Origin of the sequence: Pseudarthrobacter sulfonivorans, from assembly GCF_024391045.1 — a bacterium.
Classification (GTDB): domain Bacteria; phylum Actinomycetota; class Actinomycetes; order Actinomycetales; family Micrococcaceae; genus Arthrobacter; species Arthrobacter sulfonivorans_B.
The window spans coordinates 1-56159 of record NZ_JANFCZ010000006.1; the positions used below are offsets into that span (position 1 = coordinate 1).

General features: G+C 65.9%; 56 protein-coding genes and 1 riboswitch (1 of these 57 running past the window's edge). Of the genes, 25 read left to right on the top strand and 31 right to left on the bottom strand.

The features are described 5' to 3' along the window. Positions 1-107: 107 nt before the first annotated feature. The 5 genes from NQJ30_RS05595 to NQJ30_RS05615 all read right to left on the bottom strand — a co-directional run bounded on the left by NQJ30_RS05595 (position 108) and on the right by NQJ30_RS05615 (position 3457). A complete protein-coding gene (locus NQJ30_RS05595; protein WP_255768780.1) occupies positions 108-947 on the bottom strand; it encodes a universal stress protein in 840 nt (279 codons plus the stop codon). Next, a complete protein-coding gene (locus NQJ30_RS05600; RefSeq protein ID WP_255768782.1) occupies positions 934-1449 on the bottom strand; it encodes a universal stress protein in 516 nt (171 codons plus the stop codon). The genes NQJ30_RS05595 and NQJ30_RS05600 overlap by 14 nt, the downstream gene beginning before the upstream one ends. Continuing rightward, a complete protein-coding gene (locus NQJ30_RS05605; RefSeq protein ID WP_255768783.1) occupies positions 1433-1903 on the bottom strand; it encodes a universal stress protein in 471 nt (156 codons plus the stop codon). The genes NQJ30_RS05600 and NQJ30_RS05605 overlap by 17 nt, the downstream gene beginning before the upstream one ends. Before the next feature lie 75 nt (positions 1904-1978). Next, positions 1979-2983, bottom strand: coding sequence for a zinc-dependent alcohol dehydrogenase family protein (locus NQJ30_RS05610; RefSeq protein ID WP_255768785.1), 1005 nt, complete (start codon positions 2981-2983; stop codon positions 1979-1981). 6 nt (positions 2984-2989) lie between these two features. Next, complete coding sequence (locus NQJ30_RS05615) at positions 2990-3457, bottom strand: pyridoxamine 5'-phosphate oxidase family protein (protein ID WP_255768787.1); 468 nt, start codon at positions 3455-3457, stop codon at positions 2990-2992. A gap of 181 nt (positions 3458-3638) precedes the next feature. Here NQJ30_RS05615 and NQJ30_RS05620 point away from each other — a divergent pair, with 181 nt between their 5' ends. Beyond that, positions 3639-5354 carry a sensor histidine kinase gene (locus NQJ30_RS05620; RefSeq protein ID WP_308215150.1) on the top strand — a complete coding sequence of 572 codons (1716 nt, stop codon included), beginning with the start codon at positions 3639-3641 and terminating at the stop codon, positions 5352-5354. 52 nt (positions 5355-5406) lie between these two features. Here NQJ30_RS05620 and NQJ30_RS05625 read toward each other — a convergent pair whose 3' ends face one another. Further along, positions 5407-6087 (bottom strand): response regulator, encoded by a 681-nt coding sequence (locus NQJ30_RS05625; protein WP_374113220.1) that lies wholly within the window; start codon positions 6085-6087, stop codon positions 5407-5409. A 288-nt stretch (positions 6088-6375) separates the two neighbouring features. On the opposite strand from NQJ30_RS05625, the gene NQJ30_RS05630 reads away from it, so the two are divergent. Next, positions 6376-7980 (top strand): DUF4389 domain-containing protein, encoded by a 1605-nt coding sequence (locus NQJ30_RS05630; protein WP_255769000.1) that lies wholly within the window; start codon positions 6376-6378, stop codon positions 7978-7980. Between the two features lie 107 nt (positions 7981-8087). Here the strand turns inward: NQJ30_RS05630 and NQJ30_RS05635 are convergent, their stop codons facing one another. From NQJ30_RS05635 to NQJ30_RS05665, 7 genes are all read right to left on the bottom strand, one after another. Next, entirely contained in the window at positions 8088-8546 is a 459-nt protein-coding gene (locus NQJ30_RS05635) for a pyridoxamine 5'-phosphate oxidase family protein (RefSeq protein ID WP_255768788.1), read from the bottom strand. Between the two features lie 24 nt (positions 8547-8570). Continuing rightward, positions 8571-9425, bottom strand: a complete 855-nt coding sequence (locus NQJ30_RS05640) for a universal stress protein (RefSeq protein WP_255768790.1) — start codon at positions 9423-9425, stop codon at positions 8571-8573. Further along, positions 9422-9886, bottom strand: coding sequence for a universal stress protein (locus NQJ30_RS05645; protein WP_255768792.1), 465 nt, complete (start codon positions 9884-9886; stop codon positions 9422-9424). Before NQJ30_RS05645 ends, NQJ30_RS05640 begins: the two co-directional genes overlap by 4 nt. 77 nt (positions 9887-9963) lie before the next feature. Beyond that, positions 9964-11409 carry a DUF5129 domain-containing protein gene (locus tag NQJ30_RS05650; protein WP_374113224.1) on the bottom strand — a complete coding sequence of 482 codons (1446 nt, stop codon included), beginning with the start codon at positions 11407-11409 and terminating at the stop codon, positions 9964-9966. Then, positions 11409-11888 (bottom strand): GyrI-like domain-containing protein, encoded by a 480-nt coding sequence (locus tag NQJ30_RS05655; RefSeq protein WP_255768796.1) that lies wholly within the window; start codon positions 11886-11888, stop codon positions 11409-11411. Before NQJ30_RS05655 ends, NQJ30_RS05650 begins: the two co-directional genes overlap by 1 nt. A gap of 37 nt (positions 11889-11925) precedes the next feature. Continuing rightward, positions 11926-13611, bottom strand: coding sequence for a DUF5671 domain-containing protein (locus tag NQJ30_RS05660; RefSeq protein WP_255768798.1), 1686 nt, complete (start codon positions 13609-13611; stop codon positions 11926-11928). After that, the gene (locus tag NQJ30_RS05665) at positions 13608-14078 is read right to left on the bottom strand and encodes a hypothetical protein (RefSeq protein WP_255768800.1); all 471 of its coding nucleotides are present in this window, start codon (positions 14076-14078) and stop codon (positions 13608-13610) included. The genes NQJ30_RS05660 and NQJ30_RS05665 overlap by 4 nt, the downstream gene beginning before the upstream one ends. Positions 14079-14239: 161 nt before the next feature. Between NQJ30_RS05665 and NQJ30_RS05670 the strand changes: the two genes are divergently transcribed. After that, positions 14240-16588 carry a heavy metal translocating P-type ATPase gene (locus tag NQJ30_RS05670; protein WP_255768802.1) on the top strand — a complete coding sequence of 783 codons (2349 nt, stop codon included), beginning with the start codon at positions 14240-14242 and terminating at the stop codon, positions 16586-16588. Here the strand turns inward: NQJ30_RS05670 and NQJ30_RS05675 are convergent. Continuing rightward, positions 16585-19284, bottom strand: coding sequence for a PEP/pyruvate-binding domain-containing protein (locus NQJ30_RS05675; RefSeq protein ID WP_255768804.1), 2700 nt, complete (start codon positions 19282-19284; stop codon positions 16585-16587). The two genes, NQJ30_RS05670 and NQJ30_RS05675, sit on opposite strands and share 4 nt — an antisense overlap. Before the next feature lie 187 nt (positions 19285-19471). On the opposite strand from NQJ30_RS05675, the gene NQJ30_RS05680 reads away from it, so the two are divergent. Next, the gene (locus NQJ30_RS05680) at positions 19472-19876 is read left to right on the top strand and encodes a hypothetical protein (RefSeq protein ID WP_255768806.1); all 405 of its coding nucleotides are present in this window, start codon (positions 19472-19474) and stop codon (positions 19874-19876) included. Here the strand turns inward: NQJ30_RS05680 and NQJ30_RS05685 are convergent. Genes NQJ30_RS05685 through NQJ30_RS05700 form a run of 4 tightly spaced genes read right to left on the bottom strand, consistent with a single transcriptional unit; the run spans position 19827 to position 23277 of the window. Beyond that, positions 19827-20696, bottom strand: a complete 870-nt coding sequence (locus NQJ30_RS05685) for a class II glutamine amidotransferase (RefSeq protein WP_255768808.1) — start codon at positions 20694-20696, stop codon at positions 19827-19829. The two genes, NQJ30_RS05680 and NQJ30_RS05685, sit on opposite strands and share 50 nt — an antisense overlap. 27 nt (positions 20697-20723) lie before the next feature. Then, a complete protein-coding gene (locus tag NQJ30_RS05690) occupies positions 20724-22124 on the bottom strand; it encodes a glutamate decarboxylase (protein ID WP_255768810.1) in 1401 nt (466 codons plus the stop codon). Continuing rightward, positions 22121-22708, bottom strand: coding sequence for a hypothetical protein (locus NQJ30_RS05695; protein ID WP_255768812.1), 588 nt, complete (start codon positions 22706-22708; stop codon positions 22121-22123). The genes NQJ30_RS05690 and NQJ30_RS05695 overlap by 4 nt, the downstream gene beginning before the upstream one ends. Before the next feature lie 41 nt (positions 22709-22749). After that, the gene (locus NQJ30_RS05700; RefSeq protein WP_255768814.1) at positions 22750-23277 is read right to left on the bottom strand and encodes a MarR family winged helix-turn-helix transcriptional regulator; all 528 of its coding nucleotides are present in this window, start codon (positions 23275-23277) and stop codon (positions 22750-22752) included. A 132-nt stretch (positions 23278-23409) separates the two neighbouring features. Between NQJ30_RS05700 and ribA the strand changes: the two genes are divergently transcribed. Next, on the top strand, positions 23410-25269 hold the full coding sequence (ribA, locus tag NQJ30_RS18965; protein WP_304663860.1) for a GTP cyclohydrolase II RibA: 1860 nt from the start codon (positions 23410-23412) through the stop codon (positions 25267-25269). A gap of 16 nt (positions 25270-25285) precedes the next feature. Here the strand turns inward: ribA and NQJ30_RS05715 are convergent, their stop codons facing one another. Further along, positions 25286-26494, bottom strand: a complete 1209-nt coding sequence (locus tag NQJ30_RS05715; protein ID WP_255768816.1) for a globin domain-containing protein — start codon at positions 26492-26494, stop codon at positions 25286-25288. A gap of 129 nt (positions 26495-26623) precedes the next feature. On the opposite strand from NQJ30_RS05715, the gene NQJ30_RS05720 reads away from it, so the two are divergent. Both NQJ30_RS05720 and NQJ30_RS05725 read left to right on the top strand, forming a co-directional pair. After that, positions 26624-27541, top strand: a complete 918-nt coding sequence (locus tag NQJ30_RS05720; protein ID WP_255768818.1) for a ribonuclease Z — start codon at positions 26624-26626, stop codon at positions 27539-27541. After that, entirely contained in the window at positions 27538-27669 is a 132-nt protein-coding gene (locus NQJ30_RS05725; RefSeq protein ID WP_255768820.1) for a dienelactone hydrolase family protein, read from the top strand. Before NQJ30_RS05720 ends, NQJ30_RS05725 begins: the two co-directional genes overlap by 4 nt. 66 nt (positions 27670-27735) lie before the next feature. Here NQJ30_RS05725 and NQJ30_RS05730 read toward each other — a convergent pair whose 3' ends face one another. Further along, a complete protein-coding gene (locus tag NQJ30_RS05730) occupies positions 27736-28587 on the bottom strand; it encodes a C40 family peptidase (RefSeq protein ID WP_255768822.1) in 852 nt (283 codons plus the stop codon). Positions 28588-28590: 3 nt separating this feature from the next. Beyond that, positions 28591-28761, bottom strand: a riboswitch (cyclic di-AMP (ydaO/yuaA leader). A gap of 339 nt (positions 28762-29100) precedes the next feature. On the opposite strand from NQJ30_RS05730, the gene NQJ30_RS05735 reads away from it, so the two are divergent. The 6 genes from NQJ30_RS05735 to NQJ30_RS05760 all read left to right on the top strand — a co-directional run bounded on the left by NQJ30_RS05735 (position 29101) and on the right by NQJ30_RS05760 (position 32684). Continuing rightward, entirely contained in the window at positions 29101-30390 is a 1290-nt protein-coding gene (locus NQJ30_RS05735; protein WP_255768824.1) for a coiled-coil domain-containing protein, read from the top strand. Between the two features lie 25 nt (positions 30391-30415). Continuing rightward, positions 30416-30781, top strand: a complete 366-nt coding sequence (locus tag NQJ30_RS05740; RefSeq protein WP_255768827.1) for a TraR/DksA family transcriptional regulator — start codon at positions 30416-30418, stop codon at positions 30779-30781. 18 nt (positions 30782-30799) lie between these two features. Beyond that, complete coding sequence (locus NQJ30_RS05745; protein ID WP_374113221.1) at positions 30800-31315, top strand: DNA alkylation repair protein; 516 nt, start codon at positions 30800-30802, stop codon at positions 31313-31315. A 48-nt stretch (positions 31316-31363) separates the two neighbouring features. Further along, entirely contained in the window at positions 31364-31804 is a 441-nt protein-coding gene (locus NQJ30_RS05750) for a DUF1810 domain-containing protein (RefSeq protein ID WP_255768830.1), read from the top strand. A gap of 93 nt (positions 31805-31897) precedes the next feature. Beyond that, positions 31898-32092: a DUF1918 domain-containing protein gene (locus NQJ30_RS05755; RefSeq protein WP_255768832.1), complete on the top strand. Its 195-nt coding sequence runs from the start codon at positions 31898-31900 to the stop codon at positions 32090-32092. 58 nt (positions 32093-32150) lie between these two features. Then, on the top strand, positions 32151-32684 hold the full coding sequence (locus NQJ30_RS05760; RefSeq protein WP_255768834.1) for an NUDIX domain-containing protein: 534 nt from the start codon (positions 32151-32153) through the stop codon (positions 32682-32684). Between the two features lie 6 nt (positions 32685-32690). Here NQJ30_RS05760 and NQJ30_RS05765 read toward each other — a convergent pair whose 3' ends face one another. Further along, positions 32691-33368 carry an endonuclease/exonuclease/phosphatase family protein gene (locus NQJ30_RS05765; RefSeq protein WP_255768836.1) on the bottom strand — a complete coding sequence of 226 codons (678 nt, stop codon included), beginning with the start codon at positions 33366-33368 and terminating at the stop codon, positions 32691-32693. 160 nt (positions 33369-33528) lie between these two features. Between NQJ30_RS05765 and NQJ30_RS05770 the strand changes: the two genes are divergently transcribed. After that, a complete protein-coding gene (locus tag NQJ30_RS05770) occupies positions 33529-34332 on the top strand; it encodes a thioesterase family protein (protein WP_255768838.1) in 804 nt (267 codons plus the stop codon). A 43-nt stretch (positions 34333-34375) separates the two neighbouring features. Here the strand turns inward: NQJ30_RS05770 and NQJ30_RS05775 are convergent, their stop codons facing one another. The 3 genes from NQJ30_RS05775 to NQJ30_RS05785 all read right to left on the bottom strand — a co-directional run bounded on the left by NQJ30_RS05775 (position 34376) and on the right by NQJ30_RS05785 (position 37305). After that, a complete protein-coding gene (locus NQJ30_RS05775; protein WP_255768840.1) occupies positions 34376-36070 on the bottom strand; it encodes a SulP family inorganic anion transporter in 1695 nt (564 codons plus the stop codon). Positions 36071-36092: 22 nt separating this feature from the next. Beyond that, positions 36093-36797, bottom strand: coding sequence for an endonuclease/exonuclease/phosphatase family protein (locus NQJ30_RS05780; protein WP_255769002.1), 705 nt, complete (start codon positions 36795-36797; stop codon positions 36093-36095). 118 nt (positions 36798-36915) lie between these two features. Next, positions 36916-37305 carry a DUF2177 family protein gene (locus NQJ30_RS05785; RefSeq protein ID WP_255768841.1) on the bottom strand — a complete coding sequence of 130 codons (390 nt, stop codon included), beginning with the start codon at positions 37303-37305 and terminating at the stop codon, positions 36916-36918. On the opposite strand from NQJ30_RS05785, the gene NQJ30_RS05790 reads away from it, so the two are divergent. Further along, positions 37298-38077 (top strand): lipoate--protein ligase family protein, encoded by a 780-nt coding sequence (locus NQJ30_RS05790; RefSeq protein WP_255768843.1) that lies wholly within the window; start codon positions 37298-37300, stop codon positions 38075-38077. The two genes, NQJ30_RS05785 and NQJ30_RS05790, sit on opposite strands and share 8 nt — an antisense overlap. Positions 38078-38135: 58 nt before the next feature. On the opposite strand, the gene NQJ30_RS05795 is transcribed toward NQJ30_RS05790, so the two are convergent. Continuing rightward, positions 38136-39221 (bottom strand): S-(hydroxymethyl)mycothiol dehydrogenase, encoded by a 1086-nt coding sequence (locus tag NQJ30_RS05795; RefSeq protein WP_255768845.1) that lies wholly within the window; start codon positions 39219-39221, stop codon positions 38136-38138. Positions 39222-39304: 83 nt separating this feature from the next. Continuing rightward, positions 39305-39562: a mycoredoxin gene (locus tag NQJ30_RS05800; protein WP_255768847.1), complete on the bottom strand. Its 258-nt coding sequence runs from the start codon at positions 39560-39562 to the stop codon at positions 39305-39307. Between the two features lie 145 nt (positions 39563-39707). Here NQJ30_RS05800 and NQJ30_RS05805 point away from each other — a divergent pair, with 145 nt between their 5' ends. Next, on the top strand, positions 39708-40457 hold the full coding sequence (locus NQJ30_RS05805; RefSeq protein WP_255768848.1) for an SOS response-associated peptidase: 750 nt from the start codon (positions 39708-39710) through the stop codon (positions 40455-40457). Between the two features lie 29 nt (positions 40458-40486). Here the strand turns inward: NQJ30_RS05805 and NQJ30_RS05810 are convergent, their stop codons facing one another. Beyond that, on the bottom strand, positions 40487-40909 hold the full coding sequence (locus NQJ30_RS05810; protein WP_255768850.1) for a VOC family protein: 423 nt from the start codon (positions 40907-40909) through the stop codon (positions 40487-40489). Between the two features lie 19 nt (positions 40910-40928). Here NQJ30_RS05810 and NQJ30_RS05815 point away from each other — a divergent pair, with 19 nt between their 5' ends. Next, positions 40929-41249: a chorismate mutase gene (locus NQJ30_RS05815; protein WP_255768852.1), complete on the top strand. Its 321-nt coding sequence runs from the start codon at positions 40929-40931 to the stop codon at positions 41247-41249. Positions 41250-41251: 2 nt separating this feature from the next. Here the strand turns inward: NQJ30_RS05815 and NQJ30_RS05820 are convergent, their stop codons facing one another. After that, positions 41252-41641 carry a hypothetical protein gene (locus NQJ30_RS05820; protein WP_255768853.1) on the bottom strand — a complete coding sequence of 130 codons (390 nt, stop codon included), beginning with the start codon at positions 41639-41641 and terminating at the stop codon, positions 41252-41254. A 168-nt stretch (positions 41642-41809) separates the two neighbouring features. Here NQJ30_RS05820 and NQJ30_RS05825 point away from each other — a divergent pair, with 168 nt between their 5' ends. From NQJ30_RS05825 to pdxS, 6 genes are all read left to right on the top strand, one after another. Continuing rightward, positions 41810-42130, top strand: a complete 321-nt coding sequence (locus tag NQJ30_RS05825; protein WP_255768855.1) for a DUF6504 family protein — start codon at positions 41810-41812, stop codon at positions 42128-42130. After that, positions 42127-45615: a DNA polymerase III subunit alpha gene (locus NQJ30_RS05830; protein WP_255768857.1), complete on the top strand. Its 3489-nt coding sequence runs from the start codon at positions 42127-42129 to the stop codon at positions 45613-45615. Before NQJ30_RS05825 ends, NQJ30_RS05830 begins: the two co-directional genes overlap by 4 nt. Before the next feature lie 147 nt (positions 45616-45762). After that, positions 45763-47772: a threonine--tRNA ligase gene (gene thrS / locus NQJ30_RS05835; protein WP_255768859.1), complete on the top strand. Its 2010-nt coding sequence runs from the start codon at positions 45763-45765 to the stop codon at positions 47770-47772. 20 nt (positions 47773-47792) lie between these two features. Then, on the top strand, positions 47793-48380 hold the full coding sequence (locus NQJ30_RS05840) for an HIT family protein (RefSeq protein ID WP_255768861.1): 588 nt from the start codon (positions 47793-47795) through the stop codon (positions 48378-48380). Then, positions 48370-48993, top strand: a complete 624-nt coding sequence (pgsA, locus tag NQJ30_RS05845) for a phosphatidylinositol phosphate synthase (protein ID WP_255768863.1) — start codon at positions 48370-48372, stop codon at positions 48991-48993. Before NQJ30_RS05840 ends, pgsA begins: the two co-directional genes overlap by 11 nt. 141 nt (positions 48994-49134) lie before the next feature. Next, a complete protein-coding gene (gene pdxS / locus NQJ30_RS05850) occupies positions 49135-50061 on the top strand; it encodes a pyridoxal 5'-phosphate synthase lyase subunit PdxS (protein ID WP_255768864.1) in 927 nt (308 codons plus the stop codon). 317 nt (positions 50062-50378) lie between these two features. On the opposite strand, the gene NQJ30_RS05855 is transcribed toward pdxS, so the two are convergent. Further along, positions 50379-52391: a M3 family metallopeptidase gene (locus tag NQJ30_RS05855; RefSeq protein ID WP_255768865.1), complete on the bottom strand. Its 2013-nt coding sequence runs from the start codon at positions 52389-52391 to the stop codon at positions 50379-50381. An 83-nt stretch (positions 52392-52474) separates the two neighbouring features. Between NQJ30_RS05855 and NQJ30_RS05860 the strand changes: the two genes are divergently transcribed. Next, positions 52475-53722, top strand: coding sequence for a CapA family protein (locus NQJ30_RS05860; protein WP_255768867.1), 1248 nt, complete (start codon positions 52475-52477; stop codon positions 53720-53722). A 2-nt stretch (positions 53723-53724) separates the two neighbouring features. Further along, positions 53725-55095, top strand: a complete 1371-nt coding sequence (locus NQJ30_RS05865) for a ferredoxin reductase family protein (protein ID WP_255768869.1) — start codon at positions 53725-53727, stop codon at positions 55093-55095. A gap of 103 nt (positions 55096-55198) precedes the next feature. On the opposite strand, the gene NQJ30_RS05870 is transcribed toward NQJ30_RS05865, so the two are convergent. After that, positions 55199-55951: a type 1 glutamine amidotransferase gene (locus NQJ30_RS05870; protein WP_255768871.1), complete on the bottom strand. Its 753-nt coding sequence runs from the start codon at positions 55949-55951 to the stop codon at positions 55199-55201. Continuing rightward, positions 55948-56159 carry the final stretch of a Mur ligase family protein gene (locus NQJ30_RS05875; RefSeq protein ID WP_255768872.1) on the bottom strand. 1081 nt of this gene lie beyond the right edge of the window, so the window shows 212 of its 1293 coding nt (coding positions 1082-1293); its start codon lies off the right edge, out of view; it ends in the stop codon at positions 55948-55950. Before NQJ30_RS05875 ends, NQJ30_RS05870 begins: the two co-directional genes overlap by 4 nt.

Genomic DNA, 56159 nt, shown 5'->3' on the forward strand with positions numbered 1-56159 from the left:
AGCGGTAAGGGACAAAAGTCCCGGAAAGTCCGACGGCGGTGCCCGGGTACGGCGCCGGGCCAAGTTACGGGCGTGTTCAGGTGCGGCCGGGTTCAAGTGCGGGCGGTTCAGGTGCGGGAGATCAGCACCGGGCCTGTCGCGTGGTGCAGGATGGCATGGGCGGCTGACCCGACGGTCCCTTTCAGGAGGCCGTGGCCTTTGCTTCCGACCACCAGGAGGGCGGCACCCCGGGAGGCATTGAGGAGTGCCCGGGGAACCGAGGTATCCCGGACCAGGTCCTGTCCGATTGCCACGTCCGGCGCAAGGGCCTTGGCGTCGTCGGCCACCCTCAGGAGGAAACGCCGGGCCGCCGCAATGCCTCCGGCGGTGGCGTAGGCCATACCGTCGTGGGGCCGGATGACGTGGATGATCGTCAGTCCCGCTCCCGTGGCGCTGGCCAGGCCGCAGGCGAGCCGGAGGGCCCCGCCGTACCCGGACGGGTCAATTCCCACCACGATGCGTCCGCCGGGGTGGTTATCCAGCCGGATCACCGCAACGGGACAGGACGCCGTGGCGGCGAGCTCCAGGCTCACGGATCCCACAAGAAGCCCCAGGAAACCCCCGATCCCGCGGCTGCCAAGCACCAGCATGCGGGCGTCGCCGGCCATCCGGCGGAGATGGCCCGCCGGCAGCCCGTACAGGAGGGTGCCCTGGACGGCGACCCGCGGTGCCGCGGACAGCGCTTCAGCTTTTCCTGCCTCAAGGGTGGCCTGGGCCTGGTGCCGCAGGCCGCTGCCGGCAATGCCTTTGACGGGTCCGAGGTCATTTGTCAGCAGTGGCCACAGTGAGCAATGAATTACCTGAAGTTCACAGTCCAGTTGAGCCGCGTGCCGGGCAGCCCAGCGCACCGCTGCTGCCGCCTCAGCCGAGCCGTCGTAGCCCACCACCATGCGCTCAGGAGGTGACATGGCTGGACCCGGTCTGGCCACCCCGTTCTGTGGAAAGCTGCCCGGGAGCAACCGAGAATGCTGCCGGCAGGTCCGTGCCGTGCACTACCAGGACGGGACATGTGGCGTGCTCGGCAACTGCCGCGCTCACCGAACCCAACAGCAGGCCTTCAAATCCGCCTCGGCCGCGGCTGCCCACAATGACCATCTGCGCGGTTCTGCTTTCGTCCACCAGGACCTTGGCCGGCGGCCCCTGGGAGGTGACCATTTCGAGTCCGGCCGGAGCGGCGCCGTCGAACGCCTCGGCAACAGCGGCAGCACAGACGTCCTGCGCTTCCTCCTCGGGGTTCCACAGGACAGGCGTGAACGTGCCGACGGTGATTTGGAACTGCCAGCAGGTTACCGCCCGGATGCGGGCCCTGAGCAGCGGAGCCAGCGCCCCGGCCCAGCGCAGTGCCGTGATGGACTGGGTGCTCCCGTCCACCCCCACCACGATTGCTTCCGGGTCATGGGTTGGTGCCATGGTCTTCCCCCGCTTCCTCGCCGACCACCACCACAGGACAATGCGCATGTGCCGTACAGGCAGCGCTCACCGAACCCATGAGCTGTCCCAGCAGGCCGCCACGGCCGCGCCGGCCCACGACGAGAAGCTGGGCGTTCCGGCTTTCTTCCACCAGGACCTTCGCCGGCGAACCCACTTTGACCACCGCGGAGAGGTGTCCGGGGCGCTCCTGGCCGAAGGCCCGCTCGATGGCCTGTTCCATCAGGCGCCTGGCGATGGCCTCAAGTTCTGCCGGTGTATGAAGGTCCCCGCCAGGGGGAATACGTTCCGGAAGATAGAAGTCGGAGTAACCCAGGCACGTGACCACATGCAGCGGGACGTCCAGGGCGGACGCCAGCCGGCCGGCGAGGCGCAGCGCCGCGGGGGAATATTCCGAACCGTCAATTCCAACGAGGATGCCTTTGCTTTCACTCATGGCATTACCATTCCCCAGGTTCAGGCTGTGCGCCTAGGGCCGAAGGGCACGAAAGGCAGTCCGATTCCCCGCAGGTTAGGCTGACCGGAGCAGCACGGCAGCCCCCGTGAACCGGTCCCGGGACAAATCAAGCAATGCCCGGGGCGCCTCTGTCCAGGGGTAGGCCACGGTGGTGGGGTTGAGGGGGATTTTCCCGGCCAGTGCCAGGAATTCCAGGCCGTCGGCTCTGGTGTTGGCCGTCACGCTGCGGAGGTGGCGCTCTTGGAAGAGGTCCTTTTGGTAGTCAAGAACCGGGATGTCACTCAAATGGATCCCGGCAACGGCGAGGGTACCGCCACGGTCCAGTGCCCTGAGCGCAACAGGGACCAGCGCACCCACGGGTGCGAAGAGGATGGCAGAGTCCAGCAGCTCGGGCGGCGCGGCGTCAGCAGGTCCGGCGAACTGCGCCCCAAGTTCCAGGGCAAGCCGCTGCGCCGCCGCCGAGCGTGTCATGACGTAGACGCTCGCGCCTTCGTAGATGGCCATTTGGGCTGTCAGGTGCGCGGAACCGCCGAACCCGTAGATGCCCAGCCTGCCGCCGCGGGGGAGTCCGGAGCACCGAAGCGCCCGGTAGCCGATGATCCCCGCACAGAGCAAGGGCGCGGCTTTTTCATCGGAAAACACCTCGGGCAGGGCGTACACATAGTCCTGGTGCGCGACCATCAGCTCCGCGTAGCCGCCGTCGGTGTCCCACCCGTTGAATGTGGGGTTGAGGCACAGATTCTCCGCCCCGCGCCGGCAGAACCGGCACGAACCGCAGGTCCGGGCGAGCCACGCTGCTCCCACCCGGTCGCCCAAGCGGAACCGGGAGCTGCCCGCGCCCAGCCCCACCACCTCGGCCACCACTTCATGCCCGGGGATCATGCGGGGGCCCCGGGGTGGGAGGTCTCCTTCAGAGAGGTGAAGGTCTGTGCGGCATACGCCACATGCACGGACGGAAAGCAGGACCTCATTCGGCCCGGGGGCCGGATCGGGCCGCTCGCCCAGTCGTAGGGGACCGGATGCGATGGGACCGGGCTCCTCCACCCACCACGCCCTCATCCGGGGTTATTCCAGCCCGGCGCGGGTTGCCTCATCCAGGGAACCGCCCCACGTGAGCGGCGCAGCAATCCTGAACCGCCGTCCGCTGACTTCCTCCGGCACAATGCGCAGGAAGTGGTCCTTCCGGCCGGTCTCCCAAGGAAAAAGCAACTGCCCCATCGCGGCCACAAGTTCGGGGGTGCGGGGCAACGCCGTGGCTGACCCCTTCACCACCACGCTCCAGGCGACGCCCGACTCCGTGTTCGCACCATCCGCCTCAAGCGCCACCATTTTGCCCAAAGCAGACGCAAGCTTGGTCCCGGCGCCCGTCCGGAAGACCAGCTCCTCACGGTGCACCTTGTAGTTGATGGGAAAAATTTCGGGGTGGTCCTGCACCCAGACTGCGAGGCGGCCTACTGAAGCGCCCCGCAGCAACCGCCAGCATTCCTCTGTTGGCAGGTGGGCGGTCTCCGGTATCGATGCATCTGTGGTCATGCCCCCGAGCATAGGGACGGTACCGCTGGGAACGTAGGGCACAAAGACCCCTAAACCGGTCCGCCGGGGCATGGAGGAATCGCGCATTGAGGCGTAGTCTGTGTGCGACTGCTGCAGCCGGTCCGCTTACGTGTGCGTCACAAGTGGTGTGTGCATCAAAAGTCCGCGGAAGGCGGTTTCTGTGAGTGAATACATCCGGCAGACCGCTAACGGCATGGAACCGGTTGCCACCTCCCGGATGGACGAACTTCTGAACGACTTTGTTGATCGGGCCGGGGAACTGGTGAGTGCCCAGCAGCGGATGCAGGGGCTTTTGAACGCTGTGGTGGCGCTTGCGGAGGACCTCAGCCTGGAGGCTGTACTTCTCAGGGTGGTCAATTCGGCCTGCCATCTACTGGAGGCGGAATACGGAGCGCTGGGAGTCATCGGGAGTGACCGGGGTCTGAGTCACTTCATCACTGTGGGAATTGAGGATGGCCTTGCCGGCAAGATCGGGCCGCTCCCTACAGGCCATGGCGTTCTTGGGCTGCTGATCCGGGATCCGAAGCCGCTGCGACTCCATGATCTTAGCCAGCATCCGGATGCCTACGGGTTCCCGAAGCACCATCCGCAAATGAAATCGTTCCTCGGCGTGCCGGTCCGGGTCCGGGATTCCGTGTTCGGCAACCTCTACCTCACCCAGAAGAAGGGCGGGGGCGACTTTACCGACGAGGATGAAGGTCTGGCGGAGGCGTTTGCTGCCGCCGCCGGCGTCGCCATAGAAAATGCCAGGCTTTACGATGAAGCCCGGCGCAGGACAGCCTGGCTCCAGGCATGCATGGACGTGACCGGCAAGGTGATGGGCGATGAAGACGCCCCTGTGGGCCAGGGCGAGGGCCTGGACATGATCGCCGCCAGGGCGCATCAGGAGTCCAGTGCTTGCCTTGCCCTCATCCTGGTTCCGGAAAAGGATTCCAACCTTTTCCGTGTGGCCGGAGCCGCGGGAAGTGCCGCGCCGGAATGGGCCGGCCGGCTTTCCTTGTTTGATCCCCGGGAGGTGGAAGCCGCCTTTGCAACGGGTCAGGCCGCTGTCATCGACGACGCCTCGGCGGCCCTCAGCGGCGGCCCGGTGCCGGACAACGGCCGGCTGTTGGTCGTGGACCTCAGCGCCCGCGGCACCCACCACGGGCTTCTGGTGCTGATCCGTGAAGGTGCGGCAGGAGCGTTCAGCAAGACCGATGTTGAGATGGGCGCGGTATTCGGTTCACATGTGGCGCTTGCCCTCGAACTGGCCCGTGCTCATCGCATGCGGGAGCAACTGGCAGTCTTCACTGACCGCGACAGGATCGCACGTGACCTGCACGATCTCGTCATCCAGCGGCTCTTTGCGGCAGGGCTCAGCATCCAGAGCCTCCGGCGCCTGATCACGGGCGAGTCGGCGGCGCGGACCCTCCAAACGGTGACCGCCGAACTGGACGAGGTGATCCGGGAGCTTCGCAACACCATCTACTCGCTGAACGGTTCCACCACGGAGAAGGAGCTGCTGAGCAGCAGGGTCCTGCAGGCGGTGCGCGGGGCCGGGAGGTCACTCCGTTTTGTTCCCCGGCTCACCCTGACGGGACCCATCGACGCAATCAGGGACGAGGAAACCGCCTCAAACATCCTGGCCGTGGTGACTGAAGGGCTGAGTAACGCCGTCCGGCACTCAGGGGCGGATGCCATCCGCGTGGCCGTAGCTGTGGAGGACGGGTTCGTGTCCGTCCGGGTCCAGGACAACGGCGCGGGATTCAGCGAGCGGAATCCCGGCAACGGTATGACCAACATGGAACAGAGGGCCAGCAAGCTCGGCGGCACCTTCGAGGTCACCAGTTCTCCGGATACCGGAACGGCACTGACCTGGAAGGCCCCGGTGTTCTAGGCCACCCACCTCCCTTGGGTTCCGCAGGGCGCCCAGCTATCGCGCGCAGGTGCTACCGGTCGCGGTGCTGCGCCACATGGACTGCCGCTTGCGTCCGCCGTTCAAACCCCAGCTTCGCCAACAGGGACGAGACATAGTTCTTGACAGTCTTTTCGGCGAGGAGCATGCGCTCGCCGATCTGCCGGTTCGTCAGTCCTTCGCCGATAAACTCCAACACCCTGCGCTCCTGGTTGGTCAGGACGGCGATCCGCGGGTCCACCTGTTCCGGCTCGGCGAGGCCCTGCACGATCCTGGCCTTCAGTTCGGCGTCGAACAGTGATTCTCCCCGGGCAGCGCGGCGAAGGGCCCCAATGAGGTCGGAACCACCGATCTCCTTCAGGACGTACCCCGCGGCACCGGCGAGCACTGCACCGCGGAGTGCCTGCTCGTCGTCGTAGCTTGTGAGGATCAGGCAGTTGATCGTGTCATCGACCGAATGCACGTCCCGGCATACCTCTATCCCGGTCCCGTCGGGCAACCGCGCATCAAGGATTGCCACATCAGGACGCAGGGCAGGGATCCGACGGGCTGCTTCAGCAGCAGAACCGGACATACCCACAACGACGAATCCCTCGCTTTCGAGCAGATCCTCCAAGCCCCGGCGCACCAACTCGTGGTCGTCAAGGATGAACACCCGGATTCCGTCGTTGGACGGTTCAACGCCGGGTTCGGGTGCTGTTGAGGCGTTCATCATGATCCCTTCTGCGTCCCCGGTGCATCGCGCGGGGGCGCCGTGCCTGCGCCTGAATCATTCTTTAGGAACTGCGGTGCCGCCACAAGGGTCCAACGGCCCAAACGGGGCCGCGGCGGGCGCCGGAGCCGCGGCCGTGACCTTTGGCCCTACCCAACCGGGCACCGCGGCCTCACCCTTGGAGGGACTCATTGCACAGCAGGGGGTGCGGAGCCGCGTTGTTCCTACGACGGAAGGACTCCCGTGAAAGCCCGTTCCATCACCCTGCTCGTTGTCGGCATTCTGTTCTCCATGCTGGGTGTGGGGCTGCTGTTCGGGGGCATGGCAGCATCGTGGGTTAACGCGCTCCAGAACGACGGCGGATACCTCACCTCTCCGCGGGAGCGGTTTGCGGTGGATTCCACGGCCATAGTGTCCGCGCGGGCCGATGGAATCCGGGGCGATACCTACCCGGCCCCCTTGCCCTTTGACGTGGGCAGCATCAGGATAACGGCGGCGTCCGTCAGCCCCGGTAAAGACATCTTCATCGGCATTGCGCCAAGGGACGATGTTGACCGCTATCTTTCCGGAGCTAACTTCTCCGAATTGCGGGAGGTCCAGTTCCGGCCGTTCCGTACCGAATACCGGGAGGTGCCGGGCACGTCCCAACCAGCGAGGCCGGCAGACCAGACCTTCTGGGTGGCGTCCGCGGCAGGCGGCGGCGAAAGGAACCTGGACTGGAAGATCGCTGCCGGGGACTGGTCCGTGGTGGTCATGAATGCCGATGCCAGCCCGGGAATATCAACGGACCTGCAGGCAGGGTTCCGGTCCGAGCTGTTCGGTCCGATAGCAGCGGGACTGCTGGCAGCAGGAGCCATCCTGCTCGTTATCGGCGTGCCGCTCCTGATCTTTGGCGCGCAGGGGCTGGGGCGCCATGCAGCGCAGCCGTCACCGGTACAGCCGTCACCAGCGCAGCCGCTACCAGGGCAGCCTGCAACGCCGGCGGCAGGCGCGTATTCGGTGCCCGCGCCCTATGGTGCCCCGCACAGCGGGCCGACCGGCGTCGGGGCCGCGCAGTCCACGGGCAACCAAGTCACAGGCTTCCGGGCTGCCGCCGACATGAGGCCCTATCCGGCGGCGCTCCGCGGCGAACTTGATCCCGTGCTGTCCAGATGGCTGTGGCTGGTGAAATGGTTCCTGGCCATCCCGCATTTTGTTGTGCTGTTCTTTCTCTGGTTCGCGTTCGTGGTGGTCACCGTCATTGCCTGGTTCGCCATCCTCTTCACCGGCCGCTACCCACGGTCCCTCTTCAACTTCAACGTAGGAGTGCTGCGCTGGAACTGGCGGGTGTCCTTCTACGCCTACTCTGCACTGGGAACGGACAGGTATCCGCCCTTCACACTGGCCAGGACGGACTACCCCGCGGACTTTGACGTTGAATATCCGGAGCGGCTGTCCCGCGGACTGGTGCTCGTCAAAAGCTGGCTCCTGGCGCTGCCGCATCTGCTGATCATTGGCGCGCTGACAGGGGCCAGCACCGTCCGATGGAGCGACCCCCGTAACCCGGGTATCAGGTACGAGACGGCAACAGGGGTTGCCCTGTTTGGTTTCCTGGTCCTGGTCGCGGCCGTGATCCTCCTGTTCACCGGCCGTTACCAGCGCCCGCTGTTCGATCTGCTGATGGGCTTCAACCGCTGGATCTATCGGGTGGTCACTTATGCGGCCCTCATGCGCGACGAGTACCCGCCGTTCCGCCTGGATCAGGGTGCCGGGGATGCCGGCTGGCGGGGCCCTGTCCCGTTGAACGGGGCGGTCCCGCCGGATGCTTCTGCCCCGCGGGTCAATCCGTTGCCGCCGGAAACCTCCGTGCCCCCGGAAAACCAGGTGCCGCCGTCGGATCCCGCCACCGGCGCCTGAGGTTCCTCCGCGGCGGCAGTGCGCCACTACCGTCAGGCCGCGTCAGTACGGCCTAAGCGTCAGTGCGGCACACAATCAGTGCGGCACGGAACCAGTCCGGCACAGAATCAGTCCTGCACGGACTCCAGCGGCGGCCACCAGCGCGATGGGGGATTAATCACGAAGCGCCGGCCGCTGATCGCCGACGGCGTGACCCGCACCAGGTGGTCCTTGCTCCCGGTTTCCCACGGTGACAGCCCGGCATCCGCCGCCTCCTGGAAGTCCTCCTGCGAGTGAACCACCGCGGCCGTGCCCTTGACGATGACGCTCCAGGCTATGGTTCCGTAGCTGTTGAGTCCGTCGGCTTCCAACGCGATGGAACCGCCGCCCAGCACGGCCTCCAACTTGGTTCCTGATCCGGTGCGGAAGATCACCGTGCCGTTCTCGGGAACATAGTTAACGGGGAAGATTTCCGGCTCCCCGTCACGGACCAGGGCAACCCGGCAGACGGAGGCTGATCGGAGGTATTTCCAGCAGTCATGTACGTTGAGGACTTCCGTCCCGGATCCCGAAGTGTCGCTTTGCATGCTCGCAGGCTACTACGTCTGGCGCTATTTGCGGTGGATGGGCGTGATGACCGTGGGGCACGGAAGCTGCGTGAGGACAGCGTGCGCCGTGGAACCGAGGAGCAGCCGCTTGAATCCGCCCCTGCCCCGGCTTCCAACCACCAGCATTTTGGCACCTGCCGCGGCCTGGATCAGCGCCTCGGCCGGTTCCCGCTTGGTGTCGAGGATCTTGTGCACCACCAGGTCCGGGTAGTCCTCGCTCAGGCCGGAGACCGTCTCGGCCAGCACCATCTGTTCCTCGTCCTCAATGCGCTGCGTCAGGGTCTCGGTCAGGGCGCCACTGTCGACCCATTTGTCCGGTTCCCACACGGCGTAAACCACCGTCAATTCCTGGCCTTCCCGGTCCGCCTCGGCGGCCGCGAACGCCACAGCCTGCGTGGCTTCCTCCGAGCCGTCCACCCCTACCACCACGCCCTGCCCGTCGTCGGACTCCGTGACGCCGACGACGGCGACCGGACACTTCGCTGCGGCGGCCACCTGCAGGGCCCGGTCCGTCAGGGAGCCACCCAAATGCGTGGCTCCGGAGCCGACCACCAGCATCGACACCTGCGTGGAGTACTTCCGCAGCGAACCGGAAATGCCTCCCTCCAGCACTTTGGTGGTGATCTCAGCCGGAATCTTGTCCCGTACGCGGCCGGCAGCAGTTTCCAGCAGCGTTTCACCCCGCTTCACCATTTCCCCGGTCCACGGGACGGGCTCCGCCACCCACCGGTCGTCCACTACATACAGGATGACCAGCGGCAGGCCGGCACTGGCCGCCCGGCGGGCAGCCCACTCCACGGCGGCCCGGCTCTGCGGCGAATCATTGGTGGCGACGGCGATCGGCTTTGACGTTCTCACGGCTGGGTTTCCTTCGTTTTCTTGTCGGGGCTGTGAACAACCAGGACGGGGCAGTGCGCGTGGGCGACGCAGGCTGAGCTGACAGATCCCAGGAGCAGGCCGCCGAACCCGCCGTGGCCGCGCCTGCCAACAATGATCATGTCCGCATGGCGGCTGGCATCGATGAGGGAATCCCTGGGATGGCCCCGGACGACGCGGGGGATGATGTTGGCCGGGATGTCGTCACCGAAGGCCTGTTTTAGGGCGTCATTGAGGACAATCATGACGCGTTCCTCGAACCGGTCTATGCCCATGGCCACGTACCCGGCGTAAACCTGCGGATCGTCCCAGTATGCGGTGGCGAGTACTTTGGCTCCGATGGGGGCAGCCAGCCGCTGGGCCTGCCGGAGCGCCTCCACGGATGCCTCCGAGCCGTCCACGCCCACCACAAACATGGCTTCCTCTGATGCCGGCTCGGCCATAACGTATTCCCTTCAGTGGACCGGTGCTGCTCCCAGCCTGCGGCTTAGGGCATTGGCCGTGTAGGGCCGAAAGTCACCTAGAAACTGGAGGAGCTGCCGGAGCCGGAAAAGCTACCGCCGCTGCTCCCGTAGCCGGTGGTTCCGCCGCCGCCCCGTGCAGAGCTGACACTGCCGACGCCGGTGTTGAGGCCGGAGTTAAAGGCGGGGACGGAGAAGAAATAGTACGAGGGGTAGACGGTGCCGAGGATGCTGGGTTCATGGCTTCGCCGGTGGCGGCCGTCCGTGCCCTGCTGCGCGTCCTCCATTCCCTTGCGCATGAGTTTGGCTTCGCGTTCGGTCTTGGCAAAACCGGCGATCACGGTTTCCGTGTGCTGCTTCAGCAGGTCCGACAAACGGTTGCGCGCATCGCGAAGGTGATCCAACGCCTGTTCCGGTGTGAGGGTCCCGTCGCTGAGCTGGGCGGTCCAGCGTTCGATTTCCGCCAGGCTCTGATCCCGGAAGGACCGCAAGGCCGCGGCTGTTGCGGAGTCGCCTTGCCCGTGACGCTTACTGAGCAGTTGCTCCAGTCCGGCCAGGTCGCTGCGGAAGGGAGCCAGCTGACGGTCCCAGGCCGTTGGCCAGGTGTTCAACCGGTTCAGCAGTGCGTTGCTGTCGGCAATGACGTCATCCAGGGCATCGAGTTCGGCGGCCGCGTCCGCATAGTCCCGTACCAGCTTGAGGTTTGGCCTGCGGCTCAGCTCCCGCGGTGTCAGGGCGTGCACGCGGTTCGACAGCCCTGTGGCGGTGTTGTAGCGGGTCAGGAAGGTTCGGTGCTTCTCCAGGACACTGCTGCCGTAGGAAGAGGACGCGGGGATGGTTCCCGCGTTCAGTTCGGTGACATCCAGGTCGGAGCTGACGTTGGCGTAGCTCCGGTCTCCCCGCGCCAGCTCCTTGCGGCTGTCCGCCCTCGTGACGGCCCGCACGATCAGCAGGGCAGCAGCCCCCGCCGCGGCGAGCGCACCCGTCACCCAGGCAGTGATCACGAAAGCCGCGGACTGGTACCACGGCTGGTTGATCAGTTCGGCGCCACGGCGGACTCCCGCTATGGTGCCGTCCGTCCACTGGGCGTCGCGCAGGAGGTCCTTCGCGGCGTTCTGGATGTCATCGCGCTGGTCCAGGGAAACCTTGCGGTCCTCGCCCATGTAGGTGCCCACGTGCCGGCCCACGGGATCGAGGGCGAAGATGAAGAGACCATCGGCCCATTTCTGCCCGTCCCCGCTGATCCAGTCCGGGTGTTCGGCCCGGGCAAACCGGAGCACCTCTTCGTTCAGGTTGTCGGCGGCACTCCCGTTGTAGGTGTAGATGGCCACCTTGGTGGGCTCATGGAACTCGATGGCATTGATGGCCGGGACGAGGGTGTTGCGGTCCAGCACGCCGGCCCGGTCCTCAATCACGACGCCCGTTGGCGTGACGGCGAGCGCGGCGGCCCCGCCGCCCAGCAGCAGGGCAAACACCAGCAGCAGGAGCTTGAAGGAGTTCAGCATCAGAGAACCGGCCACACGATCCGCGTCTGCCATTTGGAGGGGTCGGTTTCGGCCGGCGGTCCGTTCAAATAGAACTCCCACATGGTGCCGGACGGAGTCTTGCCGGCAGCCCTGATGCGTTCCTGGATCGCCGAGTAGGCCTCACCCAGTCTTTCGTACAGACCGGTGTGGATGGCCTCGAACGCATCGGTCTCAGGCAGAGTGCCGGTGGCCACCGTTTCGGTGTCCGACAGGCCGCCCGCGATCGGAAAGCCTGCTTCGACGTCCACTGTTTCCGTCGGCATCCCCCGGTACAGGGCGAACGGCGGTCCGGCGAGTTGGACATTCTGCCTCTGCGTTTCCGCCATCACAGCCCCGAAGGCCCGGCTGAAGAAGTCGGAAAGGGCACCCATCGCCACGGTTTCGCGGACGACGGCGGTTGGTTGCGGGGTCCAATGGATCTCGGCTGGTTCCCCGGTGAAATGAACTGCTCCACTCATTGCACTCACCTTCATCTAGCAACGGGCACTATGGCAATCATGTGACGTCCAACGGTATGACGTCGATCCGCGCCGGCCGGCCGTTCGGCGGACCCACCACCAGCAGGAGGCGTGCTGCAGTGACGCCGGTGAGTGCACCGACCACCCGTTCAGCCAGCCCGTCTTCCAAGGCGACTCCGGGCGGTACCGGCCCGCCGGCGTCGGCCCTTTTCCACACCGTGACTTGGGCGCCGGTCGCGGCGGCAATCGCCTCGGAGAGCCGCTTTGGATCCGCGGCCGTCACCAGGATGACCTGACCGACGGTGCGGGCCTTGGCCCCTGAGCCGGCGGCGAGGAGGGCATGCTCGCGGCGCCACTGGGCGAAGTGGTACGCAGCCACCAAACCGGCCGACACCAGCAGGCCCAGTGGGGCGCGGATCCGCTCCAGGAGGCTCCCCCCGGTTGCCTCTTCCAGGAGGAACTCGAAGATCCGGTAGCCAATGATGAGCAGGGCCACCAGCGCCACCACTGCGCTGATGCCGAAAAAAGCGATGAGGTAGACGCGCCTGCCGGGCTGAATTTCGTCCGCGGTCTGGGGCTGCCTCAGCGGCCGCCACGCCCGCCACCAGACGGGACCGCCCACGAGGAGGGAACTGAGGCCGCCCAGGAGCAGGGTGCGGGTGCCGCTGCCGGCGAGGGGCGAAACCGCCATGGCAAGGGAAGCGTTGATGACCACGCCAACGCCGGTTGCGGCAGCCGCCAAAGCCACCCCGGACGTGACCAGCCGGCCCGCACGCCTGGTGCCCACCGACCGCTCAGCTCCGATGACGCGGTGAAAACGCCAGATGAGGAGCCCGATCGCGGCTGCGGCGAGGGCCGGGCCAAGCGGCGCGAGCAGCTCGCTCAGGGGGGAGGACCGGTCGAATACCGTTCTCAGGAGCACAAAAACCACGACGCCGGCGCCCGCGACGGCCGTGATGCCCGCGGCGAAGATCCCCACCCCGACGAGGGCGACGTCCACAAGGGCGGTTCCCATTTTTCGGCCACCGCCCCTGAACCAGTGCCACCACCACACGACGGTTCCGCCCGCTGCCCAAACCACGGCACGCAGGACGGGCTGCCACCACCCCTCCACCTCCGGGGTCAGGCTCATGTGTCCGCGGATCGCCACATCGAGCAGGCTGCCCAACGCATTGATGGCTGCGAACCCGCCCACCAGCAGCCCGAAGACCCACCCGATGACGGCAGGGACGTCCTCCAGGGCTTCGGGCTGCTTGAGGGGGTGCTGCCACATCCAGCGGTGCCAGATCCAGATGCCTGCCCAGACGATCCCCGTCGCCAACGGCGAATACCACAGGGGTTCCTGGCTGCCGATGAAGGAGGCCGCCGTTGCCAGAAGGCCCGTTACAGCGGAGATCATCGAGACTGTGTAGACGGCAGACAGGTACAGGCCCCACGCCGCGGAGCCACGCTCCGCCCGATCGTCAAGCCGCCGCCAAACAAACCACCATAGGAGGGCGGCGAGCGGCCCGCCGATCAGCGTGAAGGCCAGGGAACGGGCCACTCCTGCCACGTCAGTGGATGCCACCACCGCGCCGGTGCTGAACAGGCGTTCCAGCAGCCCGCTCAGCCCTACAGCCGTGATGACCACGAGGGCGAACAACAGCACGTAGAGGATCAGGCGGCGGAGCGTGGCCTGGGCTGAACCCGCCGGCAAACGCGGCGCAGTGGCGGTGGCGTTCACGGCTTGGTCAATCCGGTGCACGACACCAGCTGGTACGGTGCCTGTTCGATCCGCCAGCTGCCACTGGCCTTTACCAGCGCGAAACGATCCTCCATCTCATACTCGGACGGTCCGAAGGGGCCGCCCCCGCCTGAGCTGACCAGGGACACCCGCACCAGGGCCGAGTCGTCCCGCTCCGTGGTGGCGATCAGAACCACCCGGACGGGACGTTGGCCGCTTTCGTAGTAGCCGCGGCACACGGATTTGGCTGTATCAGTGAGGTAGGAGTTGGCTGTGGCCGTATCGCCCGCGATGACTGCCGTGCTGTACCGCTGGACCACTCCCTGGGGTGTGGAGGCATCCAGGGTCTCCGGCCCGCCACGGGTAAAGACAACCGCCAACGCCACAACCACCAGCAGCGCGATCACGGCCAGGATGGCGATGAGCGTCCGGTCGGGCTTACGCGCCGCAGTCTTTGCCGGCCTCATGTGAGGGCCCAAAGCGAGGACCTGCCCATGGTTCCTCCTGTGAAGATGCCACCAGAATCCTGCCCAGTTTCCGGTATGCCCGCACCATCACGGTAGGGGCGAACGTCCCGCGGGCCTTTCGGCGGTACTTCGAAGCCACTCCTGCATGTGAGTATGGGCTCATGACGTTCCTCCGTGACCGCATCGAGTTGCTGTTTTTCGTTTCGTCCACCGTCCTTCTGGCGGGGGGTGGCGCGGCCTGGCTGTTTGGCGAGTACCAGGCGGCGGAGCTGGTCTGGGTGGTGGGAACCGTCCTTGGACTGGTGTTCGCCGTCGCCTGGGTGGCGGGCGCGCTCCGCAGGCGGCAGGCCAGCGTGGACATCATTGCGGTGCTGGCTTTGGGCGGGGCGCTGTGGGTCAACGAGCCCTTCGCCGGAGCAATGATCACGGTCATGCTTGCGACCGGCAGGCTGCTGGAGGCACGGGCGCAGGCCCGGGCCCGGCGGGAGCTGAGCCTGCTCGTGGAGCGTGCGCCCCGCACAGCCCGCAGGAAGGTCCAGAGCGGCGTGGAATCAGTTCCCGTCGAGGTCCTCGCGGCAGGCGACCTCATTGTGGTTGGCACCGGCGAAGTCCTCGCCGTTGACGGCCGGCTCCTGTCGGCGGGGATCCTCGACGAGTCCGCCCTGACCGGCGAATCCCTGCCGGTGGAGAGGGTCGTTGGCGAAGACCTCCGCAGCGGCGTGGTCAACGCCGGTGCACCCATCGACGTGATGGCAACCGCAACCGCCGCGGACTCGACGTATGCGGGCGTGGTGCGCCTGGTGGAGCAGGCCCAGGCGGCTTCAGCTCCCTTCGTGCGCACCGCGGACCGGTTCGCCGGCTTCTTTGTCCCGCTGACCCTGGTCCTGGCCGGGGCGGCCTGGGCGCTCAGTTCTGATCCGGTGCGGGCCGTGGCGGTCCTCGTCGTGGCGACACCCTGCCCGCTGCTGCTGGCAGCGCCGATCGCGATCATGTCCGGACTATCGCGGGCGGCGAGCATAGGCGTGGTGATCAAAGGCGGCGGCGCCCTCGAACGGCTCGCTGCGGGCAGGGCGGCGCTCTTCGACAAAACAGGAACGCTCACCCGGGGGCAGCCCACCCTGGCTGACACGGTCACGGCCGGTGACACGGTTGACGCCGACGAGATCCTGCGGCTGGCAGCCTCCCTCGACCAGGTCTCACCCCATGTCCTGGCCAGCGCGATCGTGACCGCGGCCACCCGCCGGAACCTGGTGCTGGAAATGCCCGACGACGTCCGGGAGGAACACGGCTACGGACTCCAGGGGACGGTGGGCGGCCACAACGTCAGGCTCGGCAAGGCCGCCTGGATCGCACCCGGTTCCGAACCGGGATGGGTGCGCCAGGTGCGCCGGCGCGCTGACCTTGACGGATCCCTGACAGTGTTCATCGCCGTCGACGGCGAACCCTGCGGGGCGTTCCTGCTGGAGGACCCGGTCAGACCCGACGCCCCGCGCATGATCCGGGCCTTGCGCGGTGCCGGCATCAGCAGGATTGTCCTGGTGACAGGTGACCGGGAAGACATCGCGCACACAGTGGGCCGGGTGGTTGGAGTTGATTCCGTGCGGGCCGACTGTGACCCGGGCGAGAAGCTCCAGGTGATCACCGCTGAATCCTCCGGCGCCCCGACCATCATGGTGGGGGACGGCGTGAACGACGCTCCCGCGCTCGCCGCCGCGGGGGTGGGCGTGGCCCTGGCAGCACGGGGCGCAACCGCATCCTCGGAGGCCGCCGACGTGGTGCTGACCGTGGACCGCATCGACGCACTCGCCGACGCCATCCTCATCGCGCGCCGGTCCATGGGCATCGGCAGGCAGGCCGTGGTGGTGGGCATGGGCCTCTCGCTGGCCGCAATGGTCGCAGCAGCCGCCGGTTTCCTCGCACCGGCGGCCGGAGCAGTGCTGCAGGAGTTCATCGACATCCTCGCGATCGGCCTGGCCCTGCGAGCGGTGATCCCCGGCAAGTCCCACACCATCAACATGGCACCGGCAGATATCGCCACTGCGCGCCAACTGAAACTGCAGCACGACGCCGTGAGCGCCGTCGTCGAACAAATACGCTCCGTCGCAGACGCCCTCACGACCCGCGACCCGGACCTGGGTCCGGCACGGATCCTGCTGGGCCGCCTCGAGAACGAACTGCTCCCGCACGAACGCGCCGACGAGGAACTCCTGGTGCCGTTGGTTGCCCGCGCTCTCGGCGGATCGAACGCGACAGCCGACATGAGCCGCACGCACGCCGAAATCGAACACCTCATCAGCCGGCTCCACCGCCTGCTGAACGGCCTTGAAAAGGATGCCCGCTCCGAGGACGTCATCGAACTCCGGCGCCTGCTCTACGGCCTCTACGCCATCCTCAGACTCCACAACGCCCTCGAAGAGGAAGGCGCCTTCAGCCTGGTGCCCGATGACCGGCCCCGGCCGGCGAAGCACACATCCGATGCAGCCCACACTTCCGGCTCGGCTGACGCTTAGCTGTTATCCGGGGTCCGCGGCAGCCCGTCCGCGGCACCGGAGGAAGGCTCGATGGTGACGGTTCCGGCGTCGCCATCCACGCTGATCCGTTGGCCGCTGCTAATCCGCTGGGTGGCCACCCCCGTGCCGAGGACGGCCGGGATTCCGTACTCCCGCGCCACGATGGAGCTGTGGCTCAGCGGGCCGCCAACATCGGTAACCACCGCTGAAGCCATCGCGAACAGCGACGTCCAGGCGGGAGTGGTGATGCGGGCGACCAGCACATCGCCTGGCTCCATCCGGCCGAAGTCCTGCGGCCCGCCCAGGACCCGTGCGGGAGCGCTGACCCGCCCGGCGCTGGCGCCGACGCCCTTGATGACGGCACCGGGCTGGTGCTGGCGCGCCGGCATCATGGACCCGAACGCCCGCTCCATCCAGCGGCTCTCCGGGAGCAGTTGCGGGGCTGTTGCCTTCGCCTGGCCGCGCCAGAGCATCCTGCGCTCCTCGACGACGCCGGCGCGGACCGGGCGGGCCGCTCCGGTAATGGCCACGGCCGGGGCACCGGGGGCTGGCGTACCCGGCGCGGCGAGGCCGAACTCGACGGCGCTGTGCAGTTCCTGGAAGCGCAGCCAGAACACGTCGTCAGGTTCTGCGATGACCGAGGATTCCACCAGCCGCCGGCCCAGTTCAAAGAGCATCCGCCGTAAGAGCGGCCAGGCAAGCCCGACGTCGGCCAGGGCGTCCTCACGGATCGGTGCGGCGGTCTGGGCCCACCGGAGCAACCGAAGGAATACGGCGCGGCGGCGCGGCCCGAGCCGCGCCGTCATCTCCGCCGTCAGGCTTTCGCGGCGTTCAGCGGAGAGGCGCTGCCGTTCGTTCGGATCGGTGCCGTGTCCCTGCAGATAGAACTTCACGGTCTCGATCAGGGTGTTCGGCTCATCGGCAGGGACCGGGCTGGCGAAATCCAGGTTATAGACGGCGTGGCCGTACCGGTCCAGATGCTCCTGGAAACGCGGCTGCCATTGCTGCCACAGCTCAGCGTCCATCCCCGCGGGCGGTGCACCAGTGCGCTGGGACCCGGCGAGCGCCGTCGTCGGGGTTTCGCTTATTGCGGCCGTCAGTCCGGGGACGCCACGGACCCAGCCGGCCAGTCCGTAGAGCGATTTTTCGGCCCGGATGGGCTCGCTGTCATAGCCGAGGAGGAAGGACTGGGCGGGCGGATCGCCGTGCCGCTTGACCAGTTTGTCGTAGAACGCGCGGAAGGAAATTTCGCTGGTGGCGGCCAACGGAATGATGGACTGCACCGCCGTGTAGTACACGGTGCCGGCGTCCAGCAGCGCCTGCACGCCCTCGATCAGCTCCTCACCGGACAGGTCGCGGACGGGCCTCGCGGACCAGTCGTGGATCACCCGTTCATAGCGGGGATGGGAAAAATCCCGCCACCCGGCCACGCCCATGTGCGCCTCGCCGCGGAACAGGGCGCGGAAGGCTGCGGGCGACTTCGCCATCATCCGCCACATGCCCGAGTTGCGGTAGTAGTAATAGGCGTAGCCGTTGACGGTCGGCAGCCGGACGTCGCCGTCGCGGACGGCGCCCTGGCCGATGGCCGCGCCGAAGAGCGCCTGCAGGGAGCGGGCCACCGAGCCGTCGATGAGGTCGGCGAAGAGCGGCGAGAGCGGATCCGGCAGCTGCTCCACGATGCTCGCCCGGAAGTACATCCCCTTCGGATACGGGACAGGCCAGGTTTGCGGGGCGTCGGCCGCCGGTTCGGGCAGCGCCGTGATGGCCCGGGACTGGAGGATGAAGAACTCGCCGCCGGCCCTCGCCCACTCAATGTCCTGCGGCATCCCGAAGTGGCCGGCGATCCGCGTTCCGAGGTCCGCCAGCCTTGCGGCTGCAGCGTCATCAAGGACGGGCTCACGACGGCGGGCTGCCGCCACCGGCTGCTCCTGCGTGCCGCGCTCCGCGTACACGGTCATGACCTCTTTGTCCGCTGTCCGGCGCGACAGCACACGGCCCGTCCCGGCATCGACCACCATGTCATCCGTGGTGACCGTTCCGCTGACCACGGACTCGCCCAGGCCCCACGCGGCACTGATCACCGTCTGGTCGCGACGCCCGTTGGCCGGGTTCGCCGTGAACATGACGCCCGCGGCGTCGGCCTCGACCATGCGCTGGACCACCACTGCAAGGCGGACAGACTCCGGCGCGATGCCCTCACGGGCACGGTAGGCCATGGCCCGCGCCGTCCACAGGGAAGCCCAACAATCGATCACTGCCGCGTGCAGGGCCCCGGCCCCCACAACATTCAGGTAGGTTTCCTGCTGCCCGGCGAAGCTTGCCGTGGTGAGGTCCTCTGCCGTGGCGGAGGACCGCACCGCAACAGCGGTATTCCCATCGCCGAGCCGGCCGTAGGCGGCGTCCAGTTCGGCGGCGATGCCGGACGGCACCGTGCCCTGTGAGAACAGTGCACGGATGCGTGCGGACGCATCCCCGTAGTCCTGCGGCGATGCCTGCGGTGACAGCGTGGCCAGTCCGCGGATGTCAGCTTCGAGGTGATTGGCCGCCACGAAATCCGCATAGGCCGCAGTGTTGAGGACAAAACCTTGGGGAACCGGCAAGCCTGCCTGGATGAGGCCGCCCAGGCCCACGGCCTTGCCCCCGGCGATGGTGACGCCGTCCGGTCCCACAACACCTAAGTCGTTGACGTATGTCATGTCGGCGCATCCTTGCTGCCCGGATCCCGGGCGTTCAGTGCGGCTGGTTCTCAACATACTTCCCCGCCGGACCGGCGTTGTCCACGATGTGCACCTGTCCCTCCGCGCCTTCCGGCGCCTGAGCGTGTACAGGTCCGGTGACGAAAGACCCTGCTGCGGCCTCGACGCGACGTGTTTGAGTTGGAAGATGACGGATCACCGCCTGGCGCTGAAAGCCGTGAAGGGATTCCATACCTTTGCCTGGTTCACCATCGAGGCCTGCATGGTGTTCGTGCTGTATGCCGGGATCCGCGGACGGAGTGACCGGCGCGTGGGACAGGCTGCCGCTGTTGTGGCCGGCGAGATCCTGATCTTTGCCGCCAACGGATTCCACTGTCCGCTCACGCCGCTGGCGCAACGGCTCGGCGACCCCACCGGATCCGTCACGGACATTTACCTTCCCAAGTGGTTCGCCCACAATCTGCCCGCCATCCACGTACCGCTGATCGTCATAGCGGTGGTCCTCCACGTACAGAATCTCAGGTCAGCCAGAGGGGTGGTGATTAGGGCATCTGGGAGGCCGCGGCGGACGGTTCAAGGTCGGACAGGGTGAGCGGGTTCGCGGGGCTATCCGGGTAGGGGAACGTGGTTGTGACCGCCAGGTCCGGGCCGACGTGCACCAGTCCGCCGGAGGCTATGGGGCGCCAGCCCGGGTTGTGATCCATCGGTTCGGTGGCGATGAGGACGTGCGGAGAACGGGCAAGGTCTTCACTGCGGGCGTGGATGCGGTGGCTCCGTGCTTCCAGGGGAGCCGTCGGTCCGTGGACGGCAGCAGGGTCTCGTTGCAAGATGTGCAGCCCGTGGGTGGCCGGGTACCTGACCGCCCAAAGGTCCGTCGCCGTCGTCAGAACGAGGTTTAGGCTGAAGACGGGCAATCGCTTGGCGATCCACGTGACGGCCCGGGTGATACCGTCCGTGACGTCGCCATCAGCTCTGCGGCTCTCGGCGGTGATCAGGGCGAAGAGGCGTTCGCTGTCGGTCTCGCCGTGAACGAGGTCCGTAACCCCGAGCGTGGCCAGACGCTGATCGAGCTCTCCGAGGCCACCGAAGGCGCCGTTGTGGGCGAATAATCTCCCGTCTTGCTCAAACGGATGCGTATTGACCATCGTATGGGCGCCGGTGCTGGCGTAGCGGACGTGGGCCAGGAACGTGGTGCTCCTCAGGTTCCGGGCCTCGCGCGCGAAGGCGTGATCCTCCCAGGCGGCGAGCGGCTGCTTGGCCACATGAGCCTTGCCTTCTGCATCGTACGTGCCGATGCCGGTTCCGTCGGGCTCCCTCCGGCTCTGGTTTGAGAGGCTGTCCGGGGCGTCCAGGAGCCAAAACGTGGCGCGGACGGGTTGGGAGCCTGCGTGCAGGCCAAACAGTCGGCACACGATTGCTCCTTCGTCGGCGTCTGCCGGCTAGTGGTGGAAGGCTTGCGTTGTCCCGCTGGAGGGCATCGGCGCGGTCAGGCCGTCCAGGTAGGCGACTTCTTTTTTGAGATCGATCAAAAAGCTGGATGCGAGGTCGCGGGTGAAGCCGTTGCGGACGACGATCCTTTGCACCGTGACGTGGCCCAGCCCCTCCGGCATGGGGTAGGCCGGGACGAGCCACCCGTTCATTCGGAGGCGCTCGGAGAGATGGTGAAGGTTCCAGTTTTTCGTGTGCCCGTCAGCAAGCTGCCAGGCAAAGACCGGGATGTCGGAGCCGTCGCTCCAGAGGGTGAAGGCCTCCATCGCCCCGATTTCACCGGATAGGTAGAGTGCCACGTCCCGGGATGTATTTTGGACCGACTCGTATCCGGCAAATCCGAGCCGGAGGAAGAGGTAATACTGCAGCAGTACCTGGGCGCCGGGCCGTGAAAAGTTCAGTGCGAAGGTTGGCATGTCGCCGCCGAGGTAGCTGACATGGAAGATCAGATCACCCGGAAGTGCCTGTTCGTCCCGCCAAATGATCCAGCCGAGGCCCGGATAGACGAGGCCGTATTTGTGGCCTGAGGTGTTAATCGAGGCGACCCGGGGGAGGCGGAAGTCCCAGCTGGTGTCCGGTTGGAGGAAAGGGGCGACCATGGCCCCTGAAGCCCCGTCGACATGGATCGGAATATCGAGGCCACGGCGTGCCTGGATGTCGTCCAGGGCCGCCGAGATTTCCTCAACCGGCTCGTACACGCCGGTGTAGGTCACGCCCATAATGGCGATGACGCCGATGGTATTTTCGTCCACGTACCGGTCCAGGTCATGGCCGTCCAGTATCTGGTGTTCCTTCGAAACCGGAACAAAACGGGCTTCAACATCCCAGTAGTTGCAGAATTTCTCCCAGCACACCTGTACGGCCGAGCTGAGGACAAGGTTGGGTTTGTCCGTCGGGAGACCGGCTGCCCGCCGGGCGTGCTGCCACCGGCGCTTCAAGGCCAGGCCACCGAGCATGCACGCCTCGGAGGAACCGATCGTGGAGGTGCCCAGGGCCTTGGCCGGATCGGGCGCGTTCCACAGGTCCGCCAGCATTCGCCAGCACCGTGTCTCGATCAGCGCCGTCTGCGGGTATTCGTCCTTGTCGATCATGTTCTTGTCGAACGTCTCGGCATAGAGACGCGCCGCTTCCGGTTCCATCCAGGTTCCGACAAACGTCGCCAGATTCAGCCGCGAGTTCCCGTCCAGCATCGCCTCATCGTGGACAACCTGATACGCGGTGGAGGGCAGAGACTCCCCGTCCGGGATGGTAAAGCGCGGAAAGACGGTGGATTCCCCCGGCCGGCTGAACAGGGGGTTCAGCTCTACGACCGTGTCGGGTTCATAGGCCGATGCCCGGCGTGACCTGCTCACGCAGCTACCGTCAAAGGCATTGTCTCTCCCAGCCAGGCGAGGATCGTCGCCAGGCTTTCAGGGTCGAGATGCGTGCCAGGATCGTTGTATCCGTTCCCGGTTGACGCCGCTACTTCGGCCGGGCGGCGTGCGTCCTCTTTGAACACGTGGTTCGCGTTCGGCTGAAAGGCGAAGGTCACGTTGGTCATGCCAGCGGCGGTTTCCTGGAGCGGGTCCCCGTCGGCATGTACATCGATCTGTGCATCTTTTCCACCGATCAACACCAGCGCGGGGATCTGCACTTTCCGCAGTGAGTCGCAGGTGGACTCGACCCACAGCTCCCGGGCGAACGGGAGGTTCATAGGAGCTTCGAAGCTTGCGAGTACCATCTTCACGCTGTCGGGCAGGCCAGGGTCAGGGTTCATTGGCTGTCCGGCAGCATAGCGTGCAGCAGCTTCCTCGACCCTGGGCATGAGGTCGGCGCCACCGGGGACCTGGGCAACAAGCACCACCGCCGAAAAGGGCCCATCGCCGGCGGGCCGGACGGCCGTGCCCGCCATAGCGATGCCATCCAGCTGCCATGTCACGTCAAGAGAACTCGCCATGCCCACAGTCTCACAGTGACCTGCGAACAAGACAACTGTCCTTACTCCTTCCCGCCTGACGCACTCCTGCGCTCCCCGGCGTCGGCGCTGCGCAGGCAGTAATCGTCCGGGTCCAGCACACCCAGGATGCGTTTGCCGATGCTGCCGAGCTGGCGCGACTGAGCCTTCGTCAGGGGATCAAACACCAGCGCCCGGACGGCCTCTACATGACCCGGAGCGGTGCCCACGATCTTTGCCAGGCCGTCATCGGTGAGCGTGGCCAGGGTGATGCGGCCGTCGCCGGGGTCGGGGGAGCGACGGACCCAGCCGCGCTTTTCAAGCCGGCTCACCACCTGGGACAGGCGGGGGAGGCCTGACTCCGTGAAACCGGCCAGGTCGCTCATCCGGCGCGTCCGGTCCGGCGCCTCGGAGAGGCCCGCCAGGACCATGTACTCAAAGTGGCTCAAGCCGGCATCGCGCTGCAATTGGGCGTCCAAGGCTGACGGCAGTTTCATCATGACGCCCACCAGGGTCAGCCACGCTTCGCGTTCGTCACTGTTTAGCCAGCGGGGCTCCTCGGCTTGTTCCATAGGACGAGTCTAGGGCAGTTACTTCACGTATGAAGTTTTTAGTCCCATGGATCACTTGCACCGTGAACTAATGACCCGTACTGTTTACTTCAATATTCAAGTACTTTCGTTCCGACCTCACGAGGAGCACCGATGACCGTTCTGACCGAGACCGTCGCGCGGCCATGTGAACAACCTGCTTCCGTGCGCAGCCGGGTCACCGTCCCGCTGCGGTTCCCGGACGGCCTCACCGCCACCGCGGAGGTGATGACCTTCCATGGCCTGGCCGATGGCATGGAACACCTCATGATCGGACTCGGCCCGTGGCAGCAGGCATTGCTGGATGCGGGAGCCGACGGTACCGCGCCCCTGGTCCGGCTGCACAGTGAGTGCCTCACCGGCGATGTCTTCGGCAGCGAGCGCTGCGACTGCGGCCCCCAGCTGCGCGAGGCTGTCGAGGAGATTGCCGCCGTCGGAGGTTTCCTGCTGTACCTCCGCCAGGAGGGGCGCGGCATCGGACTGTACTCCAAGATTGACGCGTACGCCCTGCAGGACACTGGCCTGGACACCTATGAAGCCAATGTGGCACTGGGGCGCGGCGAGGACGAGCGGGATTACACTGCCGCAGCCCAGATGCTCGGCGCGGTGGGCGCCGGCCGGATCCGCCTCCTGACCAACAATCCGGACAAAGTGGGGCAACTGGCAGCCCTCGGCGTTGAGGTGACGGAGCAGGTTCCCACCGGGGTGCACCTGTCCGCAGCCAACAAGCTTTACCTGGCGGCCAAGCGCAACCACACCGCGCACACAATCGACCTCCCGGACGCGGACCTGCCTGGGACTCCCAGCAAAATTCCGACGCATGACGAGTTGCTGGCCCGGGTGGACGCGCTGGTTCCACGGTTGCGGGAGCATGCTGGGGAAACGGACGGGCTGCGCCGCATCCCGGACACTGTTATGGCCGAACTGAAGGCCGCGGGGGTGTTCCAGATGCTCGCGCCGAAGGCCGTGGGCGGATTCGGGATGTGCCTTGAGACCTATGTGCAGGTGGTCCGCCGCCTCGCGCAGGGTGACGCCTCCACTGCCTGGAGCGTGGGCCACCTTGCCGAGCACGTGTGGATGCTGGCCCGTTGGCCGAAGCAGGCGCAGGACGAAGTGTTCGCCGCGGGCCCTGCGCCTCTGGCTGCGGCAACCGGAGCCCCTCCCGGATCAGCGGAGAAGGTCCCCGGCGGCTTCACCATTTCCGGCCGCTGGAGCTTTGCCTCCGGCGTGATGCATTCTGACTGGGCGCTCCTGGCGGTCCAGCACGGCGGCGTGCGGCTTCAGTGCCTGGTCCCGATGGCGGACCTCGAGCTGCTGGATGTGTGGCACACAGCTGGCCTGCGGGGGACCGGCAGCAACGATCTCCGCGCGGAGGCCCTCTTTGTCCCGGCGCACCGTGCGCTCGAATGGAACCTGTTGGCGGCCGCTGAGAACCCGGGGAGCTTCATCCACCCGGATCCCAGCATTCACGTCCCCATGGCGACGTTCCTGAACATGGTGGCCCCGGCGGCCGCTCTCGGTGCGGCCGAACACGCCCTGGATGAGTTCCGCAACCTGATGATGGTGCGCAAGGTCAAGCAGACCGTCGAGAAGCGCCAGGCGGATTCGCCGCTCGCTCAGGCCCGGTTCACCCAGGCCTACGGCCAGGTTGCCACCGCACGGCTGCACTGGGAAGAGGCTGTCCGGGTGGTGTCAGCGTCCTTTGACCGCCGGCCCGTGGCCTTCACCGACGAGGAGCGCGCGCAGTACCGCCTCTCCCTCGGCCTCAGCGGGCAGGCCTCGGCCGAGGCGGTGCGGCTCATCCTGACCGGCTCCGGCGGCAGCGTGCACCGCCTGACGCACCCGCTCCAGCGGATCCAGCGCGACGTCAACGTGCTCCTCAACCATGCATCGCTGACCATGGACCCCATCCTGGAACAGGCCGGACGCGGACTCCTGGATCTCGGGTTTACGATTCCGGCGGAACAGTTCTAGGCGGCCCGCTTCGGGGCTACTGGAAGTCGGCCAGCCACAGGTCCGGGCCGAACACCTCATACTGGATGTCCTTGGCCGGCACGCCCTTCGCAACCAGGGCGCTGCGCACCGACTGGAGGAACGGCAGCGGCCCGCACAGGTAGTATTCGGCGTCCAGCGGCAGTTCCACGGCGTTGACGTCCATGAACCCCTGGAAGCTCGGGCCGGAGGGGTCCGGATCCTCCGCCGGATTCACGAACCAGCTGTGCATCGATCCCTCGGGCAGCTTGCCGATGTCCTCGGTGACCTGGTGCCGGAGCGGAAACGAGTCGGGGCTCTCGTCCGCATGCAGGAGCATGACCTGCCGCCGTGATCCCGCCTTGACCAGGTGGGAGAGCATCCCGGCCATGGGGGTGATGCCGATGCCGGCACTCGCCAGCACCACGGGCCGGTCGGTGTACTCCAGCACCACATCGCCAAACGGGGCGGAAAGCACCACTTCATCGCCGACGTTCACGTCCCGGTGGAGGAGGTTGGACATCTCGCCGTCAGGGGTGGCGAGCCCGTGCACCCGCTTGACCGCGAAATGCCGGTGCTGTCCGTCATCGGCGCGGGTCAGGCTGTACTGGCGGGGCTGGTGTACGCCGTCCTTCATGGGCATCTTAATGGTGACGTACTGCCCGGGCAGGGAGGGCTTGACCTCCCGTTCGTCCGTCCGTTCCACCACGAACGTGACAACGTCGGCTGTCTCCTGGATGCGCTGGGCCACCCGCCAGGTCCGCCAGATGGTCTCCGGCGAGAGGTGCACCGCGCCGTAGAGGCCGCGTTCCTTGTTGATCAGCATGTTCCCCATCAGCCAGTACACCTCGTCCCAGGCTGCCGCAACCTCCGGGGTGACTGCATCGCCGAGCACATCCACGATGGCCCAGAACAGGTGGTCGTGGACGATCTGGTACTGGTCCGGGCTGAGGCCCAGCGAGACGTGTTTGTGGGCAACGCGGGACAACAGGTGGTCCGGCAGCTGGTCCGGCTTCTCGATGAGGTAGGTGGCGAACGCCGCAATTGACCCGGCCAGGGCCTGTTGCTGCCGGCCGTCTGCCTGGTTACCCCTGTTGAAGAGGCCGTCCAGCAGGTCCGGCCGCGCTTCGAACATGTGTTTGTAGAACCTTTTGGCAATTTCCTCGATGTTTTCGCCCACCACGGGCAGGGTGGCCTGGATGACGGGGCGGGCAGTGTCAGAGAGCATGGTGGTTCCTTCCGTGACAACCGGCTGAAGCCAGCGGTGACCCGCTTGGCCGGGCCAATCTACCAACCCGGCTGCACTCGGAGAAGGGCCTTATGGCTGTAGCCGGGCTCGGGTGGGAAACTCGGTTCCATGCGCGAATTCGTAGTCCTCGGCACCGCCTCCCAGGTCCCCACCCGGACGCGTAACCACAACGGTTATTTTCTGCGGTGGGGTGGTGCGGGCCTGCTGTTTGATCCCGGCGAGGGCACGCAGCGGCAGATGATCCGCGCGGGCGTATCCGCCTCGCAGATCACGCGGATCTGCCTCACCCATGTGCACGGTGACCATTGCTTCGGGCTGCCGGGCGTGCTGTCCCGGATGGCACTGGACGGCGTGAGCCATCCGGTCCACCTGCATTACCCGGCATCGGGGGAGGATGTGGTCCGTGCACTGGTGTCGGTCAGCACGCCCGGAATTGACCTGCGGCTCTACCCGCACGGCAGCGGCGGGCCCATCGCCTCCGGCCTGGAGGTGCAGCCCCTGAAGCACCGAATTGAAACGTATGGTTACAGGCTGACAGAACCCGATGGCCGCCGCCTGCTCCCGGACCGGCTTGCTGCCGCCGGGATCCGGGGCGCTGAGGTGGGACGACTGCAGCGCGTGGGGGCTTTTGGCGGTGTGCGGCTGAATGAGGTGAGTGTTCCCCGTCCGGGGCAGCGCTTCGCCTTTGTGATGGACACGGCGCCTTGCCCGGGTGCCGAGGAGTTGGCGGACGGGGCGGATCTCCTCGTGGCAGAGTCAACGTTCAGTGACGACGACGGAGGGCTCGCCGCACAGTACTCCCACCTGACCGCCGGGCAGGCCGGGAACCTGGCGTCCGGCGCCGCCGCCGGAACACTGATCCTGACCCACTTCTCCTCGCGGTATGGCGACGACGTCAGCCTGCTGGCGGAGCAGGCGCGGCGCCGTGCCGGCAACTCCACAGTCATCGCCGCCAACGACCTTGACCGGATCGCCTTCCCGAAACGTCGGCCGCTGCCCCCGGAAGGGTCCGAAATCACGGTGTGACGCATCGGCTCACTGTTTACCCGGGCGTGGACCACGCCCTCCGCCATGACACCGGGGAACGGTATGACCGGACCCTGGCGACGGCCGCCTGGAATGACACGGTGTCCTGGTTTGGGCAGTACGTGTGAGTGCGCAGCAGCGGCCGACGACGGCGGGCGGCCGGGTGCCGCGCGCCGCCGTCCAGCCGGCCGGGGTCACGCTACGTGGACGAAGGATGCGCCCTGGAGCCAGCTGAGGGAGTGGACCTGGGTCTTGAACCCGTCGACGCCGCCGCTGACAACCTGGCCGTTGCCGGCAAAGACACCGACGTGACCGGCGGTGATCACCAGGTCACCCGGGGCGGGCGTGCCAACAACGCTGCCGTACTGGAAGAACTGGCCCGGTGCCAGGTCCCCAACACTCTTGCCGACTGAGCGCAGTGCCTTCTCCACCATGGCGGTGCAGTCCTGCTGTACCCCGATCTGGGAGTAGGCGGAGGCCAGGATCGCCGCGCCGTGCGAGCCTGCAGGGGCCTGCGCCGGAGCCAAGGTTGAGGCCAGCTTGATGCCGGTATTGGCGGGCGCGGCCGGTGCTGAGGCGGCCTTGACTGCAGGAGCCGGAGCTGCCGGTGCCGGTGCGGCCTTCGCTGCCGGAGCCGGTGCTGCGTTGACCTGCCCGGCGGCAGGGATCTGGATCCGGTCACCCGGGTAGATGATGGTCTCCAGCGACAGGCCGTTCGCGGCCAGGACGTCGTTGAGTGCTACGCCGTTGGCCGCCGAAATCTGGCCCAGGGTGTCGCCGGAGACGACGGTGTGGATGTTGGCCGCCGGAGCAGGGGCCGCTGCAGGGGCCGGAGCCACAGCTGCTGCCAAGGCACTTGCTTGTCCCTGGACGTTGGCCGTTCCGGAATTGTCCGGTGCGTGGACGCCGGCGTGGGCCGGGGCGCTGAGGCCGAAAAACAGACCGGAGGCTGCAGCGACCACAAGGGCCGGCCGTCCGATCATGAGTGCACGGGACGTGGTGTTGGTGGCTGCACGATGGCGTGCGGAAGTGAACTTCTTGGACATGGTTGATTGCCTCTCCCATGCCTGCGGGGTGAGCTGTCGGGTTCGGGTCGGAGACACCCGGCCGGTGCGTCGCCGTGCATGACGGGACGTAACGACTTAACCCCAAGGCTTCCAATGAAGCCGCGGAAACGTGGTTCCCCCGTCCCTGCCAGTTGAATTGCGCTGGGGTCCCGGTTCAGCGGCAGGGCTCGGCATACTGAAGGGAATGTCCTGGCTTTGAACCAGGACACCGAACGACCATAACCGGTCGTTTTCCCCAATGTCACATTCCGATAACGGAATGTTGGAGCAAAATTCACCACGGAAACAGGCGGCATTCCGGTGCGTAAACCTCCAACGGTGCAGGTCACCGCACAGAATTCGTATATGCCCGGTCAGGTCATCCAACTGAGTGCCGGATCTCAAAAATTGCCGTGCCGGGCGGCGGCCAAGGCACGAACCACGGCGGCCAGGTGAGCCCTGTCGTGGGGCGTCGGGCCCCAGCCGGGAGTTTGACGGGTAAGCTCACGAACTATGTCCCCGTTTGCGCAAAAATTGCGGCTGACCGGTCTCACGGCAGTACTTGGCCTGGCTGTGGCCGCGACGATTTTCCAACTGCCCGCGCAGGCAGCGGATGAGGCTCCTCCCGGCGGCTATCCCTCCTGGCAGGACGTGGAAAAAGCTAAGCAAAGCGAGGCATCCACGGCGGCAGAAGTCACCAGAATCGGGGACCTGCTCGGCGGCCTGCAGGCCCAGGGGGAGGCCCTGGGCAATGCCGCCGTCAGCGCAGCAGCCGACTACGCTGTGGCACAGTCGGCTCTTCAGGCCGCCAGTTCCAAGGTGGATGCCCTAACCGCCCAAGTGGCCCGTGCCCGGGAGGAATCGGGCCGGCACAAGAGGGAAATCGGTGCCCTCGCCGCGCAGTCCTACAAGACGGGCGGCACCAACATGGGGTTTTTCGTGGCGCTCGACGCCGTGCAGACGAACAGCATCCACGCCATGGACATCGTCCGGATCGTCAGTGACAAGACGGCCTTGCTGGTCCACAAGTCGGCTGAGTCGGAACGGGTCGCGGCAGCGCTGGCCGACCAGGAACGCGCGGCCAAGGCTGAGCGGGAGCGCCTCGCCGGCGAAGCCGAGGCCAAGCTGTCCTCGGCGCAGGCCGCCCAGCGGGCGATGTCGCAGCACATCGCGGAACAACAGCAGCACAGCCAGGAACTCACCGCACAACTCGCCTCGCTCAAGGGGACCACCGCAGCCGTTGAGGACGAATTCCGGCAAGGTCAGGCTGCCCGGGCGGCCTACGAGGCATCCCTGGCGGCCAAACGCGCGGCCGCGGAGGAACAGGCACGACGGCAGGCTGAAGCCGCTGCCCGGGCTGCCGCGCAGCCGCCAGCGAATCCCGCACCCCGGAACCCTGCTCCCGGGGCACCTGCTCCAGTACCTCCGGCGGAAAGCACGACGCCGACCCCGCTGCCCGTCGTCGTCGTACCTGCCGTTCCGGGAGGCGCGGTCAACGACCCCGCCGGCGCCAAGACTTACGCTGCCGGGCGGCTTTCCGCGTACGGCTGGGGGCAGGACCAGTTCCAATGCCTGGCGCAGCTGTGGACGAAGGAATCCAACTGGCTCACCACGGCCACCAACCCTTACTCGGGGGCGTACGGCATCGCGCAGGCTTTGCCGGCCGGCAAGTATGCCAGCGCAGGCAGCGACTGGCTGACCAGCTACCGCACCCAGGTCGACTGGGGCCTTGCCTACATCCTGACCAGCTACGGCTCTCCGTGCGGCGCCTGGGACCACTCGGTGCTCAAGAACTGGTACTGACAGTCCGCGGCGCTAGGCTGTCCCCATGGCTGACGTTGAACGGTTCCGGATCCTGCTGGAGGAAGAGCGGGACCGGAAGCTGGCACTGCTTCCGGCTCTCCGGGCGGACATCTCCTCTGCCAATGCTGCCCGCCAGGACTCCAATGTGGACGATGAGCACGATCCTGAGGGCGCCACCATTGCCTTCGAGCTGTCACAGGCTTCGGCGCTGCTGGACCAGAGCAGCGCCGGCCTGGCCGAGGTGGAGGCCGCGCTGCACAGAATCTCGGACGGCACCTACGGGGTGTGTGCCGTCTGCGGAGGCCCGATCGCCGAGGGCCGCCTGGAGGCAAGGCCCTGGACCCCCTACTGCATCGAGCATGCCGCCGCCGGGCGCCTTGGCCGGAGATGATGCCGGATGGACCGCTCCGTGGAAGACGTTGCCGGCTTTATTGATGCCACCCTGCAGAACGAGGGCACCTGGTACCGGGCCGAAGAGGTGGAATCCCGCCTGGACGGTGCCCTCACGTCGTATGGAGCGTCCGTGGGTGCCGTGCGGGGGACCGTCCGGGACGCCGGCACAAAATTCAAAGGCCTGGGCCACGACGACGTGACGGCACTTGCCTCGCAGCTCTGGGGCCGCCCCGAACCGGGGCGTCGGGCCGTTTACGAGCGCCGCCTCGCCGCCGTCGTGCTCCTGCAATCCAGGGTGGCGTTCCTGCGGCACTCGGACCTGACCCGGTTGGAAGGCTTCATCCGGTCAGCGCACACAGCCGAACTGGTTGACCCCCTGGTTACCGACGTCGTGGTTCCCCTGCTCGCGGCACTCGACGGCGCGGACCGCCAACGTGCCCGCGTGGTGACCGCACGCTGGAGCCGGGATCCCGATCCATGGGTCCGCCATGCCGCGGCCCTCGCCGCTGAAATCACGGCCCGTACAGCCTGAAGTCCCGCACCGCCTGAAACCCCGCACCGCCGCCTGAAGGAGACGTTCGTGACCACCACCTACAACCTGGAACGCTTCGTTCACGCCCAGGACAGCGCCGGCACCTACGGACAGGCCCTCTCCGAGCTGCAGTTGGGAAGGAAGCGCGGCCACTGGATGTGGTTCGTTTTCCCGCAGCTCGCCGGCCTCGGCAGCAGTCCCACAGCCGTCAAATACGCCATCGGCTCGTTGGCTGAGGCGCAGGCCTACCTCAATCATGACGTCCTGGGCCCCCGGCTGCTTGAGTGCAGCATGGCGGTGTCCACCCACACAGGCCGTTCGGCCGTCGACATCCTGGGCGGCATTGATGCCAAAAAGCTGCGTTCCTCCATGACGCTGTTCCTGCGCGCCGCGCCCGGCGAGACGGTTTTCAAAACAGTCCTGGCACAGTTCTTCGACGGCGAACCCGATCCCGCCACCGACGAACTGCTCGCCGCGGGCAGGGACTGACCCGGCGCCGGACAGCGGTCCCGGAATCCTCCCGCAGAACCCCCTGTTACTGCCCGCTGCCGGGCCGTACTCTGGGGCTGGGAGGTGATTGCCATGGAGGCAACTCAAGGCGACCGGATCATCGTCCGGGGCAGGACTGTGGGATCGTCCGACCGGCACGGAGTGATCGTCGAAGTCCGGGGCCAGGAAGGGCATCCGCCGTATCTTGTCCGCTTCGATGACGGACACGAGACGGTCATGTACCCCGGCGGTGATTTCGCCGTCGAACGCGGACACGTGGGTCAGTAGACCTGCCGCGTCCGGCAGGTACCCGGCAGAGTCGCCGTGCACCTGTCAGACTGGAACCATGGATCACTCCCTGGCTTCCACATTCCCTGATGCCAACCGCCATTTTCCGCCGGCACGCACGGGCCCGCGGGACCCGGGTGATGCGTGGGTGGAGGGTGACCGGGGAAAGTTCTGGGGCAGGTTCGGTGCGGCCGGCGTCCTGGCCTACGACCCCTACAAGGGCGTGCTCCTGCAGCACCGCGCACTCTGGAGCCATAACGGCGGAACCTGGGGGCTGCCCGGCGGAGCGCTCCACCAGCACGAAGACCCCGTCTCCGGCGCCCTCCGCGAGGCCTACGAGGAAGCGGCCGTCCCGGCGGATGGCGTGGATGTGCTGTTTACCTCCGTGCTGGACGTCGGCTACTGGACGTACACCACCGTTGCGGTCCTGGTCATTGCCCCGTTTGATCCGGTGATCAGTGACCCGGAGAGCCTCGAACTCCAATGGGTCCCGCTGGAGGAGATGGGCAGGAAGGAACTGCATCCCGGTTTCGCGAAATCGTGGCCGCACCTGCATCCCCGGCTGTTGAACCACGCCGGGCGGAGCCGTTAGGGGCAGTCAGTAATCTTCGCCGTACTCGGCATTGACCAGAATGGGCAGATGGTCCGACTTGCCCCGCGGCAGGGTTTCAACGCTGGCGATGTCCAGGCCCAGCGACGTGGCGAAGTCGAAATGGCCCTTGAACACCTTGTAGCGGGTGTAGGTCCGGCGGTCGCTCAAAGACAAGGCATAACCCGAGTTCTTCATGTGGGCGTGCAGGTTCTTTGTGAAGAACGGATAGTTGAAGTCGCCCACCATCAGGGTCATCAGGCCGCTGCCCATGCTGAGCAGCTCGGCATGGGCAGCGTGGATCTGCTTTCTCCGAAGCGAATTTGATGCCGTCAGCGGAGCCGCGTGGAACGAACCGATCACCAGCTCGTGCTGGGTTTCGTTATCCATTACCCGGGTACCAATCAGCCGCTCGTGGGCCGGAGCCAGGACCCTGTCATGGACTGATTTCTTCAAGGCAAAGGACTGTGTGTCCATGGCGGTGAACCGGCCGGTGCGGTAGTAGATGGCCAGTCCCAGACGGTTGCCCTTCGTGGTGTCGGCGAGGCGCAGCGGCCCGAGCGTCTCCGGCAGGTCGCCCGCGTCAACCTCCTGCAGGCACAGCGCGTCAATCGCGAAATTCCGCGCTAGGGCGAGCAGTTCGCCACTCGCTTTGTGCTTCCGAAGGTTGTAGCTGATGACGCGCATTCGTGGAACACCTCACTTCGAGGTCGCTGACAGGACCAATTTCTGAGTTTAGTCCGAATGCGCTCCGTGGGCGCTGGAACTTCGCCGGATCACTGCCAGGGGGTTCCGCGGACCGGTTAGAGTTAATGATCATTCACCCGGAATCGTCGGAGGGCCAACGTTGACCAAGGAACTGCCTGAACTTGCCCAGGGAACCTTCTACTATCAGTCGCTGGGCGGCGGCGGTTTCCGCTCAACAATTCACGCCCAGGGCGCCTGGAATGAGCATGAACAGCACATGGCGCCGGCCGCCGGCCTGATGGCTGACCGGCTGGAGCGGCATGAGCCCCGGGCGGACATGAGGATGGCGAGGCTGAGTTACGAGATTCTCGGGCTGATTCCCGGCGGCGAATTCCACATCGAAACCACCACGCTTCGTCCGGGCAGGACCATCGAACTGCTGCAGGCCGAACTGGTTGCCAACGGCCGTGTGGCCATCAGGGCCACTGCCTGGCGGATGATCACCAGTGACACAACTGCGGTGGCAGCCGTGGAGGATGCCGCGATCCCTGCGCCGGATGACTGTAAACCGTTCGACGGCGCCGCCATCTGGCCGGGCGGGTACATCCGTTCCCTTGAGATGCGCGTGGCTGAGGGGCACCGGGACGGGGCGGGAACGGTCTGGCTCCGCACCCAGCACCCCCTGACGGACACAGCGGACAGCAGCGACTTCGTCCGCCTGATGGGCCTGGTGGACACGGCCAATGGCATCGCGGCCAGGGTCCCCCCGGGGGAGGGCAGCTACGCGTTTCCCAACCTGGACCTTCAAATCCACATGTACCGCAGGCCCGCGGGAGAATGGCTTGGCCTGGACAACGCCGTTTCGTTCGGCGCTGACGGAATAGGCCTGACCTCCACCGTCCTTCATGACCTCGAGGGACCTTTCGGTCGTGCAGAGCAGATCCTGACGCTTCGCCGGACCTGACGTTCCGTGCGGGCGCTCGAGGCTCTCCCGCGCGGGCCGAGGACTATCCCTTCCCTGCCCACTCCCTGTAGGCGCGGACCGCATTATGGACGGTGGGGTAGAAATGGTCTGGGCTGAACCTGGAACTGGCCCCGAAGCGGACCAGCCGGTCCTTGATGGGTCCCTTCATCTCGGCGAAAACCAGGCTGACCCCGGCCTGCGCCAGTTCATCGTCGAGTTGCACCAGTTCGTCCAGTGCAGTGGTGTCCAGGCCGGTGATTGGTTCGGCGGCCACAACCACCCACTTTACGGGCGAGGGTGCGCCGTCCACCAGGTTGCGGATGTGGTCTGCGAAGACTTCGCCGTTGGCAAAGAACAGCGGTGCGTCGAAGCGGGCGATGACCAGGCCCTGGATCCGCCGGCCCTCCGGGTGCCGGTCGAGGTCGTGGAAGCCGGGCACGCCGTCCACACTCGCGAGTTCGGTACGGTACGGGTCCCAGGCCCGCCGCACGAAGGCCACCAGGGACAGTCCGATTGCCACCACGATTCCCTCCAGGACGCCCACAAAGGCGACCCCCAGGAAGGTGACGACCAGGAGGAGGGTCTCCAGTTTGCTCATCCGGATCAGGCGCAGGAGCGTCTTCACGTCAACAAGTGATGCCGCCGCAACGATCACCACGGCAGCGAGCGTGGCGGTGGGAAGGTAAGCCGTGACGCCCGGTACCAGGACCATGAACAGCACCACAAGCAGGGCCGCCACCACTCCGCTCAGCGGCGATCTCCCGCCGGCGTCGAGCACAATGGGGGTGCGTGAGGAACTTCCGCTCACCGGAAAGCCGCCCAGCACGCCCGTAGCGATGTTGGCGATCCCCAAGGCGCCCATTTCCTCGTTGCCGTTGACTCTTTCCCCGCGCCGGCCCGCGAGGCTTTTGGACAATGTGGAGGTGTCCGCGAAGGCTATCAGGGCAATGCCTGCCGCCGGGCCGATCAGCGCTGTGACATCCTCCCAGCCGATCCCTCCCAGCATGGGCGTGGGAAGTCCCCGCGGGAGTGCCCCGACAACCGGCAACCGCCCTTGGAGGTCCAGTGCGGCCACCAGGGCGATGGCGCCGGCTACGGCGAACATAACGCCGGGCACTTTCCACGGCAGGAAGCGCCCCGCCACGATCACGGCCAGGCTTCCTGCCCCCGCGCCCAGGGCGATGGGGTTGATCCCGCCGCTGACGACGGCATCGAACAGGGATACGAGGCGTTCAACAAGGGTCTCCCCGGAGCTGTCGATGCCCAGCAGCCGCGGAAGCTGGCTGACGGTTACAGCCAGCGCAATGCCGTTGAGGTAGCCGACGCGGATTGGTTTGGACAGCAGGCCGGTCACAAATCCCAGCTTGAAGATCCGGCCCGCAAACAGGAAGGTACCGATCAGGATCGCGAGGACGCCGGCCAGAGGCACGGCCTGCTCCGGGTCGCGACCGGCCAATGGAAGAATTGCGGCCGCGATCATGGGTGCCAGTGAAGAATCCGGCCCCACAATAACAACCCGGGATGGCCCGAACAAGGCGTAGAAGATCATTGGTACCACCGAGGCGTACAGCCCGTTCACGGCTGGGAGCCCGGCGGCCTCGGCGTACGCCATGCCTGCCGGCACCAGGGCTGCGCTCAGGGCTGCTCCTGCCACCAGGTCAGACTTCAGCCAGGCCTTCTTGTAGCCACGGGCCACGCTGAGGCCCGGTACCGCCTTGCTGATCCAGTCGTGCCGCACCCGCGCCTCCCCAAAACCACAGTCAGGCGGCCGGTGGCTCCTGCGCCCGAGCCGAATCCTGGCCGTATTCCGCCGTCACCAGGATGGGCAGATGGTCGGACGCGCCACGTGGGAGCGTCTCCACGTTCTCGATGTTCAGGCCCAGTGACGTGGCAAAGTCGAAGTGTCCCTTGAACACCTTGTACCGCGTGTAGGTTCTGCGGTTGCTGAGCGAGAGCTCGTACCCGGAATCCCTCATGTGTTCGGTGAGGTTCTTGGTGAAGAACGGATAGTTGAAGTCGCCTGCCATCAGGGTCATCAGTCCGGAACCCATGCCGAGCAGTTCCTTGTGGGCCGCATGGATCTGGTTGCGCCGCAGCGAGTTGGTGGCCGTCAGGGGCGCGGCATGGAAGGAAGCGATGACGAGCTCATGGCCGGTCTCGTTATCGCGTACCCGGGTGCCGATGAGCCGTTCATGTGCAGGAGCCAGGACCATGTCGTGCAGGGACTTCTTCAGCGCAAAAGTGTTGGTGCCGTGCGCGGTGAAGCGGTCCGGCCGGTAGTAGATGGCCAACCCCAGCCGGTTTCCCTTGGTGGAATCGGCCAGTTGGAGCTGCCCCAGCGTGTCCGGCAGGTCAGTGGTATCGCACTCCTGCAGGCACAGGGCATCGACGTCGAAATCCCGGGCCAGGGCCATGAGTTCCCCACTGGCCCTGTGCTTGCGAAGGTTGTAGCTGATGACGCGTATCAGTGGATTGCCTCTCCTGGAGGAGTGTGGGGGTGCCGCGATTTCTGAGTTTAGCCACCCGGCGGGGGACGGGACGTCATAGTCCGGGCGTGTCAGGTAGCTTTTGCCCGGAGCACGGTCAGGTTGAGCGGAACACCAGCCAGCCGGCGAGGGTGGACAGCCCCGTCAGCGCAGCGCCCCAGACAATGTCCACCACAATCAGCTGCAGGGGCCACGTCTTGAGAGTGGCGGCGTTGGTGAGGTCATATGTTGCGTAGGCAAAGGCGCCCAGCGCGGCCCCGTAGCCGACGGCGGTCAGCCAGGTGCCGCCGTCGAGCGCCGGCCGCAGGGCGAAGAAGAGAATTCCCGCTATGTACATGACATAGAAAGCCACGGCGTAACCTAAGTGGGGCTTGTCGGCGAGCAGGTCACCGATGTGGCTGCGGTAGAAGGGGTTCATCAGCTTCAGCCAGATGGCGTCAATGACCGCGAATGCGGCGGCAACAACAAGGAATTGCAATATGACCATAAGGGAGCTTAGCAACATGCAGGACGTCGAGGCTGACCGGACGCTCACCGTGGTCCGGCAGGACCATACTCTCGGCGCCGCGCGGGACCTGGAAATCGGTCTGGAACTACTGACCCTGGCCAAGACCGGAGGGATAGGCCCCACCCTGCGGCTGTACCGGCCCGCCCCGACTGTCGCCTTCGGCCAGCGGGACACCCGTCTGCCCGGCTTCGAGGCGGCTGCGCAGGCCTGCCGGGACCACGGCTTTGAGCCTCTGGTGCGGAAGGCGGGCGGCCGAGCCGCCGCCTATCATGAAGGAACGTTGGTGGTTGACCACGTCATGCCGGAGGCTGACGCGATTGCCGGCTCCAAAAGCCGGTTCGCTTTCTTCGGTGAGCTGCTGGCGCAGACGTTGCGGGACGTCGGCGTGCAGGCCGCCGTCGGCGAGATCCCCGGCGAGTATTGCCCCGGCGAGTTCAGCGTCCACGGCATCCACCCCGCAGATCCCACCCACCGGATCAAGCTGGTGGGGACTGCGCAGCGTGTGGTGGGCGGCGGCTGGTTGTTCAGTTCGGTGATTGTGGTTGAAAACTCTGCCCCCATCCGCGCTGTCCTGACGGACAGTTACGCGGCCCTGGGCCTGGACTGGGACCCGGCCACTGCAGGGGCCGCGGACGATCTGGTGCCCGGCCTGACGGTTCAGGCCGTTGAGGACGCTGTGGTTGCCGCCTACGCGGGCCACGCGTCCCTGAGGCACGCCGAGTTCGGCAGCGTGTACAGCAGGGAAGCGTAGCCCGCAACGGCCCGCCGGGGCTTAACCGGGCCCAGGCGGTCCGTTCATCCAGCTGCGGCTACAGCTCCACCACCGAACGCAGCACCGACCCGGAGTGCATCTTTTCGAACGCTTCCTCCACCTGGTCGATGGTGATGCGCTCCGTCACGAAGGCATCCAGGTCCAGCTTGCCCTGCCTGTAGAGGTTAATCAGCATGGGGAAGTCCCGGGAGGGCAGGCAGTCGCCGTACCAGGAGGACTTCAGCGAGCCGCCCCGGCCGAAGACGTCGAGCAGCGGCAGTTCCAGCTTCATGTCCGGCGTGGGGACGCCCACCAGCACCACGGTTCCGGCGAGGTCGCGGGCATAGAACGCCTGCTTGTACGTTTCGGGGCGTCCGACGGCGTCAATCACCACGTCTGCGCCGTTGCCGTCGGTGAGGGCCCGGATCGCCTCGATGGGGTCTTCCTTGCTGGAATCCACAGTGTGGGTGGCGCCGAGCTCCAAGGCACGTTCCAGTTTTTTGGCATCGATGTCGACGGCGATGATAGTGGTGGCGCCCGCGAGCGCGGCGCCAGCGATGGCCGCCACGCCCACACCGCCGCAGCCGATCACGGCGACGGAATCGCCCCGCTTGACCCCGCCGGTGTTGATGGCGGCACCGATGCCGGCCATCACGCCGCAGCCGAGCAGGCCGACGGCGGCAGCATCGGCGTCGGGATCCACCTTGGTGCACTGCCCGGCAGCCACGAGGGTCTTCTCGATGAACGCGCCGATGCCCAGTGCGGCGGAAAGCTCGGTGCCGTCCTCAAGGGTCATCTTCTGGGTGGCGTTGTGGGTGTTGAAGCAGTACTGCGGCTGGCCCTTGGCGCAGGCGCGGCAGTTGCCGCAGACGGCGCGCCAGTTCAGGACCACACGGTCGCCCGGGGCCACGTTGGTGACGTCGGGGCCCACGGCACTGACCACGCCGGTGGCCTCGTGGCCGAGGAGGAACGGGAAATCATCGCTGATGCCGCCCAGTTTGTAGTGCAGGTCGGTGTGGCAGACGCCGCTGGTGAGGATGTCCACCAGAGCCTCCCCTGGACCCGGCTCCGGGACCAGGACGGTCTCCAGGGTAACCGGGGCGCCCTTGGAGCGGGCAACGACACCTTTGACTTTATGGACCACGGAAGGCTCCCTCAATGCAGATAGACAGAACGGGCCCAACCCTGAGGTTGGTCCCGTTCTGTCTACCACATGGGCTGCCGGACTTAGGCTGCGAGACGGCTCTTTACCTCAGCCAGGGAGGGGTTGGTGGCGGCGGAGCCGTCCGGGAAGAGCACGGTGGGGACGGTCTGGTTGCCGCCGTTGAGCTGCTCCACGAGTTCGGCGGTTCCCTCCACCTCTTCGATGTTGATTTCCGTGTAGCCGATGCCCTGCGCGTCCAGCTGCTTCTTCAGCCGGTTGCAGTAGCCGCACCAGGTGGTGGAAAACATGGTGATAGTGCCGTTCTCGGGGGTAAAGTCCACGGAGCTCTCCTGAAATCGTTGAAGGGGGTTCGTCCTTCTCAACGGTAACCCGCGGCCGGCTATTCCCTGTGGCTATTACATGAGGCTGCCCCGGCGGCTGACAGTGTTGGCTGACAGGGCATGCCGGCAATGGCATGCTGGAGCCATGTGTGGACGCTATGTGATGGCCCGGGCCGTGGGGGACCTGCTCGCCGAATTTGATGCCGGGCTCGAGGAGGATGTGCAGCTTCCTCCGTCGTGGAACGTGGCGCCAACGGACGATGTGCCGATTGTCCTGGAACGGCTTATCGACGACGAAGCGGTGCGGCAGTTGCACGTGGCCCGCTGGGGCCTGGTTCCCTCGTGGGCGAAGGATCCGGGCATCGGCGCGAAAATGATCAACGCCCGGAGCGAGAGCGTGTTGGAGAAGCCTGCCTTCCGTAAAGCCGTGAAGTCACGCCGTTGCGCTGTGCCCGCTGACGGGTATTACGAATGGAAGCAGGGGACGGGCAAGGTGAAGCAGCCCTACTATGTGCATCCGGGGTCTGAACACGGTCTGGTGTTCGCCGGCCTGTATGAGTGGTGGAAGGACCCGTCCAAGGCCGACGGCGATCCCGCCCGCTGGATGCTGTCCACGTCCATCCTGACGGCGGACACGCCGCCGCCGGGTGCCGAGTCCACGGTGTTTGGCAAGCTGACGGAGCTGCATGACCGGGTGCCGCTGCCCATGGACCGGGCCACCATGGCGTCGTGGCTTGACCCGCAGATCGACGACGCCGCCTTCCTCGTGGATCTTGTCCGCGCCCACGTCAAGGACGTTGCCGCCGACTGGCACGTGGATTCGGTGGGCCGGGAAGTGGGAAACGTCCGCAACAATTCCCCGGAGCTCATCCGCCCCGTGGAAGCGCTGTTCTAGGCGGCGGCCCGGTCCGCGGGGACCGTGCCTCAGACGGTGACGTTGCCGTCGTCGTCCACTGCCCAGGTGGGGTTGTACGCAACTTCCCAGCGGAAGCCGTCCGGATCAGCAAAATAGCCGCTGTACCCGCCCCAGGGCTGGGTGACAGGTTCGGCTACGATCTGCGCGCCTGCAGCCCTGGCCTCGGCCATCACCCGGTCCACGTCCTCAGTACTGGGAAGGTTGTGGCTGAGGGTGACACACGGAACCGGCCCGGGTGTGCCTACGCCCGCTTCCGCGTGCATCTGTCCGGCGTCCCAAAGGGAGAGGATCAGTCCGTGGTTGGCCTGGATGAACACCACATCACCGGGGTGTTCACTGCGCGCAGGCCAGCCAAGACCTTCCACGTAGAAGCGGCGGGAGGCGTCAACGCTGCGAACGCCTAGTGAGATGAAGTCGACTCTGGGCTGCATGCTTCGATACTGTCAGAAGATGGCAACAATTCAAGGAAACGATCGGGAAGCACTGGCCGACAAGGAACAGCTCGCCGCCGTTCGGATTGCGGTCGACGAAGTTGACGATCAGATTGTCACGCTCATTGCGCGGCGTGAACGCCTGATCCGGATCGCTGGCACCCTCAAGGGCGACGACGCTGAAGTCCGCGCGCCTGGCCGGGTGGAACGGGTGATTGAGCACGTTCGCGGTGCCGCCGAAAAGAAAGACATTGACCCGGACATCGTGGAATCCACGTACCGGGCCATGATCTCGGGCTTCATTGAACTCGAGCTGAAGGTCCACAAAGAAAACAGCTGAAGCTAGAGCGCTTCCTGGACGGCAACGCCCCCCTGGAAATCGCGGCCGTCGGCCTCGCTGAACGCCGTCATGACGTGCCCTTTGCCCAGACCCTGGATGGCTGCCATGGGAAAGTTTCCGGTGATGGTGCTGCCCGAATGGGTCACTCCGGAAAGGTCATAGTTTTCTTCGGCCGTCTGGTCATGGCAGAACGAGTAGAAGGCGATCGCCTCCCCGTTCAGGAATTCGATGCCCAGCCGTCTCTGGGATGAATGGTCAGGGCTGGCCGCCACGAGTCCTACGACGTACGCACCCGCCCCCGGTATGTTGCCGTCGATATCAAAGTTGGCCACGAGCGTGTTGTCCTGGGCTTTGATGCTTACGTGCTTGAGGAGTGCGTCATGGGAGCTCATGCCACAATCCTGCCCCCAGCCGTCCCGTCCGTCCACCCCCTGCCTAGGTTTTGCCGGGACGCCGTCGTAGACTGAGTTTATTCGAACATGTATTCGAATAAACTGCTTTTGCGTCAGCTGCTTTTGTGTCAGCACCGCATCAGCCTGATTCATTGAGGGGAGGCGCCCATGGGCATGTTCAGCGAGTCCGTGGACGTCCACTGCACAGCCACCGGCCAGCCGCTGAAACTCCAGTGGGCCGGGCGGCGTTATACGGTATGCGCCGAGCCTGTCCGGTGGTACGAGCGCCGGCAGTGGTGGGCTGAGGAACGCCGGGCACCTCTGGGCAGCGGCCCGGGACTGGTGGACCACGAAATCTGGCGCGTCCAGGTCAGGGCGGACCGGCAGGAAACCGGCGAACCGCTCACCCTGGACCTGACCCGGCATCTTGGCAGCGGCCGCTGGAGGCTGCTGCGGATCCACGACGCCCTCCACCCCACAACGGCATGACTTTCTCCCACCTCCACGTTTCCACCGCCTTCAGTGCGCATTATGGAGTCTCCTGGCCCGATGAGCTCGCCCAGGTTGCCGCCGCAGACGGCGCAACAGCCCTTGCCTGCACGGACCGCGATGGCCTGTACGGCACCGTCAAACACCTCAAGGCCTGCATGGCTGCGGGGATCGATCCCATCGTGGGAGTGGACCTCGCGGTCTTTGACGACGACGGCGATCACCGCACCCAGCTCGCGGGCCGGGTGGTGGTCCTTGCCAGGGGACACAACAACGGGGCGGGCTACCGTGCCCTGTGCCGGCTGGTATCGGACGCCCACGCCCGTACCTCAGGCAAAGCCGGGGGAGCGGTACCGGTGGCGGTCACCCGGGCAGAACTCGCGTCCAGGACCCTTGACCCGCGGACGCTCAAACCGGTCCTGACCGTCCTGATCGGTCCGGATTCCGACGTCGGACGGGCCATGGGCGGCCGGCGCTACCTGCGCCCGCGCACGCTCTTCAAACGCTGGCTGGAAGCCATGCCCGCCGGGAGCCTGGTGGCAGAAGTCGTTTCCCAACTCACCACCCCCGGCACGCCTCTGAGTACCGCCCACGCAGTGCGCATGCTCAAACTCGCCGAAGAACACCATGTCCCGGCAGTACTGACGAACGCTGTCCGCTATTGCGCGGAGGACGGCGCCGCCACGGCGGACGTCCTCGACTCAGCCCGGACCCTGAAGTCCCTGCCGGAACTGGCTGCCGAACCGCTGCTCCAGCCAAACGGGCAGGCGTGGCTCAAATCATCAGGGCAAATGCTTGAACTTGGCAAGGAAATCATCCATGCGGCAGGTTATGGCACCGCAGACCTGAAACAACTGATGGCACAGACCGAGGCGCTCGCCGACTACTGCCGGATGGATCCCGTAACCGACATGGGATGGAAACAGCCCGTGGTTCCGGAAGCCTCAGTCATTGGGATCAGCCAGGACCCGCACGTTGAACTGATGCAGCGCTGCGAGGCAGGGATAGGCAAGCGGTTCCCGGGCATCTCCGGCCCGGCGCACAAGGAGATGCGCTCGCGGCTGGAGCATGAGCTGGGGATCATCCAGAACCTTGGATTTTCTTCCTATTTCCTGACCGTCGCGGAAGTTTCCCGCATGATCCTGGACATGGGTGTGCGGGCAGCCGCCCGCGGTTCGGGTGCTTCCAGCCTGGTCAATTACCTGATCGATGTCAGCCAGGTGGACCCGCTGCAGCATGACCTGATCTTCGAACGCTTCCTGTCCCGGGACAGGGCAACGCTGCCGGATATTGACATCGACGTCGAAAGCGCCGAACGGCACAACGTGTACCGGAAAATCTTCGACCGGTTCGGTGCCGAACGGGTCACCCTGATGAGCATGCAAAACGGGTACCGGGCGCGCGGTGCGGTCAGGGATGCCGGTATGGCGCTGGGCATGGACGATGGTGACGTCGGTGAGATCGCCAAGCAACTGTGGCGTTTTTCGGCCCGAAAATTCCGGGAAGCCCTGGTGGAAAAACCTGAACTCCGGGAATTCGCCGGGCGGGTGGAACAGCGTGGTTTTGCCGAAAACCAGCAGCTTGACCTGCTGGTGGACCTCACCGAACGCCTCGACAGGCTGCCCCGCCATATTTCCATGCACCCCTGTGGCGTGATCCTTGGCGATGCCACCCTGCTTGACCGGACGCCCGTCCAGCCCAGCGGGCTAGGGCTGCCCATGAGCCAGTTCGACAAACACGACATGGATCCCATGGGCATGCTCAAGCTGGACGTCCTGGGGGTCAGGATGCAGAGCGCGATGGCCTTCGCCATCCGGGAAGTCATCCGGATCCATCCTTCCAAAGCGGAAGTGGTGGCCGCCGGCGCCCACCCCGCCGGGCCCGACGGCGCCGGGCCCGATTACATCGCCGGGAACGGCCGCATCGACCTCAACGCTGTCCCGCTGGATGACGAGCCCACCTTCGAACTGATCCGCAGCACCCACACCCTGGGATGCTTCCAGATTGAATCACCCGGCCAGCGTGAACTGATCGGCAAGATGGCCCCGCGTGAGTTCAACGACCTCATCATCGACATTTCACTGTTCCGGCCGGGACCCATGAAATCGGACATGGTGCGGCCTTTCCTGGAACACCGGCACGGCTTCGCGCCGGAAGTGTATCCGCACCCTGACCTGAAACCGGTTCTGCAGGAAACACACGGCGTCACCGTCTTTCACGAACAGATCCTCAAAACCTTCCATGTCATGACCGGCTGCGGGCTGGCGCGGGCGGATGAGTTCCGCCGGGCCCTGGGCAATGAGGTCCTGGAGCTGAAAGTGGAAGAGTTCTTCCGCAGGGAGGCCCGTCTCAAAGGGTATTCGCCGGAAGTGGTGGATAAAGTCTGGGGCACCCTGAAAGCGTTCGGAAGCTTCGGCTTCTGCAAGGCGCACGGCGCGGCCTTCGCCGTTCCCACCTATCAGTCCGCCTGGCTGAAAGCGCACCATCCCGAAGCGTTCCTGGCCGGGCTGTGGGAGCACGATCCCGGCATGTATCCCAAACGGCTGCTGGTTGCCGAGGCACGCAGGCTGGGTATCCCCATCCTTCCCCTGGACATTAACCGCAGCCAGGCGGAGTACCGGGTGGAACGGGTGGCGGACGGGGGGGATGCCGGCAAGCTGGGGATCAGGCTGAGCCTCAACGGCATCTACGGACTCTCCGGGGCCGAGCTTAAGCGGATTGTTGCCGGCCAGCCGTACGACTCCCTGGCTGACCTCAGGGCCCGGTCCAGGCTGAGCAAACCCAGCATCAAAAGGCTCGCGCAGCTGGGAGCCTTTGATTCCCTGCACCGGGAGTCGGGCGGGGCCGCAAACCGCGCGGACCTGGTCCAGCATCTGCAGCGGCTCCAGGCGACAAGTGGCACCCGGAAGGGGGCGGAAATCATGGAAGGGCAGCTGGCCCTGCCGTTGGGTGATGTGGAGCTGCGGAACGTCAAGCCCGGCCTTCCTGCCCCCACCCTGGTGGACAATGTCCGGGCAGAACTTGACCTGATGGCCATTGATGTCAGCGGGCACCTGATGGACAGCCACCGACCGATGCTGGACAGGCTGGGCGTCACCACTGCCGACAAACTGCTGGGCCTGCGCAACAGCACCGAAGTCCTGGTGGCCGGCGTGCGCATCGCCACCCAGACCCCGCCGATGCGCGGCGGACGGCGGGTGGTGTTCATCAGCATCGATGACGGTACCGGCTGCATCGATTCCGTGTTCTTCCACGAAGCGCAGGAACAGGCCGGGCTGCTGCTGTTCGGCACCCGGTTGCTGCTCATCCGCGGCACCACGCGGCGGACAGGTCCACGCGGAATCAGCCTGAGCGCCAGCATGGCCTGGGACCTGAGCCGCGTGGACACCCTGCCGTTCCCTGAAAACCAGCGGGAAAATGCCGATGTGCCGCATCCCTTGGACGGGATCAGCCGAAGCCTTGCCATCACCGGAATGGGCGGCTGAGCCCGCTCCGGGCTGCCCGGAATGTCCGCCCGGGCCAGCGGGTCCCGTTGGTCGGCCTCCGGCGAAACCGATAGCATTGACGGTGGCTGGCTGTGGTCCCCGTATGCCGCAAGCTATGAAGCCTAAAACTTTGAATAGGAGACACCCGTGTCAGATGCCCAGCAGATCACCCTCATCGTCGATGGCGAAGAGACAAAGGTGACTACCGGGACAACCGGTGCGGAACTCTTCTTTGAGCGCCGCGACGTTGTTGTTGCCCGCGTCAACGGCGAGCTGAAGGACCTGGACCAGGAGCTGACCGACGGCGCTGAGATCGAGGGTGTCACCATCGATTCCCCGGACGGCCTGAACGTGCTCCGCCACTCCACTGCCCACGTGATGGCCCAGGCCGTGCAGCAACTGCGCCCCGACGCCAAGCTGGGCATCGGCCCCTACATCACCGACGGCTTCTACTTCGACTTCGACGTCGCCGAGCCCTTCACGCCCGAGGACCTCAAAACCCTCGAAAAGATGATGCTGAAGATCGTCAACCAGAACCAGAAGTTCGTCCGGCGCGTGGTCAGCGAGGACGAAGCCCGCGAAGCGATGAAAAACGAGCCCTACAAGCTCGAACTGCTAGGAAAAAAGAATGAAGCCGCCGAAGCGGGCGAGGGCGTCAACGTCGAGGTCGGCGCCGGCGACATCACCATCTACGACAATGTGGAGCGCAAGGAAGGCACCACGGTCTGGTGCGACCTCTGCCGCGGCCCGCACCTGCCCAACACCAAGCTGATCTCCAACGCGTTCGCCCTGACCCGGTCCTCGTCCGCGTACTGGCTAGGAAACCAGAAGAACCAGCAGCTCCAGCGCATCTACGGCACGGCCTGGCCCACCAAGGACGCCCTGAAGGCCTACCAGGAACGCATCGCCGAGGCGGAGCGGCGCGACCACCGCAAGCTCGGCGTCGAACTCGACCTCTTCTCCTTCCCCGACGAGCTGGGCTCCGGCCTGCCGGTGTTCCACCCCAAGGGCGGCATCATCCGCAAGGAGATGGAGGACTACTCACGCCAGCGCCACGTCGACGCCGGGTATGAGTTCGTCTACACCCCGCACATCACCAAGGGCCACCTCTACGAAGTCTCGGGTCACCTGGACTGGTACAAGGACGGCATGTTCCCGGCCATGCACGTCGACGCCGAGCTCAACGAGGACGGCACCGTCCGCAAGCCCGGCCAGGATTACTACCTGAAGCCGATGAACTGCCCCATGCACAACCTGATCTTCCGCGCACGGGGACGGTCCTACCGGGAACTGCCGCTGCGGCTCTTCGAATTCGGCGCCGTCTACCGCTACGAAAAGTCCGGTGTCGTTCACGGCCTGACCCGCGTTCGCGGCATGACCCAGGATGATGCCCACATCTACTGCACCCGCGAGCAGATGAAGGGCGAACTCACCAAGACCCTGACCTTCGTGCTGGACCTGCTCAAGGACTACGGCCTGAACGACTTCTACCTGGAGCTCTCCACCAAGGATCCGGAAAAGTTCGTCGGCGAGGACGCCGCCTGGGACGAGGCCACCAGGACCCTGGCCGAAGTGGCCGAGGAATCCGGGCTTGAACTCGTCGCAGATCCGGGCGGAGCCGCGTTCTACGGCCCGAAGATTTCCGTTCAGGCCAAGGACGCGCTGGGCCGCACCTGGCAGATGTCCACCATCCAGCTGGACTTCAACCTGCCCGAGCGGTTTGAACTGGAATTCCAGGCCGCTGACGGTACCCGCCAGCGGCCCGTGATGATCCACCGTGCGCTGTTCGGTTCCATCGAGCGGTTCATGGGCGTGCTCACCGAGCACTACGCCGGCGCGTTCCCCGCGTGGCTTTCCCCTGTCCAGGTGGTGGGCATCCCGGTGGCGGAAACCTTCAACGAGTACATGTTCGACGTCGTGGACCAGCTTAAGGCGGCGGGCATCCGCGCCGAGGTGGATACGTCCTCGGACCGGTTCCCCAAGAAGATCCGCACCGCCAGCAAGGACAAGATTCCGTTCGTCCTGATCGCCGGTGGCGACGACGCCGAAGCCGGCGCCGTGTCCTTCCGCTTCCGCGACGGCAGCCAGGACAACGGCGTGCCCGTGGCCGAGGCCGTCAAGCGGATCACGGAAGCCGTCCGTAACCGGACCAGCTAGCGGAAACGGAACAGAACACGGTGCAGGAGAACACAGGCGCAGGGTATCCGGGGGACGCCGGCGTGACCGATGACTTTGAACTCGCGGGCGTGCCGGACGCATTCCAGCGCCTGTGGACTCCGCACCGGCTGGCTTACATCAAGGGTGGCCAGCACCAGTTCAAGAACGAAAACGACTGCCCCTTCTGCGTGGGCCCGGGCCGGACCGACGAGGAAGCCCTCATCGTCCACCGGGGGAAGACCTGCTACGTGGTCCTGAACCTGTTTCCGTACAACCCGGGCCATCTCCTGGTGTGCCCTTACCGTCATGTTCCGGACTACACGGACCTCACCGTGGAAGAGACCGCGGAGTTTGCCGAAATCAGCCAGACCGCCATGCGGGTCCTGCGGAAGGTGTCCAACCCCGGTGGATTTAACCTGGGCATGAACCAAGGCGTTGTGGGCGGGGCCGGCATCGCGGCCCACCTGCACCAGCACATCGTGCCGCGATGGGGTGGTGACGGGAACTTCTTCCCCATCATTGCCCAGACCAAGGCGATCACGCAGACCCTTGACGAGGTCCGCCGGATGGTTGCCGAGGCCTGGCCCGGGGAGACGGATGCTGAATAGGCATGCGCGCGGCTTCTTCACCGCGCTGTTCACCCCGCTGGCCCGCTGGCTCCTGAAGATCGGCGTTTCCCCGGACGCGGTGACGGTGGTGGGCACTGCCGGCGTGGTGGTGGGAGCGTTGGTTTTCTATCCCTTGGGCCAGCTCTGGTGGGGCACCCTGTTCATTACCGCTTTCATCTTCTCTGATGTGCTCGACGGCATCATGGCCAGGTTGCGGGACACCGGCGGCCGGTGGGGCAACTTCCTGGATTCCACGTTGGACCGGATCGCAGACGGCGCCCTGTTTGCGGGTGTGGCCATCTGGTTCTTCACGGGGGGAGCCGACTACGCCATCGCCGTCGCGGCCATGCTGTGCCTGGTTCTGGGCATGGTGGTTTCCTACGCGCGGTCCAAGGCGGAGTCCCTCGGCTTCACCGCAAATGTCGGCATTGCCGAGCGTGCCGAACGGCTTGTTTCCGTCCTCGTCGTCACGGGATTCACTGGCCTGGGCCTGCCTCCGGTAGTCCTGCTGGTGACCCTTACCCTGCTTGCCCTCGCCAGTCTGGTCACGGTGGTACAGCGCATTGTTACGGTGCGCCGGCAGGCGATGGCGGAAACCGCAGCATCTGATTAAGCGTGATTGAGTCCACTGCCAGCGGTGGGACTAGTATTAGGTCTGCCCGGTCAATGGATCCGGCAACCCGGTTCGTGGAATTTCGGCTTCTTGCCGCCCTCACGTCCGGCGAAGGTCATCTATCTACCCATAGGGGTTTTTGTGTCTACACCTGATGTAAGCAGCGAAGCCGGTTCGTCCGCGAACAGCGTCACGGGCAGCAACCGCGTCAAGCGCGGCATGGCTGAGATGCTCAAAGGCGGCGTCATCATGGACGTCGTCAACGTCGAACAGGCCCGCATCGCTGAAGATGCCGGTGCCGTTGCAGTGATGGCGCTGGAACGCGTTCCGGCTGATATCCGCGCCCAGGGCGGCGTGTCCCGCATGTCGGACCCGGACATGATCGACAAGATCATTGACGCCGTGTCCGTCCCGGTCATGGCCAAGGCCCGGATCGGCCACTTCGTCGAAGCCCAGGTCCTGCAGTCCCTCGGCGTGGACTACATTGACGAGTCCGAGGTCCTGACCCCGGCCGACTACGTCAACCACATCGACAAGTGGAACTTCAAGGTTCCCTTCGTCTGTGGCGCCACCAACCTCGGTGAGGCCCTGCGCCGCATCAACGAGGGCGCGGCCATGATCCGTTCCAAGGGCGAGGCCGGCACCGGCGATGTTTCCAACGCCACCGGCCACATGCGCCAGATCCGCGCCGAGATCGCCAAGCTTTCGGCGCTGCCCGAGGACGAGCTGTACGTCGCGGCCAAGGAACTGCAGGCCCCGTACGAACTGGTCAAGGAAGTTGCCGCCGCCGGCAAGCTCCCCGTGGTGCTGTTCACCGCGGGCGGCATCGCCACCCCGGCCGATGCTGCCATGATGATGCAGCTCGGCGCTGACGGCGTGTTCGTCGGTTCCGGCATCTTCAAGTCCGGCAACCCGGCCCAGCGCGCCGCTGCCGTGGTCAAAGCCACCACGTTCTTCGACGACCCCGACGTCATCGCCAAGGCTTCCCGCGGCCTGGGCGAGGCCATGGTGGGCATCAACGTGGACGAGATCCCGCAGCCGCACCGCCTCGCCGAGCGCGGCTGGTAACGTTCGACTGCTTCTCCAAGGACTCGGCGCCGAGGCGCCTCGTCCCTGGAGCCTCTGCAGTCTCTCTTATTAAGCCGAGAGAGTCGTGCGCGATTGTCGCCTCTTCAACCGGGGCCCCTTTTACGCACGCTGCCGGACCGCACCGTCCGGCGCCAGTGGTCTCCTTGCGTTCTGTTCTAACTAACGACGCCGGTTCCTCACCTTTTCTTGGTGGGGGACCGGCGTCGTTGTTGGTTGAGCTTGTCGAACCCCGTCGATTGCTCCGTAACGGCCCTTTTGGAGGCTCAAAACGGCGTTTACGGAGCAATCGATGAGGCTTACTCCAGGCCGCGGCGCTTCAGGAGGGGCTCCAGCCGGGCATCGCGTCCCCGGAGGGTCCGGAAGGATTCCAGCGGGTCCCGGCTATTGCCGCGGGAGAGCAGCTCGTTGCGGAACGTATCTCCGTTGGCGCGGGTCAGGCCACCGTTCTCGGTGAACCAGTCCACGGTTTCGGCGTCCAGGACCTCACTCCAGATGTAGGAGTAGTAGCCCGCCGCGTAGCCTGCCCCGGCGAAGATGTGCTGGAAATATCCGGTGCGGTAACGCGGCGGAATCAACGCGTGGGCCAGCCCCGCCGCGACCAGCGACTTGGCTTCGAATACCAGCACGTCGTCCGGGACACCGGCTTCATCCAGCACATGCCAGGCCAGGTCCAGCAGGGCGGCGCCCAGGTACTCGGTGGTCGCGAAGCCCTCGCCCCAAAGCCGCGCCGCGTCAAGCCGGTCCACCACGTCCTGGGGGAGCGGTTCGCCCGTTGAGTGATGCCGGGCGTAATTGGCCAACACGCCGGGCCAGAAGATCCACATCTCGTTCACCTGGGAAGGGTATTCCACGAAGTCCCGGGGGACGGCAGTGCCGGAGAACCGCGGATAGGTCACGTTGGAAAACAGACCGTGGAGGGCATGCCCGAACTCGTGGAACAAGGTCCGGAGCTCATCCAGGGTCAGGAGCGTGGGTTCGCCCGCCGGCGGCTTGGAGATGTTCAGGTTGTTGATGACCACGGGCCGGGTGCCGAGCAGTTCAGACTGGTCCACGAGCGAGTTCATCCAGGCTCCGCCCCGCTTGGACGCGCGGGTGTAGTAGTCGCCCAGGAACAGCCCGAGCTCCGTTCCGTCCGGGTTCCGGACTTCCCAGACCCGTACGTCGGGGTGGTAACCCGCCAGGTCATGGCGTTCGTGGAAGGTGATGCCATAGAGGGAGGTGGCCGCGAAGAAGACGCCGTCGCGCAGCACGCGGTCCAGCTCAAAGTAGGGGCGCAGCGCCTGCTCGTCCACTGCGTACCTTTCCCGCCGCACTTTGGCCGAGTAATACGCCCAGTCCCACGCTTCCAACGGATGGCCGGCGATCTCGGCCAGGGCATCCGCCTCGGCATCCGCATTGCGGACTGCCGCCGGGGCCAGCCTGTTCAACATTGACTGGACTGCCCCGAAGTCGGGGGCCGTCTGGCTGTCCACCACGAATTCGGCGTAGTTGGAGAAACCAAGAAGTACCGCCTTTTCAGCGCGAAGCCTAACCATGGAGGTCACCAGGTCCCGGACATCCAAGGTCCCGCCTGCGATGCCCCTGCCGGTGGAGGCCTCGAACAGCCGACGCCGGACGGCCCGGTTTTCGAGGGCAGCCATGGCGGGCTGGTTGCTGGGCTGGATGAGGGTGAGCAGGAATTTGCCCTCGTGGCCGGCGGTGCGGGCGGCCTCTGCGGCACTGGCGATGTCGTCCGCCGGCAGACCGGCCAGATCTTCTGCGGTGTCCAGCAGCACAGCCGCCGACTTCATGCCTTCCTTGACGCGCTGACCAAACTCCGTGCCAAGTTTGGACAATTCGGCGTTGATGCCCTTCAGCCGGTGCTGCCCGGGGACGTCGAGTTGGATCCCGGACTGGCGGAACTCCTTCAGGTACTCCTCCACGAGCCGGGCGGACTCAGGGTCCAGTCCCGAAGTGGCGATTGCCGTGAACCGTTCGAACAGGGCGCGGTTGAGGTAGATCTCGTCCTGGTGAGCGGAGAAACGGGGTGAAAGTTCGGTCTCCAACGCAAGGATCTCGGCCGATGCGTCCGCCGAGACAAGGGTGAAAAACGAAGCGGCCGCCCGCTGGAGCAGTTGGCCCGATTCTTCCATGGCCACGGCTGTGTTCTCAAAGGTAGCGGCCGCAGGGTTGTCCACGATCGCCTGGATTTCCGTCAGATGCTGCGCCAGGCCGGCGGTCACAGCCTCGGCGTACTGGGTCGGTCCCATGCTGGCAAACGGCGGCAGCCCGTAGGGCAAAGCACTGGGGCTGAAGAGGGGATTCGTCATCACGCTAACCTTTCACACCGCCCCGCGCTTCTCAATGCGCGGCTTTCCCGCATTAGGCGCGGACGGAACCTACAATGGCGCCTATGGGGAACACACAGGGCAGTGCTGCCGCTCCGACGTTGGCTGCCCTCGCGGCTCTGACACTGGCCGGGCTGCTGACGGGCTGCGGTCTGGTTGCGGAACAAAACCCGCCATCGGCCAGTGCGCTGCCGGGAGCGGTGCCCGCGGCGCAAAGTCCGACGACGGCACCCGCGCCCTCACCCATGCCCACCCCCGGCGCCGGACCGGACTGCCCCGCCCTTCGTTGCGCGTCCATCCTGGTCACGGGCGACATGCTGGTCCACGCCCAGCTCTGGAAGCAAGCCGGCGACGACGCCGCGGCCGCGGGAACATCAGGGCTTGACTTTGGACCGCTCCTGGAAGGCCAGCGCAGCTACATCCGGCACAGCGATCTCGCCATCTGCCACCAGGAAACAGCCGTCGCCGGACCGGACGGCCCATTTTCGGCGTACCCTTCGTTCAACGTCCCGCCGCAGATCATCACGGCGTCCAAAAACGTGGGGTATCAGGCCTGCACCACAGCCAGCAATCACACCATTGACCGCAATACGGACGGACTGCTGCGCACACTGGATGCGCTGGACGCAGTGGGCCTTAAACACACGGGCTCCTACCGGACGGAGGCTGAGTCGCAGGGCATCCTCATCATGCAGACCAAGGCCGCCAAAATCGCCGTCATTGAAGGAACCTACGGCCTCAACGGGCAGACGGCGGAGTACGCCTGGCAGGTGGACATGTTGGACGCGCCCGCCATGATTGCCAAGGCGGCCAAAGCAAGGGCCCTTGGCGCGGACATTGTTTTGGGCGCCATGCATGCGGGGGAGGAATACGCCAGCGTCCCAAACGCCCAGCAACAGGAGGTGGCCCATGCCCTGGTGGACAGCGGCCAATTCAGCATGATCTATGGCCACCACACGCACTCGGTGCTTCCGATCGAAAAATACAAAGACACCTGGATCGTCTACGGCCTGGGCAACGGTGTCACTGAACTTTCCCCCTGGTACGTGGTCAACAACGAGGGACTGCTGGTGCGCGTCCAATTCAGCCAGGATGCTGCCGGCCAGTGGTCAGCATCTGATCTTGCCTGGGCGCCGTCGGTCATGGTCCGTGATCCCTACCGGTGGTGCTCGGTTGCTTCCGACGCACCGCAGGGCGTCTGCGCAACCCCGGAAGCGGACGCCGCCACCAGGCAGCGGACCGCCGCCGTCGTGGAGTCCCTGGGATCCGCGGCCGCCGGCGCCCACGAACTCCTGATCACCAGGGAACCATAGCCATGTCCGGCTCTCAGGGGACGACCCGGCAGCGGCGCGCGGCAGTCTTCGGTGTGCCCGTACGGCTGCTGGGTCCCTTGGCCATCGGGTTCCTCGCCGTCGGATATGGAGCGCTCTGGGTACTTGCCCGGCCGCCGGGGGAGCCAATGCTGCGACACGTCGGCCAGCTGCTCGGCGGGGAATCCGTACTGCTGATGTCCATCGCGCTTGTCCTGATCAGCACCCTCCCACACGTCGAGCGAATCTTTGGCGGCATCGACTACGCAGCGATCTGGCACCGGCGGCTCGCTGTCGCCGGCGCGCTCCTTCTCCTGCCTCACGTGGAGCTGGCGTCCAACCCTGAAGCCACCAGCCTGGGCAAAACGCTGGCCGTTCCAGCCGCCCTTGGGCTGGCCGCCATGATCGTCTGGGCCATCCTGCCGCGCTGGCGCACCATGCTTCCCGGCGCACTCCACCACATTGTCCTGCGCGCCATGAGCACTTGGCCGGTCCGGCTGGTGTCGCGTGTCCTCGGCGGCTACGAGCGATGGCGTGGTTTTCACCGCCTGACCGGATTGTTTGTGGCCGCCGGCTTCATGCACGGGCTCTTGGACGCAACCGCTTTCGATTCGACGCCCGTGTTGCGCTGGAGCTACGTGGTGATCGGGGGTATCGGTTTGGCGTTCTACGCCTACCGTGAAGTGCTGGCCCGTCACTTCCTGCCGCATCACGATTACCAGGTGCAAGAGGTCAGGGCAGTGGCGCCCGGACTGGTCGACGTTCACCTGAAACCCTTAGGGAAACCGCTGCAATTCAGGCCCGGCCAGTTCGCCATGATCTACCTCGAAACGAAGGACGGCTGGCAGCGGCATCCGTTCTCCATGTCCGGCGCCGCCGGCGGTGACGATATCCGCATCACGGTGAAGGCGCTGGGCGACCACACCACGAAGCTCCCGGACGTGGTCCAGCCGGGCATGCCGGCCGTGGTCAGCGGGCCGTATGGCCGGTTTGACCGCCGGACGGGGACGGCCCGGCAGGTCTGGATCGCAGGCGGTGTGGGCATTACGCCCTTCCTGAGCTGGCTTCGGTCCCTCGACAATGAACTCGGGGAAACCGTTGACTTTTTTGTCACCTCGGCGGGCCGTTCGCCCTTCGCCGACGAGATCGAACGCATTGCCAAGGAGCACCCCCGGCTGACGGTGCATCTGATTGACACCAGCTCTGACGGCAGGCTGACGCCGGAACAGGTGCTTGGCGCGGTGGACACGGATTCCCGCGAGCTGTCTGTCTACATGGGCGGCCCGGACCCGATGCTCCGACAGTTCCGCCGGGCACTCCGCGCCGCCGGGGTCCGCGCCGCCAATATCCACAGGGAATACTTCCGCTGGCGCTGACGCCGGCACGGGAAGCTGCGTCAGACTTACCCGTCAGCGCAGGGCTGTCGGCGCAGGCCTGTCAGCGCAGGCCTGTCAGCGCGTGCCTGTTAAGGCGGGCCTGTCAGCGCGGCCGGCGGGCGGCGTGCTCGCGTGCAAGCACGGCAAACCGGTCGTCAGGGGCGCCCGGTTCAAAGGTCCCAAATTTGCGTTCCGCGGCCGTCCGGATGAGGAAGTCGGCGATGGCGGGGTTCTTCGGCAGCAGCGAACCGTGCAGGTAGCTGGCCACGACGTTTTTGTAGCGCGCGCCTTCCTGGCCGTCGCTGCTGTTGTTCCCAGTTCCCTTCGCCGTGGTCCCCAACGCCCGGACGCCCGGCCCCAGCGTGGTTTGCCCGCTGTGGTTCTCATAGCCCAGGACTTCGCCGAACTCATCGGTGGCCACCTTGACGTTGCCGATCAGGCGTTCGTCCGTACCGTGGGTTTCCACGTCCAGGACGGCAATCCCCGGAATGACGGTTCCCAGATGGGTCTTGAAGAAGCGGCCGAACAGCTGGTAAAGCCCGCAGATCACCAGCATGGGAGTACCGTCCTCGGCCAGTTCCTTCAGCCTGCCGGCACGTGACTGCAGATCGTCCTGGATGATCAGCTGCCCGCTGTCCTGCCCGCCTCCGCCAACAATCAGGTCCACGCCGGCTGGGAATTCATCGCCCACGTTGTACTCGAGCAGCTCCGGCGTATAACCGTGCCAGCTGATCCGCTGCTTCAGGACCAGGGCGTTGCCCCAGTCGCCATAGATGTTCATGTCCCGCGGATACAACTGCAGGACGCGGATGGTGCCCTTGCTGCCCTGTCCGGTCTCGGCAGATTCAGCTGTCATGAGACCACCTCCACTTCGGTGATTTTGGACAGCTCGCGGCGGATGGCCAGCATGGCTGTATAGGTGCAGAAAATCCGCTTCGGCTTGCCGCTGCCCTCGCGGATGAAGGCACCAAGTGCGGGGGCGATGTCCGGCTGGACCGCGCCGATGCGGACGTCGTCATACTGCAGCCGCAGCGCCATGTCGTAGGCCCGGGAACCTGTGAGCT

Coding starts and splice junctions, on each gene's coding strand:
- NQJ30_RS05680 (WP_255768806.1), top strand. CDS start 19,472: ATGACGGATCACCGCCTGGCGCTGAAAGCCGTGAAGGGATTCCATACC.
- NQJ30_RS05630 (WP_255769000.1), top strand. CDS start 6,376: ATGCTGGGTGTGGGGCTGCTGTTCGGGGGCATGGCAGCATCGTGGGTT.
- NQJ30_RS05740 (WP_255768827.1), top strand. CDS start 30,416: ATGGCTGACGTTGAACGGTTCCGGATCCTGCTGGAGGAAGAGCGGGAC.
- NQJ30_RS05870 (WP_255768871.1), bottom strand. CDS start 55,951: ATGACAGCTGAATCTGCCGAGACCGGACAGGGCAGCAAGGGCACCATC.
- NQJ30_RS05605 (WP_255768783.1), bottom strand. CDS start 1,903: ATGAGTGAAAGCAAAGGCATCCTCGTTGGAATTGACGGTTCGGAATAT.
- NQJ30_RS05625 (WP_374113220.1), bottom strand. CDS start 6,087: ATGATGAACGCCTCAACAGCACCCGAACCCGGCGTTGAACCGTCCAAC.
- NQJ30_RS05830 (WP_255768857.1), top strand. CDS start 42,127: ATGACTTTCTCCCACCTCCACGTTTCCACCGCCTTCAGTGCGCATTAT.
- NQJ30_RS05635 (WP_255768788.1), bottom strand. CDS start 8,546: ATGCAAAGCGACACTTCGGGATCCGGGACGGAAGTCCTCAACGTACAT.
- NQJ30_RS05860 (WP_255768867.1), top strand. CDS start 52,475: ATGGGGAACACACAGGGCAGTGCTGCCGCTCCGACGTTGGCTGCCCTC.
- NQJ30_RS05720 (WP_255768818.1), top strand. CDS start 26,624: ATGCGCGAATTCGTAGTCCTCGGCACCGCCTCCCAGGTCCCCACCCGG.
- NQJ30_RS05790 (WP_255768843.1), top strand. CDS start 37,298: ATGACCATAAGGGAGCTTAGCAACATGCAGGACGTCGAGGCTGACCGG.
- NQJ30_RS05855 (WP_255768865.1), bottom strand. CDS start 52,391: ATGACGAATCCCCTCTTCAGCCCCAGTGCTTTGCCCTACGGGCTGCCG.
- NQJ30_RS05655 (WP_255768796.1), bottom strand. CDS start 11,888: ATGAGTGGAGCAGTTCATTTCACCGGGGAACCAGCCGAGATCCATTGG.
- NQJ30_RS05610 (WP_255768785.1), bottom strand. CDS start 2,983: ATGAGGGCGTGGTGGGTGGAGGAGCCCGGTCCCATCGCATCCGGTCCC.
- NQJ30_RS05810 (WP_255768850.1), bottom strand. CDS start 40,909: ATGCAGCCCAGAGTCGACTTCATCTCACTAGGCGTTCGCAGCGTTGAC.
- NQJ30_RS05595 (WP_255768780.1), bottom strand. CDS start 947: ATGTCACCTCCTGAGCGCATGGTGGTGGGCTACGACGGCTCGGCTGAG.
- NQJ30_RS05675 (WP_255768804.1), bottom strand. CDS start 19,284: ATGACATACGTCAACGACTTAGGTGTTGTGGGACCGGACGGCGTCACC.
- NQJ30_RS05825 (WP_255768855.1), top strand. CDS start 41,810: ATGGGCATGTTCAGCGAGTCCGTGGACGTCCACTGCACAGCCACCGGC.
- NQJ30_RS05760 (WP_255768834.1), top strand. CDS start 32,151: ATGGATCACTCCCTGGCTTCCACATTCCCTGATGCCAACCGCCATTTT.
- NQJ30_RS05820 (WP_255768853.1), bottom strand. CDS start 41,641: ATGAGCTCCCATGACGCACTCCTCAAGCACGTAAGCATCAAAGCCCAG.
- NQJ30_RS05715 (WP_255768816.1), bottom strand. CDS start 26,494: ATGCTCTCTGACACTGCCCGCCCCGTCATCCAGGCCACCCTGCCCGTG.
- ribA (WP_304663860.1), top strand. CDS start 23,410: ATGACCGTTCTGACCGAGACCGTCGCGCGGCCATGTGAACAACCTGCT.
- NQJ30_RS05865 (WP_255768869.1), top strand. CDS start 53,725: ATGTCCGGCTCTCAGGGGACGACCCGGCAGCGGCGCGCGGCAGTCTTC.
- NQJ30_RS05765 (WP_255768836.1), bottom strand. CDS start 33,368: ATGCGCGTCATCAGCTACAACCTTCGGAAGCACAAAGCGAGTGGCGAA.
- NQJ30_RS05670 (WP_255768802.1), top strand. CDS start 14,240: ATGACGTTCCTCCGTGACCGCATCGAGTTGCTGTTTTTCGTTTCGTCC.
- NQJ30_RS05695 (WP_255768812.1), bottom strand. CDS start 22,708: ATGGCGAGTTCTCTTGACGTGACATGGCAGCTGGATGGCATCGCTATG.
- NQJ30_RS05735 (WP_255768824.1), top strand. CDS start 29,101: ATGTCCCCGTTTGCGCAAAAATTGCGGCTGACCGGTCTCACGGCAGTA.
- NQJ30_RS05755 (WP_255768832.1), top strand. CDS start 31,898: ATGGAGGCAACTCAAGGCGACCGGATCATCGTCCGGGGCAGGACTGTG.
- NQJ30_RS05785 (WP_255768841.1), bottom strand. CDS start 37,305: ATGGTCATATTGCAATTCCTTGTTGTTGCCGCCGCATTCGCGGTCATT.
- NQJ30_RS05665 (WP_255768800.1), bottom strand. CDS start 14,078: ATGAGGCCGGCAAAGACTGCGGCGCGTAAGCCCGACCGGACGCTCATC.
- NQJ30_RS05600 (WP_255768782.1), bottom strand. CDS start 1,449: ATGGCACCAACCCATGACCCGGAAGCAATCGTGGTGGGGGTGGACGGG.
- NQJ30_RS05805 (WP_255768848.1), top strand. CDS start 39,708: ATGTGTGGACGCTATGTGATGGCCCGGGCCGTGGGGGACCTGCTCGCC.
- NQJ30_RS05645 (WP_255768792.1), bottom strand. CDS start 9,886: ATGGCCGAGCCGGCATCAGAGGAAGCCATGTTTGTGGTGGGCGTGGAC.
- NQJ30_RS05815 (WP_255768852.1), top strand. CDS start 40,929: ATGGCAACAATTCAAGGAAACGATCGGGAAGCACTGGCCGACAAGGAA.
- NQJ30_RS05615 (WP_255768787.1), bottom strand. CDS start 3,457: ATGACCACAGATGCATCGATACCGGAGACCGCCCACCTGCCAACAGAG.
- pgsA (WP_255768863.1), top strand. CDS start 48,370: ATGCTGAATAGGCATGCGCGCGGCTTCTTCACCGCGCTGTTCACCCCG.
- NQJ30_RS05700 (WP_255768814.1), bottom strand. CDS start 23,277: ATGGAACAAGCCGAGGAGCCCCGCTGGCTAAACAGTGACGAACGCGAA.
- NQJ30_RS05730 (WP_255768822.1), bottom strand. CDS start 28,587: ATGTCCAAGAAGTTCACTTCCGCACGCCATCGTGCAGCCACCAACACC.
- NQJ30_RS05650 (WP_374113224.1), bottom strand. CDS start 11,409: ATGCTGAACTCCTTCAAGCTCCTGCTGCTGGTGTTTGCCCTGCTGCTG.